The organism is Pseudohalioglobus lutimaris (assembly GCF_002866825.1).
In the GTDB taxonomy this organism is placed as follows: Bacteria; Pseudomonadota; Gammaproteobacteria; order Pseudomonadales; family Halieaceae; genus Halioglobus; species Halioglobus lutimaris.
This window is the reverse complement of record NZ_PKUS01000001.1, coordinates 1-57,671: the sequence shown is the minus strand read 5'-3', so window position 1 is coordinate 57,671 and position 57,671 is coordinate 1. Positions and strand designations below refer to the sequence as shown.

General features: G+C 55.1%; 42 protein-coding genes. 20 read left to right on the top strand and 22 right to left on the bottom strand.

The window, feature by feature from the left end:
* Positions 1-155 precede the first annotated feature (155 nt).
* The 8 genes from C0039_RS00205 to C0039_RS00170 all read left to right on the top strand — a co-directional run bounded on the left by C0039_RS00205 (position 156) and on the right by C0039_RS00170 (position 9,867).
* Positions 156-2,138 carry a hypothetical protein gene (locus C0039_RS00205; protein ID WP_101516911.1) on the top strand — a complete coding sequence of 661 codons (1,983 nt, stop codon included), beginning with the start codon at positions 156-158 and terminating at the stop codon, positions 2,136-2,138.
* Between the two features lie 247 nt (positions 2,139-2,385).
* The gene (locus C0039_RS00200; protein WP_101516910.1) at positions 2,386-2,787 is read left to right on the top strand and encodes a rhodanese-like domain-containing protein; all 402 of its coding nucleotides are present in this window, start codon (positions 2,386-2,388) and stop codon (positions 2,785-2,787) included.
* A gap of 144 nt (positions 2,788-2,931) precedes the next feature.
* Positions 2,932-3,375: a PaaI family thioesterase gene (locus C0039_RS00195; protein WP_101516909.1), complete on the top strand. Its 444-nt coding sequence runs from the start codon at positions 2,932-2,934 to the stop codon at positions 3,373-3,375.
* Positions 3,376-3,482: 107 nt separating this feature from the next.
* Positions 3,483-5,465 carry a hypothetical protein gene (locus tag C0039_RS00190; protein WP_133125907.1) on the top strand — a complete coding sequence of 661 codons (1,983 nt, stop codon included), beginning with the start codon at positions 3,483-3,485 and terminating at the stop codon, positions 5,463-5,465.
* Positions 5,466-5,678: 213 nt separating this feature from the next.
* Entirely contained in the window at positions 5,679-5,951 is a 273-nt protein-coding gene (locus C0039_RS00185) for a hypothetical protein (RefSeq protein WP_075999456.1), read from the top strand.
* 322 nt (positions 5,952-6,273) lie between these two features.
* The gene (locus C0039_RS00180; protein ID WP_075999455.1) at positions 6,274-8,040 is read left to right on the top strand and encodes a serine/threonine-protein kinase; all 1,767 of its coding nucleotides are present in this window, start codon (positions 6,274-6,276) and stop codon (positions 8,038-8,040) included.
* 12 nt (positions 8,041-8,052) lie between these two features.
* Positions 8,053-8,697 carry a hypothetical protein gene (locus C0039_RS00175; protein WP_101516907.1) on the top strand — a complete coding sequence of 215 codons (645 nt, stop codon included), beginning with the start codon at positions 8,053-8,055 and terminating at the stop codon, positions 8,695-8,697.
* 12 nt (positions 8,698-8,709) lie between these two features.
* Complete coding sequence (locus C0039_RS00170; RefSeq protein ID WP_101516906.1) at positions 8,710-9,867, top strand: hypothetical protein; 1,158 nt, start codon at positions 8,710-8,712, stop codon at positions 9,865-9,867.
* A 65-nt stretch (positions 9,868-9,932) separates the two neighbouring features.
* On the opposite strand, the gene C0039_RS00165 is transcribed toward C0039_RS00170, so the two are convergent.
* Positions 9,933-10,412: a hypothetical protein gene (locus C0039_RS00165; RefSeq protein ID WP_101516905.1), complete on the bottom strand. Its 480-nt coding sequence runs from the start codon at positions 10,410-10,412 to the stop codon at positions 9,933-9,935.
* 170 nt (positions 10,413-10,582) lie between these two features.
* On the opposite strand from C0039_RS00165, the gene C0039_RS00160 reads away from it, so the two are divergent.
* From C0039_RS00160 to C0039_RS00150, 3 genes are all read left to right on the top strand, one after another.
* Complete coding sequence (locus C0039_RS00160) at positions 10,583-12,238, top strand: acetolactate synthase large subunit (protein WP_207796338.1); 1,656 nt, start codon at positions 10,583-10,585, stop codon at positions 12,236-12,238.
* Between the two features lie 287 nt (positions 12,239-12,525).
* Complete coding sequence (locus C0039_RS00155; RefSeq protein WP_101516904.1) at positions 12,526-13,626, top strand: acyl-CoA dehydrogenase family protein; 1,101 nt, start codon at positions 12,526-12,528, stop codon at positions 13,624-13,626.
* Between the two features lie 12 nt (positions 13,627-13,638).
* The gene (locus C0039_RS00150) at positions 13,639-14,862 is read left to right on the top strand and encodes an acyl-CoA dehydrogenase family protein (RefSeq protein WP_075999449.1); all 1,224 of its coding nucleotides are present in this window, start codon (positions 13,639-13,641) and stop codon (positions 14,860-14,862) included.
* A gap of 31 nt (positions 14,863-14,893) precedes the next feature.
* Here C0039_RS00150 and C0039_RS00145 read toward each other — a convergent pair whose 3' ends face one another.
* Together C0039_RS00145 and C0039_RS20880 are read right to left on the bottom strand one after the other, a co-directional pair.
* Positions 14,894-15,448 (bottom strand): hypothetical protein, encoded by a 555-nt coding sequence (locus C0039_RS00145; protein ID WP_101516903.1) that lies wholly within the window; start codon positions 15,446-15,448, stop codon positions 14,894-14,896.
* 3 nt (positions 15,449-15,451) lie between these two features.
* Positions 15,452-15,697: a hypothetical protein gene (locus tag C0039_RS20880; RefSeq protein ID WP_133125906.1), complete on the bottom strand. Its 246-nt coding sequence runs from the start codon at positions 15,695-15,697 to the stop codon at positions 15,452-15,454.
* A 191-nt stretch (positions 15,698-15,888) separates the two neighbouring features.
* On the opposite strand from C0039_RS20880, the gene C0039_RS00140 reads away from it, so the two are divergent.
* The 3 genes from C0039_RS00140 to gdhA all read left to right on the top strand — a co-directional run bounded on the left by C0039_RS00140 (position 15,889) and on the right by gdhA (position 21,056).
* The gene (locus C0039_RS00140; protein WP_207796337.1) at positions 15,889-16,641 is read left to right on the top strand and encodes an SDR family oxidoreductase; all 753 of its coding nucleotides are present in this window, start codon (positions 15,889-15,891) and stop codon (positions 16,639-16,641) included.
* 167 nt (positions 16,642-16,808) lie between these two features.
* The gene (locus tag C0039_RS00135; RefSeq protein ID WP_101516901.1) at positions 16,809-19,298 is read left to right on the top strand and encodes a heavy metal translocating P-type ATPase; all 2,490 of its coding nucleotides are present in this window, start codon (positions 16,809-16,811) and stop codon (positions 19,296-19,298) included.
* Between the two features lie 408 nt (positions 19,299-19,706).
* Positions 19,707-21,056 carry an NADP-specific glutamate dehydrogenase gene (gdhA, locus tag C0039_RS00130; RefSeq protein WP_075999446.1) on the top strand — a complete coding sequence of 450 codons (1,350 nt, stop codon included), beginning with the start codon at positions 19,707-19,709 and terminating at the stop codon, positions 21,054-21,056.
* Between the two features lie 220 nt (positions 21,057-21,276).
* On the opposite strand, the gene C0039_RS00125 is transcribed toward gdhA, so the two are convergent.
* The 3 genes from C0039_RS00125 to C0039_RS00115 all read right to left on the bottom strand — a co-directional run bounded on the left by C0039_RS00125 (position 21,277) and on the right by C0039_RS00115 (position 25,480).
* Positions 21,277-22,209, bottom strand: a complete 933-nt coding sequence (locus C0039_RS00125; RefSeq protein ID WP_075999445.1) for a YIP1 family protein — start codon at positions 22,207-22,209, stop codon at positions 21,277-21,279.
* Positions 22,210-22,738: 529 nt separating this feature from the next.
* Complete coding sequence (locus C0039_RS00120) at positions 22,739-23,104, bottom strand: GreA/GreB family elongation factor (RefSeq protein ID WP_101516900.1); 366 nt, start codon at positions 23,102-23,104, stop codon at positions 22,739-22,741.
* A 303-nt stretch (positions 23,105-23,407) separates the two neighbouring features.
* Positions 23,408-25,480 (bottom strand): beta-propeller domain-containing protein, encoded by a 2,073-nt coding sequence (locus C0039_RS00115; RefSeq protein ID WP_101516899.1) that lies wholly within the window; start codon positions 25,478-25,480, stop codon positions 23,408-23,410.
* Positions 25,481-26,129: 649 nt separating this feature from the next.
* Here C0039_RS00115 and C0039_RS00110 point away from each other — a divergent pair.
* Positions 26,130-27,854, top strand: a complete 1,725-nt coding sequence (locus C0039_RS00110) for an alpha/beta fold hydrolase (protein WP_101516898.1) — start codon at positions 26,130-26,132, stop codon at positions 27,852-27,854.
* Positions 27,855-27,932: 78 nt separating this feature from the next.
* Here the strand turns inward: C0039_RS00110 and C0039_RS00105 are convergent, their stop codons facing one another.
* The gene (locus tag C0039_RS00105; RefSeq protein WP_207796336.1) at positions 27,933-28,793 is read right to left on the bottom strand and encodes a Rossmann-fold NAD(P)-binding domain-containing protein; all 861 of its coding nucleotides are present in this window, start codon (positions 28,791-28,793) and stop codon (positions 27,933-27,935) included.
* Positions 28,794-29,108: 315 nt separating this feature from the next.
* On the opposite strand from C0039_RS00105, the gene C0039_RS00100 reads away from it, so the two are divergent.
* Entirely contained in the window at positions 29,109-30,281 is a 1,173-nt protein-coding gene (locus C0039_RS00100; protein ID WP_165786990.1) for a serine hydrolase domain-containing protein, read from the top strand.
* 104 nt (positions 30,282-30,385) lie between these two features.
* Positions 30,386-31,063 carry a spermidine synthase gene (locus C0039_RS00095; RefSeq protein WP_101516895.1) on the top strand — a complete coding sequence of 226 codons (678 nt, stop codon included), beginning with the start codon at positions 30,386-30,388 and terminating at the stop codon, positions 31,061-31,063.
* A gap of 9 nt (positions 31,064-31,072) precedes the next feature.
* Here the strand turns inward: C0039_RS00095 and C0039_RS00090 are convergent, their stop codons facing one another.
* The gene (locus tag C0039_RS00090; protein WP_101516894.1) at positions 31,073-32,470 is read right to left on the bottom strand and encodes a wax ester/triacylglycerol synthase family O-acyltransferase; all 1,398 of its coding nucleotides are present in this window, start codon (positions 32,468-32,470) and stop codon (positions 31,073-31,075) included.
* A 69-nt stretch (positions 32,471-32,539) separates the two neighbouring features.
* The gene (locus C0039_RS00085; RefSeq protein WP_075999438.1) at positions 32,540-33,421 is read right to left on the bottom strand and encodes a lysophospholipid acyltransferase family protein; all 882 of its coding nucleotides are present in this window, start codon (positions 33,419-33,421) and stop codon (positions 32,540-32,542) included.
* Positions 33,422-33,671: 250 nt separating this feature from the next.
* Between C0039_RS00085 and C0039_RS00080 the strand changes: the two genes are divergently transcribed.
* A complete protein-coding gene (locus C0039_RS00080) occupies positions 33,672-35,657 on the top strand; it encodes an SDR family oxidoreductase (protein ID WP_075999437.1) in 1,986 nt (661 codons plus the stop codon).
* A 60-nt stretch (positions 35,658-35,717) separates the two neighbouring features.
* Here C0039_RS00080 and C0039_RS00075 read toward each other — a convergent pair whose 3' ends face one another.
* The 6 genes from C0039_RS00075 to C0039_RS00050 form a co-directional block, all read right to left on the bottom strand.
* Positions 35,718-36,791, bottom strand: a complete 1,074-nt coding sequence (locus tag C0039_RS00075; protein ID WP_165786989.1) for an alpha/beta hydrolase family protein — start codon at positions 36,789-36,791, stop codon at positions 35,718-35,720.
* 66 nt (positions 36,792-36,857) lie between these two features.
* Entirely contained in the window at positions 36,858-38,120 is a 1,263-nt protein-coding gene (locus tag C0039_RS00070; protein WP_075999435.1) for a mechanosensitive ion channel family protein, read from the bottom strand.
* A gap of 803 nt (positions 38,121-38,923) precedes the next feature.
* Entirely contained in the window at positions 38,924-39,853 is a 930-nt protein-coding gene (locus C0039_RS21480; protein WP_165786988.1) for a glycosyltransferase family 2 protein, read from the bottom strand.
* Positions 39,854-39,865: 12 nt separating this feature from the next.
* Positions 39,866-41,107: an FAD-dependent oxidoreductase gene (locus C0039_RS00060; RefSeq protein WP_279304887.1), complete on the bottom strand. Its 1,242-nt coding sequence runs from the start codon at positions 41,105-41,107 to the stop codon at positions 39,866-39,868.
* Positions 41,097-41,504: a sugar 3,4-ketoisomerase gene (locus tag C0039_RS21475; RefSeq protein WP_075999432.1), complete on the bottom strand. Its 408-nt coding sequence runs from the start codon at positions 41,502-41,504 to the stop codon at positions 41,097-41,099. The genes C0039_RS00060 and C0039_RS21475 overlap by 11 nt, the downstream gene beginning before the upstream one ends.
* Before the next feature lie 348 nt (positions 41,505-41,852).
* Positions 41,853-42,827, bottom strand: a complete 975-nt coding sequence (locus C0039_RS00050; protein ID WP_133125904.1) for a helix-turn-helix domain-containing protein — start codon at positions 42,825-42,827, stop codon at positions 41,853-41,855.
* Positions 42,828-43,112: 285 nt separating this feature from the next.
* On the opposite strand from C0039_RS00050, the gene C0039_RS00045 reads away from it, so the two are divergent.
* On the top strand, positions 43,113-44,822 hold the full coding sequence (locus tag C0039_RS00045) for a sulfatase-like hydrolase/transferase (RefSeq protein ID WP_165786987.1): 1,710 nt from the start codon (positions 43,113-43,115) through the stop codon (positions 44,820-44,822).
* A 290-nt stretch (positions 44,823-45,112) separates the two neighbouring features.
* On the opposite strand, the gene C0039_RS00040 is transcribed toward C0039_RS00045, so the two are convergent.
* Positions 45,113-45,760, bottom strand: a complete 648-nt coding sequence (locus tag C0039_RS00040) for an outer membrane beta-barrel protein (RefSeq protein ID WP_165786986.1) — start codon at positions 45,758-45,760, stop codon at positions 45,113-45,115.
* Positions 45,761-45,963: 203 nt separating this feature from the next.
* Complete coding sequence (locus tag C0039_RS00035; RefSeq protein WP_133125903.1) at positions 45,964-48,300, bottom strand: penicillin acylase family protein; 2,337 nt, start codon at positions 48,298-48,300, stop codon at positions 45,964-45,966.
* Positions 48,301-48,847: 547 nt separating this feature from the next.
* On the opposite strand from C0039_RS00035, the gene C0039_RS00030 reads away from it, so the two are divergent.
* Positions 48,848-51,952: a carbohydrate-binding protein gene (locus tag C0039_RS00030; RefSeq protein WP_101516886.1), complete on the top strand. Its 3,105-nt coding sequence runs from the start codon at positions 48,848-48,850 to the stop codon at positions 51,950-51,952.
* 107 nt (positions 51,953-52,059) lie between these two features.
* On the opposite strand, the gene C0039_RS00025 is transcribed toward C0039_RS00030, so the two are convergent.
* From C0039_RS00025 to C0039_RS00005, 5 genes are all read right to left on the bottom strand, one after another.
* Positions 52,060-53,232 (bottom strand): alpha/beta hydrolase family protein, encoded by a 1,173-nt coding sequence (locus C0039_RS00025; RefSeq protein ID WP_101516885.1) that lies wholly within the window; start codon positions 53,230-53,232, stop codon positions 52,060-52,062.
* 364 nt (positions 53,233-53,596) lie between these two features.
* Entirely contained in the window at positions 53,597-54,142 is a 546-nt protein-coding gene (locus C0039_RS00020; RefSeq protein ID WP_101516884.1) for a DUF4252 domain-containing protein, read from the bottom strand.
* Complete coding sequence (locus C0039_RS00015; protein ID WP_075999426.1) at positions 54,142-54,678, bottom strand: DUF4252 domain-containing protein; 537 nt, start codon at positions 54,676-54,678, stop codon at positions 54,142-54,144. Before C0039_RS00015 ends, C0039_RS00020 begins: the two co-directional genes overlap by 1 nt.
* Before the next feature lie 257 nt (positions 54,679-54,935).
* Complete coding sequence (locus C0039_RS00010) at positions 54,936-55,958, bottom strand: IS30 family transposase (protein ID WP_101516883.1); 1,023 nt, start codon at positions 55,956-55,958, stop codon at positions 54,936-54,938.
* A gap of 168 nt (positions 55,959-56,126) precedes the next feature.
* Positions 56,127-57,287, bottom strand: a complete 1,161-nt coding sequence (locus tag C0039_RS00005) for a DUF1570 domain-containing protein (protein WP_101516882.1) — start codon at positions 57,285-57,287, stop codon at positions 56,127-56,129.
* Positions 57,288-57,671 lie beyond the last annotated feature (384 nt).

Below are 57,671 nucleotides of genomic sequence, written 5' to 3'. Positions count from 1 at the left end.
TCCGGAGGTCAGTGACTGCCCTCCAGGAATTACAGTCTGCTACAGCTTCGTTGTAGTGAGCGTTGGAATGGCCGTGGAACTAGTACGCTATACTGCCAGTAAGCGAAGGTGTACTGGTCCAGAAAAACCTCGACAAGGCAGGAGTCAGCAGCATTATGAGCGACGGCCAGCCTGATATCTGGATAGGTCTGCTCGATGAGGTCTGCGTAAAGGTGGATGGAGTGGCTTTGCCTCTGCCACCATCTCGCAAGACCCGGGCGCTTCTGGCTTTACTTGTTATTGAGTCAAGGCCACAACGGCGTGAAGCATTGTGCGAAATGCTTTGGAGTACCAATGACGATCCGCGCGCGGGTTTACGTTGGTCCCTGACTAAGCTGCGTGGTTTGGTGGGAGACTTGCTGGTTGCAGACCGCCGCGCTGTCAGCCTGCGGTTGGACCATGCAAAAACAGATTTTCATCAGTTGCATGCTGCGCTGGAAGCAACCGTAGATCCGGATTTACGGCAGTTGCGCGAATTTGAGTCTGCTTTGCGCAATGGGTATTTGAATAACCTGGACTGCACAGAAAGTCCAGGCTTTGAGTTGTGGTTGGATTCCCAGCGTTTTTCTCTGCGCAGGCTGCATGATGCCCTGCTGCAGAAGCTCTGTGTAGCAGCGGCTGCGGAGCCCTCCCGGGCAATCGACTATGCAAGAAAGCGGGTCGCGATTAACCCGATCAACATAGATGCGAATCTGGCGCTGCTCGAATTGCTGCTCACTTATGAAGGAATGTCTGGGGCCCGCACCTGTTTCGAGCAGTGCCGTCAGCGCCTGCGGCGGTCCCGTGTGGATGAATCCCTGCTTCTACAGGGATGGCGGAAACTCGCGGGGATATCGCCTGCACGATTGGCTTTCGAGCCGTTAACGCAGGAGCGTGAGCATGCGCATCACGAAGCTGCCGCTGAGCCGCAGTTGCCACAGAAGCCTTCTCTCGCGGTGCTGGGCTTGCGGGATGTTGTCGCCGGTGACAGCGCGATCACCACCGGCTTGACCGCCGATCTGATTACGCGTTTGAGCAGGCTTGGCAGTTTATTCGTCATTGCCCGGGCTTCCTCCACAAGGTTCGACTCGCTTGCGTATACCTTTCCACAAATTGGCCGGATGCTGGGCGTACGGTATCTCGTTCAGGGCACCACTCAGCAGCACAATGATCGTCTGCGCATCAATGTTGAACTGGTAGACGCGCAACATTCCTGCATTATCTGGGCGGAATCATTTGAGCGTAGCCTTGGAGATGTCTTTCTGATGCAGGATGAAGTAGCCAATGCAATTGTTTCTGCGGTAGGGCCTGAGATCGAGCGCGCGGAGTATGAGCGTGCACGGCCCAAGCCGCCAGAAAATCTTGATGCATGGGAAAATTATCACATGGCCCTGTGGCATAGCTTTCGCTTTACAGGTCGGGATACCGAGATAGCGGCTGTTTACCTGGGCAAAGCGCTGTTACAGGATCCGCTATTCAGCCGCGCGCACGCAGCTCAGTCGTTAACGCATTACACCCGCGCGTTTCTCGATAGCTGCGATGATGTCGATAAAGAAATTCAACTGGCTCTGGACAGTGCGCAGCAAAGTGTGAGCCTGGATTGTCGGGATGCCATGGCGCACTGGTCCCTGGGTAGAGCGCAGTTTCTTGCGCGCCAGCATGACATGGCGATGCTGTCGCTGGATCGCGCTTTACAGGTTAATCCGAATTACGCTCAGGGTTACTATGCCAAGGGCTTCGTCGGCAGTCATAGCGGGCTGCTGGATACCGCCATGCCATGCCTTGAGTCGGCGGAACGTCTCAGTCCTTTCGATCCGCTGCTGTTTGCGATGAAAAGCAGTCGGGCTGTTAACCTGGTAGCAAGGGGTGACTACGAGGATGCTGTCGAGTGGGCAGTGCGAGCCACACTGGAACCTAATGCACATTTTCATATCTATGCGATTGCCGCAGCCTGTCTGCAGTTGGTAGGGCAACATGCGGACGCGCAGCAGTATATTGAAGCGACGCTGCGCCGACACCCCGGGTACTCACAAAAGATCTTCTTTCGCAGCTTTCCCTATCGGGATGCGGTGCACCAGAAAGTGGTTGCAGATGCACTGGCGAATGCGGGCCTGAGCTGATATTCCTTACTGCTACATCTCGCGTTGTGCTCAACAACACAGGTGGTGGAATATATACCAACATGTATTGGAGGCATGCTCCCGTTGCTGTACAAGGCTGCTTTAACGCCGGGTCCTGTCATAAAAAGTAATCAGTGGAAATTGAACACCGGCGGCCTTAGTGTGTGGTTTTACTGTGTTGCTACCTGTTTCTATCGGTATAGATGTTAAAATGATGCTGAGTCGAGCACTTTGTTGGGGTATGCAAATGAGAATTGTCGCTTTAGTCCTGTTTGCGGCCATCGTCATAGGGTGCTCTTCCGAGAAGGCCCCGGATTCAACCGACCAAAAAAATGTTCAAGGTGTTACTGAATCCCTCCGGGTGGATGTGGCAGAGTCAGAAGCGGCGGGCGAATCATTTGAGTTTGTTATTGATGTTCGCTCTCAAAGAGAATGGGACGCTGGTCATGTCGAGCGTGCCGCGCATATTCCGTACACCGAAATTACCGAACGCATCGCGGAAGTGACCGGCGACAAAAACGCCAGGATCGTTGTGTATTGTGCGGTTGGTGGTCGGGCTGGCAAGGCCAAGAGGGCTTTGGAAAGACTAGGTTACACCAATGTTGAGAACGCGGGCGGTTACGATGATGTCAAAGCTCGATATGAGTAGTGCTGATGTCTGGGGGCCCTGTTGGCTGAACAGGCAATGCGGCACAAGCCGAAGAAGATATGTTTTCGCGTAACATTGTGGTCCGCAGTGAGAGCAAACTAGAGACCAGAGTATTCTGCACCGCCCCCCATAAATGGAGAAACCATGAATTCGCAAGCAACTATCGATGCGCTTAACAGCCACGCACTACCCTTTATCGCGATGCTGGGAGGTCGTGTCACAGGACTCGATGTGGAGCAACAAAGCTGCACATTCGAGTTCAACGTATCGCGGGAATTCTGCCACTCTGGCGACGTAGTCCAGGGTGGCTTTATTACGGCAATGCTGGATGCTGCGATGAGCCACGCGGTCTTTGGTCTCGGCACTGATATTGCCAATGTGTCATCGCTGGAAATCACTACCCGCTACCTGGAGGCAAGCCGAGCCGGCCGGCTTGTCGCCGTGGGTAAAGTCACTAAAGAAGCCTATAAAACTGCGTTCCTCGAGGGCGCGCTGTATGATAGTGAAGGTAAAGTGCTGGCTACCAGCCAGTCCGTCGCCAAACTTGTGCGCGGTAAGGAAGGCTACTCAGCAAACCCCGGGGCCTGATACCCTCCTGACCCGGACTGATTGGAAGGTGGTGATCGTGCCATGATGTATTCAGTGGCCTCCACAGGGCTTAGTATTGGCCGTAAAGTCCAGATAGAGTGACGCATATGCTCCGGGTTATGACAGTGCTGGTACTGCTGGCGACTTCGGCGCTTGTCCATGCCGTTGAAAACAGTTATGCGTTTATGGAACTGCGTAAAGAATTGTCTACAGCAAGGACTGCCCAGCAGAAGCAGGCCATTGTTGAGCGTATGCGTGAGGGTTTACGCGCGGGCATGGTGCCTTCAGGTCATATTGGCGCCTTGATTCACGGGTTCGCGCAGCAACAGATGCTCAACGAGCCGTTCACCGTTTCCTTTATGCTGGAGTTAATCGCGACGCCGGGTACCGCCGAGGCCGCTACGACGGCAATCGCGGGCAAGTTGGGGGGAAGTGACTTCAATGGACTGGCGAGCAAGACCTTTGCTGAAGCTCTGGGCAACTATCATCGGCAGGCCGGGTTATCGGATCAGGCCATCAGTAATCTGTTGAGAGCATTTCAACTTTCCACGCCCCTGAAGAACCGTGAGTATGCGCTGGAGATCCTTTTGCTCAGGCCGATGGAAGGCGATAATCGTAGCGATTTTCTAGTAGCGGTGGCGTCCCTCCTTGACCCGGATATGCCTGTCAGTGAAAGACAAGCGGCCATGCATGTCCTGGTCGATGCCGCAAAGACCGGCCCTCTTCCTCCACGCGCGAAAGCGGCGATCTACAGGGTCGCAACCGAGGAGCGAGATGCGGCCCTGCGAGTCACTTCCTGGCCGCCACTGATGCGCGAGCGATTCGAGAATCGAGGGAGCGCACGCAGTGATTACCAGGTTTTGGGAGTCCGCCTCAGTGCACAACTTATCGCTCCGGCAGCGGATTTAACGCCTTCTTTCACTGACGCGGATGAAGCAAGTCGCGAGCGAGCAGTCGCTTTGCTCAACGACTATTGGCACCCCGAATACAGTCCCGGGTATATCGATATACTTATAGAACTGGTGGACAGGCATGGATCACCTGCGAGTATGAGTAAGCTCCTTGAGCTGCGCAAAATTAACGTACTAAGCAGCGAGCAGGTGATCGCGCTCAGCGGGATCGTCCCGGAAAGCCCGGCGATGCAGCAGTCACTGAGGGCGGTCACTGCCCCGAATCTCGCACCGGGCTCTCTTGTTGGTCCAGTGGAGGTCATCGGCAATTCAGACGACCGGGGAGAGTGGCCGCAAGCAGCGGATAAACTTTTGGCGGAGTACCCGGAGGGCACTGTACCCAGGGACGTTGCAGAAGCCGCATATACCGTGATGGCGGGCCTCGCCGAATACAATGCATCTGCCGTCAGCCTGTTTTCGCGTGGTGACGAGCCGTTTGCGGCACGGGAAGCGAAGCTGCTGAAACTGGTCGATCGGTCGCCCCGGTACGCTCCCAATATAGTCAGGGCATTACAGCATCTACATGGCGATGTTGGCCTGGAGTTTCTTGTGCGTCGCTACATAAACGACGAATCAATTGATGAGTCGTTTCGCTTAACCTTGCTTGGCATGTTGCACGTGGAAGTGCGGGATTCTGGTCGAATGGACCCCGAAACCACCGCGTCCGTTACCGATTTCGCACGCTCAGCCGACAGTGGTTTCAGCGTAGCACGCGCGAGCAGCCTACTGGAGGTCTCAGGGGAGGATGTTCCCTGGTCGATTCGCATCAGGCATCCAGACTTTCAGTGGAGGGGCTTGACCTTCATCGGTTCACTCTCGTTGGTTGTCGGCACCGCAGTCGCTGTCTACCTGTTGGTTCTCCTGTCGTTACCGGGTCGGGTGTCGGGACTGGGCGGTGCACAGCGGGTGACTGGTTTCCTGCTGTGGTTGATACTCAGCGCGCTGTTCACCGGCGCGGTTGTGCTGGCAATGGCGCACTCTATTGGCCATGACTCGATGCCGTCGCCTGACCGTGCCGCGGCCTACTATGCAGCCACGCTGTCCATCGTCGTTGTGCTGGTGATTCTTACGATTGTTCTTTACCGGCGACGATCGTCGCCGGGCGATCAGGTCAGTACTAAACCAGGAGTGACTCAATAGTCACCTCGCCAGAGGCCTCACCGGAGCACTATCACCTCCGTAATCGCGGTGAACGATCAACGAGTGTTTCCTCTCGCCCAGTTGGGAAGCGTGCTCCAAAAGCTTGTGCAATGACGTTACCAGGGGAGGGTGCCAGGCTTGAGCCAGCGCAATGCGAACATCATATCGATTGGTTAAGATTAGCGGTTAACTTGGCATACAGGGAGGCATGAAATGGGCCTTATTGATCTATTGAAACAAAAAGTCGAAAAACAGATGGCAGCCTATGATGAGCAGCTTGAAGCCGCCCAGGCGAAGGCCAGGGCGAGAAAGGCGCAGGCGGAAGCGGATGTGGCGGGAGCCGATCTGGAAGAGCAGTTCCTGACACAGGTCAACGATCTCAAGGACAAGATCGCTGAAGGGCAGGCTTACCTGCAGGAACTGTCGGAAGCAGGCGAAGATAAGGCCGATGAGTTAAAGGCGAAGGTCGCTCGTTTCTTCCAATAAGTGAGCGGAATTGGCAAAGGCCTCGTCGCCACCGGCGCTATACCCATCAGGTGGTATGAGATCAGTGAATTCGCGCCCTGGACTGAAGAAAGGTAACACTATTCGGCCGCTGGCGGCGCAGAGCACTAAGCAGGAGCCCAGGTGTAGCGCGTCTTCATGCCTGCGCATTTGTGCTCCAGGGGTCGCCTGCCCGGTTAGCTGCCCGGTTACCTGCCCGAGTGCGATGGCTTGTGCTCAACTGAGCCTTGGGGTATACCGTGAATGTCAGGGTTTTGATTGAGTCCCGAGAGGCTCGAAATGGCCCGAGAATGGAGTCCAGTGGGTGACAGAGCCGGAAAACGATAAAGACAAGACAGAGGTTGTTCCCGCCTCAGGGGGTGATCGCACCGAGCACACCCCGGACCCGGGCGGTAACTCGGCGGGCTTTACCCAGGCCAGGGCGATGGCTCGCAACGCCAGCCGGGAGGCGGACCGTCTTCTCAAAGAGCGATTCGTGCTTGAAGATGTCCTGGGGCGGGGCGGCATGGGGGCAGTCTACAGGGCCCGTGACCTGCGCAAGGTCGAGGCGCAGGACAGTAACCCGCATATCGCGGTCAAGGTATTGGCAGGCGATTTCAAGGCCCACCCACAGGCTTTTGTTACATTGCAGCAGGAAGCGGTAAAGTCACAGACCCTGGCTCATCCCAATATCATTACCGTGTACGATTTCGACAGGGATGGCGACACGGTGTTTATCACCATGGAGCTGCTCAAGGGCGATGCCCTGGATTCCCTGCTACGGCTTGAGGCACCGTTCAGCGTTGAAACTTCTCTGCGCTACTTCCGCGAACTGTCGGCGGGGCTGGAGTATGCCCACAAACGGGGGCTGATTCATTCTGATTTCAAGCCCGCGAACGTTTTCGTTACCGCCGGCGGTACCGTCAAGATTCTCGACTTTGGCATCGCTCGCGCCGCCAGTCAGGAGCGTGCCCAGGGTCAGTTTGATGCGGGGACCCTGGGTGCTCTGACCCCCGCCTATGCCACCGTAGAAATGGTCAATCGAGAACCCCCCAGTTTCAGCGACGACGTATACGCCCTGGGCTGCGTACTTTATGAGATGTTGACGGGAGAGCACCCCTACCAGCGCGTTAGCGCGCCAGAGGCGCTGGAGCAAGGGCTCAAGCCCGCCAAGCCGGCCGTGCTGAATGCTGCCCAGTGGCAGGCCCTTAGCCAGGGCATAGAGCTGAACAAGGCGAAGCGTTTTTCCTCGGTAGAAGCATTTCGCGCGGCAATGCTACCAGCGAAGAAGTCGCCCGTACGACTGATCAGCGCTGCCGCGACGATATTACTTATCTTTGTCGCCTGGATGGGCTACCAGCAGTATCGCGGCGAAGCGGAGCGCGAGGCCGAACTGGCCAGCCGGCTGGAGGCCGCCAAGGACTGTTTTTACCAGCAGGACTACGCTTGCGCGCGTGATAATGCCATCGTGGTGAGTAATCTGCAGGAGGGTCATATGGAGGCTGCACGGATCCTGCAGGCTTCCCAGGAGAACCTGGAGCAGGAGGCGACCGAGTCTGTTATCAAATCCCACCTGTCGGCGGCGTCAGAGTGTTTGGCTGGCGGTGACCTGGATTGTACTGGGCGTGCGCTGGAGCAGGCCCGTAATGCCGGCGCCAGTGACGCCGACACTTTTCCTATCGAACAAGGTGTGAATCAGGTGATGGCGTCCAGGGCGTTAGAGGCAAAGGCGCTGGAAGAACGGATAGCAGACCTTTTGGCACAAGCGGAGGCCTGTTTTGAGCAGGCAGACTATGAATGCAGCGACCAGGCCGCAGAAGCGGTGCTTGAGCTTGACGCCAACAACACCTCGGCTATCGAGATCCGCCAGCAGGCCACTATGGCCGGCCAGCTGCGCAAGGCTAACGAGGAGACCGTCGCTAACTTTCTCGCTGACGCCGAAATCTGCTATCAACGGAAAAATTTCAGCTGCGCCATCGCCAAGGCAGAGTCTGCCCTGGCAATCCTGCCTGATTTTGCTGCGGCCCGTCGCATGCGCGATCAGTCCCGGTCGGCGCAACAGGCTGCCAAAAAGAGCATCAGCATAGAGTAGCGGAGGTTTAACATGCGTATGTACACCGTCATTGTCAGTCTGGCCTCGTTGATACTTCTGGCCAGTCCCACCAGGGCCGATTTCTGGAAAGATCTGCGTGATGCTGTAGAGGAGTCGGTAACCGATACCGCGGAGGACATTGCTATCGGCACAGCGGAGCAACTGATCCAGAATATGATTATCAAATATTCAACCCGCCGCACGCGCAGCGAAAAGGAGGTCAGGGAGGAGTATGAGGAGGAGCAAGGGGAGCTGCCCCGGTTCGCCACAGCCACTGAATATCGTACCGAGATACTGCCGGGTTCCCTCGTCGCCCCGGGTGATGACGTGCGTATCCGCTCATACATAGAGATTATTCCGGGCAACACAGGCGAAGAGGCGCGGATTGAGGAACGTCTAACTATATGGGATAACGAGAACAACAGTGTGGCACTCAAAGACATGACCAAGGAGGCCGGCAAGGAATCCGGTGGCGTGTTCCGGGGTGAATTCAGTTTTACCCTGCCCGAGGGCCTGCCACAGGGTCTCTATCCAATAACCACGGAGCTGTTGCTGAACGGGGAAATGTCTGGCGACCGCAAGCTGCAACTGCAGCTGGTATTGCAGAAACGTAACAGCGGGGCCGTAGTGTTATTGGCCTCAAACCAGGATCAGTAAAGGAGAAACGCCATGAAATATACCTTGCCCGTTGTCTGCACATTAGCCATGGGAGCGGCAATGCCCGTCTCTGCCGATATCAGCTTCAGCCAGAAGATCACGGTGAACGGTGCCGGTGGTATGTCCATGTTCAACTCGGAGGGGAATGTGCTCACCCAGTTAGCCAGGGACAAGTCCCGGTCTGAAAGCAGCATGAAGATGCAGTCGAAGTTCGCCAGCATGATAGCCGGCAGTGGTCGCACCACAACGATAACGCGCCTGGACAAGGGGTTAACCTGGCAGCTTGATATGGATAAAGAGCGTTATACGGAGATCACGTTCGCAGAGACCCGCAAGCAGCTGAAGGACGCACAGGAATCACTGAGCAAGGGCGGGGGTGGCCAGCTACCGGTGAGCGATGAGGGCTGCCAGTGGTCCGAAGCGAAAGTTGAAATAGAGCATGCCAAAGGTAGCGAGGATATAGCCGGTATAAAAACCAAAAAGCATACCATTCGCATGCAGCAGAGCTGTACCGATCCGCAATCGGGAAACACCTGCGATATTACCTGGCTCATGGATACGTGGCTGGCAAAGAAAGTGCCGGGCCAGAAGGAAGCGTTGGCGTTCCAGCGTGATTATGCAAAGGCCCTGGGCCTGGACGAGACCCTGAGCCAGTTGGGTAGCCCGGCGCAAGGCCTGCTAGGCATGTATGCAAACAACTGGGACGAAGTACTGGAGGAGTTCCAGAAAATGAAGGGTTACCCGATGAAAATGGCCATGCAGATGGGCATGGGTGGAGAGCAGTGTAAAACACCCTCCGGACAACCGATATCGATGGATGAAACCTGGGCAGATGCCTCCACCGCTATTTATGACAGCGCGCTGAACAGCATGACTGACTCGGTTACCAGCTCGATCGGTAGTACGGTGGCCAGCAGTCTGGGCGGCGGCAAGGCTGGTGCCGCAGCCGGGCGCCTGGTTAAGAGCCTGGGGGGCATGTTCGGCGGCAAGTCAGAGCAACCCGACCCGGAGCCCGCGGCTGAGCCCGAACCTCAGGCCAGCCCCGAGCAGCCCTCTGCGGGCGACCAGCAGGTTACGCTGTTCCGGGTGACCAGTGAGGTCACCAACTGGAGTGAGATCAGCATTCCCGCTGAGCGTTTTGAAATTCCCCCGGGCTGGACGCGTAACTGACAGCGAGGTCGCGTCCTCGCCTGAGAAAGCACCTGTTATGTGAGGTGCCCGGAAGCTCCCGGTGACTAGTGGTCTATGCGCAGATAAAGCGAATCGTCAGATACGCTTCGGGTGCCGTAGACCGTCTTACCGCGGGGCTGTGATTCGGCCGGGCCAAAGAGCTGCACCCACTCGCCGGGCTGAGCCTTCAGAGTGGTGGTGTAGCGCTGTGTCTTGGTACCCTGTTTACGCGCCAGGTCCAGGGAAACGGTCACTGATCCATCCTCCTCCAGCGTCGGCGTAAGGGTTACCGATTCAGCATCAAGGGGCACTTCCTGCACCTGTGTCCAGAGAATGCCCCCCCGGGCCTGTTGCTGGTAGTCGCGACCCGAGGTCCGGGCAAAGGCGACCGCATGGCCGGAAAGTACACGCAGGGCCAAATCTTCCGAGCTGCGTGTGCTCACTACGCCCGGCAGCGGCGGCGTGCTTGCCAGCTTCAGCACCAGCTCGCCGGCAAACCCCGGCATACTGAAAACGAAAAGCAGTAACGATACGAATGTGCGCATGGGACTCCTCCCGGTGTTCGATGCCTGTATCTCTTCATCATGCCACAGTACAGAGTTCGTGCTGGTTAATAATTCCGGGAACACCCGGAAGTACAGGGCAGATAAATCGGCTGTCGGATGATCCAACCTTGGCCTATGCTTAAACCTCAAGCATGCTGCAGGAGATAATAATGAAAGCATCCGATCTGTTTGTTCAATGCCTGGAACAGGAAGGAATAGAGTACATTTTCGGCGTGCCGGGCGAGGAAAACGCTGACTTCATGATGTCCCTTGAAAAATCCAGTTCGATTACATTTGTGCTCACACGGCATGAACAGGGCGCAGCTTTCATGGCTGAAGTGTATGGCAGGCTGACCGGCAACCCGGCGTGTTGCCTGGGAACCCTGGGTCCGGGCGCGACCAACCTGATTACCGGCGTGGCGGATTCGAATATGGACAGGGCACCCATGCTGGTACTGACCGGGCAGGGTGCGACCACCCGGTTGCACAAAGAGTCACACCAGATTATGGATGCAGTGCAGATGTTTCAGCCGGTTACCAAATGGGCCACCAGCATTTTGCATGCCGACACCATCCCTGAAACAATCCGCAAGGCGGTGCGTCTGGCCAGGACTGAAAAACCGGGCGCGGTGCATATTGAGTTGCCCGAGGATGTGGCAAAGATGGAGACCACGGCGAAGCCTCTGGACCCGAAACGTTTTCGCCGCCCGGTGACGGACGACAAGATAGTCAATCGCGCATTTGATTTGATAAAGGCGGCAAAACAGCCAGTGATCATAGCCGGCAACGGATGTATTCGCCGCCGCGCCAGCAAGCAACTTCGCCTGCTTTGCGATCTAACCGGTATCGGCGTTATCAGCACGTTCATGGCAAAAGGTGCGGTGGACAAGGACGCTGACTATTGTCTGTATACGGTGGGTCTGGGCAAGAAAGATCGAGTCAATTGTGCTATCGACGATGCCGACCTGGTGATTACGCTGGGGCTCGATATGGTCGAGTATCATCCAAAGTTGTGGAATCCGGGCGGCGACAAGGCCGTTATTCACGCGGACTTTTTGCCAGCGGAAATCGATGCCCATTACCACCCGGAGGTAGAGCTGGTCGGGGATCTCGCGCACACGCTGTGGATGTTCAATGAAAGGGTGCAGGCGCTGGGGTCGTCAGCACGCTTGAAACTCGATCGTCAGCTGCGGATTCGAGAGGAAATGACCGCCGATCTGGAAGAGTACAAGGATGACGACACCAGTGGCAGCATCAGACCGCAGAAAGCGATCTGGGATGCCAGGGATGTGATGGGCCCTGACGACATTCTGTTGTCCGATGTGGGCGCGCATAAGATGTGGATCGCGCGTCATTACCACTGCCATCAGCCCAATACCTGTTTAATTCCCAATGGTTTCTGCTCAATGGGCTTCGCTTTGCCCGGGGCTATCGCAGCCAGCCTTGTTTATCCCGACAGGAATGTGTTGGCGATCGCCGGTGACGGTGGGTTCCTGATGAATGTGCAGGAGATGGAGACGGCCCGCCGCCTGAACTGCAATATGGTAGTCATGGTGTGGGAGGACTCCGCCTATGGGCTTATTGCCTGGAAACAGGATGATCACTTCAAGCGGCATACCGATCTGTCTTTTGACAATCCCGATTGGATGCAGCTGGCATCAGCCTTCGGCTGGCATGGTCACCACGTTGAGGAAAGCAAGCGTTTGAAGGTGGTGCTTGCAAGCGCGCTTCAGGAGCAGGGTCCAAGCCTGGTCGTGATTCCAATTGATTACCGGGAGAACCCTTTGCTGAGCCAGAAACTGGGGGAACTCACCTGTCCTATATGAGTGTTGGGTTGTCCCTGATCGACCTCATGTAAAGCGGCCTGGCAGGTTCGACTGCCGGGCCACGGCGTGTTGACGCTCATCGATTGTTCCGGTTGACAGGTCATGGCCTGATTTCTTCCTGCTTCAAAGGCTGACATGCCAGTGTCGGAATGTGCCCCATTCCTGCAGGATTACCCACGCAGTGCAGTAATTTGATCCGCGCAGTAGGCGCTTTTTCCTATAATTGATGACTTTGCGCATTCGCCCAGACATGGGCATTGCTCAGTGTAGGTAAAAAGAGAGGGACCATGAATTTCGAATTTTCCGAAGATCAGTTGTTCATCCGTGACCAGGCGCGCAACTTTCTGGGTCAGGAATCTACGGCAGCAGTCGTGCGCAGCATCCTGGATAACCCGGAGCCCTACCACCAGCCACTGTGGCAAAAGATTGTGGATCTGGGCTGGACCGCAATGGCGATTCCCGAGGCCTATGGCGGCCTGGGGCTTGGCTATCTGGAGTTGTGCGTTGTGGCTGAAGAGCTGGGTCGCTCGCTCGCACCCGTGCCATTCTCGTCCAGTGTGTACCTGGCCACCGAGGCGATTAAAGCCTGGGGCAATGAGCAGCAGAAACAGCGCTATCTGCCACGACTGGCAGCGGGAGAGCTGATCGGTACGCTCGCCAGTAGTGAGGGCCAGGGCGCGCTGGAGGTTAACGCGACAGTGGAAGAGGGCGTACTGCAGGGTGTAAAACTGCCCGTACCGGATGGTGATGTCGCTGACTTTGCTGTTGTCATCGCCCGGGACCCCAATGGCGATGCCGGACTTTACCTGGTCAATCTTGAGGGGCCCGGTGTACAGCGCCGCGTACTTGCCAGCATGGATCCAAGCCGCTCCCAGGCGCAGCTGACATTCGCTCAGGCTCCTGTAGAGCGCCTTGGTGAAAGCGAGGATGGATGTCATGCTCTGGCCGAGCTGTTGGATAAGGCAGCTGTGCTGTTTGCCTTCGAGCAAATTGGCGGCAGCCAGGCCGCCATGGATATGGGCATAGCCTATACCAGAGAACGCTACGCGTTTGGTCGTCCCGTTGCTTCGTTTCAGGCGATTAAGCATAAGTTCGCGGATATGTTTGTTGCGCTGGAGTTGGCCCGCGCCAATGCCTATTACGGTGCCTGGGCATTGTCTTGCGATGCGCCGGATCTGCCTTTGGCCGCAGCCACCGCCCGTGTTTCGGCAACCGACGCCTATTATCAGATCACCCGGGAAAATATCCAGGCGCATGGCGGAATGGGCTTTACCTGGGAGTTTGATTGTCACCTGTACTATCGCCGCGCGCAGTTGCTGTCCGTAGCAATCGGCTCGCAACCGCAGTGGAAGGATGCCGTGGCCAGCCGCTTACTGGACGCCGCCTGAGGAGAGACTCGCATGGATTTTGAAGATACCCCGGAACAGGCACAGTTTCGAGCAGACGTTGTCGCCTGGCTTGATGCCAACGCCAGGCGCCGTACCGATAACCTGCTGCGAGGCATGGAGGGTGAGCAAGCCTTCCTGGAGGCCAAAGACTGGTATGCCAGGAAAGCGGCTGCTGGATTTGCCTGCCTGACCTGGCCCAGGGAGTATGGGGGCGCCGGCCTGACGCCACTGCATGATGTTATCTGGGCGCAGGAAGTGGCAAAGTACGAAACGCGAGACGCCCAGTTTGTGATCGGCATCGGCAATTGCGGCCCGGCCATCATGCACTTCGCCGAGGAGGCGGCCAAGCTGGAGTTGCTGCCGCGCATGGCCAGTGCCGAGGATGTATGGTGCCAATTGTTCAGTGAGCCCAGTGCGGGTTCCGATGTCGCCGGCCTGCGCACACGCGCGGAGCGCAAAGGTGACGACTGGATACTCAACGGGCAGAAGATCTGGACGTCTGGTGCACAGCATTCAGATTACGGGGTTGTGCTCACGCGCACCGACCCCACTGTCTCCAAGTACCGCGGCTTAACGATGTTTATGATCGATATGCGCCAGAGCGGGGTGGAAGTGCGGCCGATAAAGCAGATGGATGGCGGGCAGCATTTTAACGAGGTCTTCTTTAACGATGCCGTGGTACCCGATAACTACCGTTTGGGTGAAGTGGGTGGTGGCTGGACCGGTGCCCTGACGGTACTGATGAGTGAGCGCCTGGCTATCAGCGGCGTGCAGCCTACAGGCTTTCCCCAGTTTCTCGATCTGGTCAAATCACTTGAACTCAATGGTGAGCCCATTGCCAACGATCCCATTGTTCGCGAGCGCCTGGCGACCTGGTACAGTCAGTACGCAGGTTTACAGGCAGCCAACAAGCGCATGCTTACCGCCGTGGCAAAAGGCGGTGTTGCCGGTGCAGAAGCCTCTCTGGGTAAGTTGGTCGGTGCGGTGATGAACCAGGAGATCGCAAATTTTGCCTGCCAGTTATTCGGTCAGGCGGGAATCATCCAGGAGGATGAGCTCAGCCCGGAGCAGGCGCACTTTCAAAAAACGGTGTTGTTCTCACCGGGAGTGCGCCTGGCCGGCGGCACCGATGAGGTCATGCGCAATATCCTGGCGGAGCAGGTACTGGGCCTGCCCCAGGAGCCGCGCGCAGACAAGGGTATGGCGTTTCAGGATATTCCGAATGGGAAGGGTTAGCTGCCAGACGGCTTTTGGCGAAGTTCGTCGCTTATGCAGTCAGATAGAGAATAAGCAGCGCGTAGCAGGTAAACACCGACACTAACGGCTTGAACCAGGCGGGTCTTCCGGCAATCAATAACATCAGGGCGGCGCCTGTAAGTGGAATGCCGATAGAAGGTAAAGGCGGGTTGCCAAACAGGCTGATATTCACGTGGGGACCCACCGCGAAGTATCCCAGCATTGATAGCGCAGACCCTCTGCCTAGTGAGCGACTGTGTTCCAGAAAGTCGAGCTCTGAGTGATCCGAAATGTCATAATCTTCTCTTGGCAGGGCTAACTCGGCTGCTCCGTATATGAAAATGGCTCCCAGAACGAGGGCAAAAAAGTCAAGAATCGTCCACTGTGAAAACGAATGGAGTTCCCAGCCCACCCACCACAGCTGCAAGATGAACAGCATCACGCATAGCGCCCACAGGGCGGTCGCCCAGTGAAAGGTCACATTCCTGGATACCCGAATCATGTCCGCTGCGGAACCCAGCAGGCGTGTAATAGCAAAGCCCAATATGATTGAGATCGCGACGAACACGTATTCATGTTGCGTCATGGGTCAGAACCGGCCGTTCTCAGACAGCGCCTTTTCATGGGCGGCCTGAATCGTTTCATCAAGCGATGCGCGCTCGTCAAATGGGTTCGACGAGATCACGGGACTGGACTCAGTCGCGGCAGTAACGCCCGGCAGTGCCCACAGCCGTGCCAGTAACATCGTCACGTTGCAGGCCTTTACTCCAGGATGCGCACACCTGGCTGACGCCAGCAATAGCCGACGGGCCCGCTTTACAGGTTCTGATGTCATAAAGCTCAACGCTCACCTCGCTATTCGCAAGTGCAATGCCCAGGCCGCTGGGTGCAGCGGCCCTGGCTTCTCAAGACTAGTTAGCTTTAATCCTCCTGTAAACACATGCAGTTGACAAAGAGGCGACTGGCAAGGGGACAGGGCCCTGCTACAATTCGTTACCCGGCGAATCCAGAAGGAGGCTAAATCCCGTGCTTAAAGCAATCGCTTTTACTGTGTGTGTGTCAATCATGGCAGGCGTATGCCCTGCATCCGCAATAGCCGGTACCGTTATGACGGTGTTGGTAACGGGTGCCAATCGCGGCATTGGCCTCGAGATGGTCAAGCAATTGCAGTCACGTGGCATGGACGTGATCGGCACTGCGCGCAAGCCCGGTGAGGCAGCTGAGCTCAAGGCCACCGGTGCCCGTGTGGAGCAACTGGACGTGACCGATGCGGATAGCCTTGCGGCCCTTGCACGGCGTCTGGATGGGGTCAAAATCGATATGCTGATAAATAACGCCGGAATCGGCGGCCACACTGCGGCAAGTTTTGCAGAAACCGACTTCACCCAACTCGACAAGACGTTTGCGGTTAACACGCTTGGACCAATGCGCGTGACTCAGGCGCTCTTACCCCACCTGCGGCGCGGAGAGCAGAAGACGGTGATTCAGATTAGCAGCAGGATGGGTAGTATCGAGGGTAACGAAGGCGGCTACTACGGTTACCGGGCCAGTAAAACCGCCCTCAACATGATGAACAGTTCGCTGGCGCTCGAACTGGGTGAGCAGGGTTTCACCTGCGTGGTTGTGCATCCGGGCTGGGTGCAGACCGACATGGGCGGCGCCGGGGCCGACATTACCCCCGAAGTTAGTGTGAAGGGGTTGCTTGACGTGTTTGCGGGTCTTGGGCCAGGGGACAACGGCAAGTTTTATGACTACCAGGGAAAGAAAATTCCCTGGTAGGGCATACTGGCAACCCTCAACGGCCATTACGCCAGCGGCTATCGTTGTAAGAGCGCGACTTTGCCGGCTCAGCTGACCTGCGCCGTACTGCACCGTGACGCCTCCCAGGATACCGGAGCGCTGCTGGTGGTATGAGGCTCCGGCTGTCTGATAATGGAGTTCAGATAATGGTACAGCAGTCTAGCGAATCGCCGGGCCTCAAGCTTGAGGTTGACGGGATGTCATGCGCCTCTTGTGTAAAGCGGGTTGAAGACACCCTGGCCAGTGTTGCTGGCGTGACGGAAGCCTCGGTGAACCTGGCAAGTGAAACCGCATTGGTCAACGGCACGGCGGCGGCGCCTGAACTGGCCGCAGCCCTGCACAGCGCAGGCTATCCGGCACGCACTGTGACCGTTCGCCTGCAAGTGCGGGAAATGACATGCGCCTCGTGCGTGAGCCGTGTGGAAAAAGTACTGGCCCGTGCACCGGGAGTGTTGCAAGCGAGCGTCAACCTGGTCGACGAAACGGCTGACGTCACCTATTTTCGCGGTGCCACCGGGCCAGCGGAACTAGCTGCGATTGCTACCGCTGCGGGTTATGCAGCGCAGGTCACCAGCCATGAGCAATCAGATCGAGACGACAACAAAGCCGCTGAAGCTTCCAGCCTGGCCCGAAGGACGTGGCTGGCGCTGATCCTCACGATGCCGGTTTTCATCCTCGAAATGGGCGCACACCTGATACCGAGTTGGGAGCAGGTGATTGCCAGAAATATCGGTACAACCAATAGTTGGCTGATTCAGTTTGCGCTGACCACATTGGTTATGGTCTGGCCAGGTCAGGTCTTCCTGCGCAAAGGCATTCCCGCACTGTTCAAAGGTATGCCAGACATGAACTCACTGGTGGCCATCGGTACGCTGGCCGCATGGTCGTTCTCATGTGTAGCACTCTTCTGGCCTGACCTGCTGCCGGCTGCAAGCCGCGCCGTTTACTTTGAAGCGGCCGCCGTCATTATCACGCTGATTTTGCTTGGCCGGTATCTCGAGTCACGCGCCAAGGGGCGCACCGGCGAGGCAATCCGCAAACTCATCGGGCTGCAACCGAAAACTGCGCGCATAGAGCGCAACGGTGAAACAACCGATCTGGCGGTCGAGCAAATTGTCATCGGCGATATTGTGCAGGTACGACCCGGCGAGCGGATCGCAGTTGATGGCACGGTAATCGATGGTAGTTCCTACGTCGACGAAAGCATGCTTTCGGGTGAGCCCGCGCCGGCGCAAAAGCAAACCGGCGCCGAACTGACTGGCGGCACTATCAACGGCACCGGCACACTGCGCTTTGAGGCAACCCGGGTGGGCGCGGACACTACGCTCGCGCAAATTGTGCGTATGGTCGAGCAAGCACAAGGGGCGCGGCTGCCAATCCAGGATGTCGTTAATAAGGTTACAGCCTGGTTTGTCCCGGCAGTTCTCGCAATCGCCGCGCTCACGCTTGGGCTATGGCTGTGGCTGGGACCGCAGCCTGTGCTCAGCAACGCGTTAATAGCCTGTGTATCCGTGCTTATCATTGCCTGCCCTTGTGCAATGGGTTTGGCCACGCCAACTTCAATAATGGTGGGCACTGGCAGGGCAGCCGAACTGGGTGTGTTGTTTCGCAAGGGCTCAGCCCTGCAAACTTTGCAGGAGGCCACCCTCGTTGCGGTTGACAAAACGGGCACCCTCACCGCCGGGCAGCCCACCCTTACTGACCTCCATGTCTCCGAGCCCGGCAGCGAAGACGAAGTCCTGCGTCTGGTTGCTGCCGTGGAAGCAAAGTCAGAGCATCCGATTGCCCATGCGCTTGTGCGCGCCGCTGGCGAACGGCGACTGGAACTGCCACCGATAACAGACTTCGAGTCGATCACAGGCTACGGTATCCGCGCTATCGTATCAGGCCAGCAGGTGCTAGTGGGTGCCGACCGGTTTATGACCCGGAATGGCATTGATCTGGACACCCTGCAGGAGCAGGCCGAACAACTAGCCAGCGCTGGGCGAACCCCTTTGTACGCAGCCGTTGGCGGGGACCTTGTTGCGGTGATTGGCGTTGCCGACCCGATAAAGCCCGGCAGTCGCAAAGCCATTTCGGCGCTGCATGAGATGGGCCTGAAAATTACCATGATTACCGGCGACAATAGCGCTACTGCCAATCACATCGCTGCGCAGCTTGGCATCGATCAGGTCGTTGCCGAAGTACTGCCAGAGGGTAAAGTCGACGCTGTAAACGAATTGCGTAGTGGCGGTGAGAAACTGGCGTTTGTCGGCGACGGCATCAACGATGCGCCGGCACTGGCCAGCGCCGACATCGGCATTGCGATTGGTACTGGTACTGATATCGCCATTGAAAGCGCTGACGTGGTTTTGCGTTCCGGTGACTTACGCGGTGTGGCCAACGCCTTTGAGATCAGCCGCAAAACCATGAGAAATATTAGCCAGAATCTTTTCTGGGCCTTTGGCTACAACGCTTTGCTCATACCGGTGGCCGCAGGGGCGCTATACCCGTTTAACGGTACTGTGTTGTCGCCTATGCTGGCCGCCGGCGCGATGGCGCTTTCCAGTGTCTGTGTTGTGTCAAATGCGCTGCGCCTGCGCCGGGTAAAGGCGCATCTTGAGGAGCCGGGGCAATCGTCGACGCAGCCAGGATAGGTGAATGGGGAATGCGTCGGATCAGGCAGGAGCAGTGATTGTTTGGCACTTACTCTTCTTGTATTCTGGCCCCGGTTTCTGAACACCAAAACAGGCCTCAATCTGATAGAGTTGCACCACACCGCAATTCTGGCCAGGTTTCATTCAGGAGTCGTCTAGTGCCCAGGCAAAAGAACCATGCCACTTCCAAACCCAATGCGCTATGCGTATTGAATTGTTTGATCGTTACAGCTCCGCTATCGGCTTGCCTGGGGAGCCCAGGCAGGCTACCACGCCTTTTTTTCCGATACTGCCTGGACCACCTAACGGATGATTATTACGCGATCGAAATCACACCGTAGCGTGCTGCAGTCAGGCACCGCCAGCTAATCCCAGCCATAGCCAACACCAACCCTATCAGGAATACCGATGAGTGCACTATTAGATGAAAAACTGGAACCAATTTTCCGGGATGTTTTACACCGCAATGCTGGCGAAACAGAGTTTCACCAAGCCGTTCATGAGGTGCTGGAAACACTGGGGCCAGTTCTGGTGAAGTACCCGGAATTTGCCGACAAGAAAATTATTCAGCGAATTTGTGAGCCTGAACGACAGATAATATTCAGGGTACCCTGGCAGGACGACAAGGGCGAGATCCATATTAATCGAGCCTTCCGGGTCGAGTTCAACAGCGCGCTTGGGCCGTACAAAGGAGGCATGCGTTTTCACCCCTCGGTGTATCTCGGCATCATCAAGTTTCTGGGCTTTGAGCAGATCTTCAAAAACGCTCTGACAGGGCTGCCGATTGGCGGCGGTAAAGGCGGAAGCGACTTTGACCCCAAGGGTAAATCAGACGATGAAGTGATGCGTTTTTGCCAGAGCCTGATCACAGAGTTGTATCGGCATATAGGCGAGTACACTGATGTGCCCGCAGGTGATATCGGCGTGGGCAGTCGTGAAATCGGCTATATGTTTGGTCAGTACAAGCGCATTACCAATCGCTACGAGTCCGGAGTGTTCACCGGCAAAGGACTTGACTGGGGTGGCAGCCGGGCCAGAACCGAAGCCACGGGCTACGGTACGGTTTATTTCACTCAGGAAATGCTGAAGGCCCAGGGTGACGACATGGAGGGTAAAAGGGTGCTTGTCTCGGGCTCCGGAAATGTTGCGATCTATGCCATTGAGAAGGCCCATGACCTGGGTGCTACCGTGGTTGCCTGCTCAGATTCCAGCGGGTTTGTTCTGGACGAAAAAGGTATCGACCTGGAAACATTGAAGCGAATCAAGGAAGTCGAGCGGCAGCGGATCAGCAACTATCTCGAGTACCACCCTCATGCCAAGTACATCAGCGGCGGCAGCATCTGGAGTGTACCCTGCGACATCGCACTCCCCTGCGCAACTCAAAATGAACTGAATGGTAGTGATGCAAAAATGCTGGTGCAGAATGGTTGTATTGCTGTTGCAGAGGGCGCCAACATGCCAACTACCCCGGAAGGTGTTCAGGTATTTCAAGCGGCCAACCTGCGCTACGGCCCGGGCAAGGCTGCCAATGCCGGTGGGGTGGCCACATCGGCACTGGAAATGCAGCAAAATGCGAGCCGGGATTCCTGGACGTCTGAATACACCCAGAGGCGGCTACGGGAGATCATGGTCGACATTCACACGTCGTGCTATGAAACGGCCAGTGAATTTGGTTGCGAGGGCAATTACGTTATGGGGGCGAACATAACCGGCTTCATCAAGGTCGCCCGCGCGATGACCGCAATGGGCGTGATTTGAGCGTTTGGATAAAACTAACGGGTATTGTGAGCCGCTTGCCTCATGAACGTCATTTGCGAGGCCTGGGAATGCCGCAGAAAAGCTTGTTCTTTGCGGAGAATATCGCTTTCCTGATGGAAAGCGCTATAGAACGGGGGAGTGAAGACCCCCGTTCTACTTGTCATTCTATGCGCTCGTTGATGCGTTAGCGGGCTCACGGGGGTGCCTGCAGCGAGCTCTCTTACTCTCTACCACCTTCCGCACTGTCTTCCGCAGTGCCTTCAGCACTCTCTTCATAACTCTTTTCAAATGCTTTGGCACCCTCTTCAAACTTCTTGAAGAATGCACCGAGCTTCTCGCCGGCTTCTTCGGGCGTCATCTGGTCTATGTTTTCAAGCTCTGCCAGACCCGCCTCGAGGGTTTCACCGACTGTCTCAGGCGACTGCCCGTCATTGTTGCGCGCTGAGTCTCCTGGTATGCCCAGTTTTTCCAGTCGCTCTTCCAACTGTTGAGCCTTAGCGGCTATTTTACGGCTGGCAATCTCCCCGGAAATTTGTGAGAACACCATTAATGCCGCCAATATACCCATGACGATTCTGGCCGTTTCCGCCTTGATTTCATGGACTTTAATACTTGCGGTGTACATCAGGTATACGCCCCACAGCACGCCGATTACCGTGCCCACATAAGGGACAATATTCAGCAGACCCATGATCGGGTAGATGGCGGTTGCGTAGGCTATGCAGCGATAGGCTGTTTCGTAGCTCTGTGACGAACCCATTAGCTTCCAGATTACGAACATCACCAGAGCAGCGATAAAACTGCCGATGACAGCAAAAATCGGCATAATGATTATCGAGGCCACTGAAATTGCCATAGCGCCCAGGTGGCCGGCGCCGAACATGGCGAAAATAGTCATCAGCAAGCCCAGTATGGCTGCCATGACCGCGACAAAAATTGCCGGTTCAGCATAGCCTCCGCTCTTTGCCATGTCGCTGTAGAATCCGCTGGGGTCCGTGCAGACTCGCCTGGCGTCCTCCACTACGGTCCCCAGGCTGAAGCCCTTGGCCGGCGGACTTGCACTGGGGCTGGATGCGACCCCTGGGCCGCTGCTTCCACTGGCGCTGGTGTTATTTTCTTCGCTGTCTGTGTGTTGATGTGTGTCGTCGCCCACTGGAGGTCTCCCGTTGATTCAAAAATCGTACCTGGCGTGTAGAAGTGTAGTCTGAAATCTGCAAATTGAGAACTGATCAAACAGCCTGCTCCGGAGGGTGGAGCCCCTATACGATGCTGCGAGTTTTCTACTTGTTGCGTGACGATTCCCCATTTATTTTAAGAGGTTCGTCATGCCAGGCTAGAACCGGTGGGAATGGTTTATCGAATATCGTTGTCATGTGAGGTTGATGGCGACCGCGTGGCGGCGCACTGTGATAAAAGAGAGGTGGGGCGCACTGAGTGCGCCCCGGAGGGCAGGTTACTTCAGCAGAGACTTACGCTTTTCTCGCTTCTCCTGGCGTTTCTCTTTTAACGTTTTCTGTGCAGTTTTTTTCACTCTTTCCTTACTCATGGTTACATCCTCTATTTGCCGCTGGCAGCGGGACTGTCGCCGTATCCCGTCTTGACCAGGGCGCAGATAAATAGCTGAGTGTGGCGACAAGTAGACTGCTTCATAGTGACAGTACTCCTGTTTCTAGAGTCGAATACTACAAAGGGTAGACGTCCTGAATTTGGAACATCAGGCTGCGCCCGCCCACGTTAATCCTCGACGTATCTCCTTTCTTTAGGCCCAGCAAGTTCGAGCCCAGTGGCGATAGCACGGATATTTTTCTTCGCTCGGGGTCGGCATCGCGGGGCATTACCAGTACGAACCGGCTTTTGCTCTGGTCTTCAAGGTCCAGCAGGTCAACGACAGAGCCGGGGCCAGCCTGTGGCGTCTGTTTTTTCAACACATGCTGTTGTTCAGCCAGGCGCTCCAGCTGGTGTAGGGTACTCGCCAGTAAATGTGGCTGGTTGTATATCTGGGTTCCCGCCAGTAAAGATTTATTCTGCAACTTTGAATGGTAATACATGTTAACTCCCCGTGCAGGCGCACGCAGGCCTGTACGACATCAGAAAAATGGTTGGTAGAGAGAAAACTGGACCAAACGTCCGCAGACGTTTGGCTTAAACGAGAAAGGTGAGAGGTGGCTCGTAGATTCGGTTGTGCGGGGCGTTCATTTAAAAAAACCCTATAAAAGTAGTGATTTTTCAACAAAAATGATTATAGGCCATTCATTTCGTAAAGGCAAACACCGGGCACTGCAACGTGTCAGAAGCGAGCGCGTAAGCGACAAAGGAATGGTCGAACCCGGTTCTTGCTGATGTTGGCCAGGCTACCATTTTCGGGCCCGGATCTGGTCGCCTACAAGGAAGAAGACCGCATTCTCATGAATGACTGCACGGGCGTTGTATACGTCCAGCTGTGGCCAGGAAGTTTCATCCTCCCGCTGTTCGACTAGAAGCGTGTCGCGCAATGATAGTTCGCCCGTAGCAGACGCGATATCAAACAGGTATAGACCGGTGTCGCTCCAGTTGTACCATTGCGCCGAGTTTGGTGGATTCATATCCGGCGTTTTGGTGAAAGCGTGCCGGACAATCGGCAGGGCGATACGGTGCCCATCGTCGGTCGTTTGGACGCTAAGGCTATGGTGGTTGGATAGCGCAGGGCTGTAACTGCCGCGCTTACCAATGACTTCGCTGGCCAACTCCGCGGGCGCTTGTATATTTGCCACATCGAACAGCGCAATTTTGATTCCCTGGACCAGGCCCTCTGCCTCTGGAGGCACATCATGACCAATGCCCAGCAGCAAGTCCTGGCCCAGCGGTTGCAACATGGTAGAGAAACCCGGCAATTCAAGTTCGCCGCTGACACGGGGGTCCTCCGGCGTAGAGAGATCAATAACATAGAGAGGATCGATGATCTCAAAGGTTACAATATAAGCGCGGTCATCAACAAAGCGAGCGGCGTAGACCTGTTCCCCGGGCTTGCCAATCTTTTCGGTGTGCGCAGCATTCGGTATCTGGGCCAGTTGTTCCAATTCTGTTCCGTCGATGTTCTCTTTAAGCACTGTGAGACGATGGGGTCCGTAATCAGCTGAGGTGTCGACTTCTGCCGCATTGTCGGTGAAAGGCTCTGGCCGTTCAGTCCACAAGCTACTGACCACACGCAACTCTTTACCTGACTCAGACATAAGAAATGCGGGGTTTTGGGTGCCTAAATAGCCGGGCACCTGGCCACTGCCGCGATATTCAGGACCGCTTTCTCCGAGGTGGATTTTGTGCACAAGAGTTGCGTTGTCTGCACCGCCCCAACTGACATACAGGCTTTGTGGGGAAACATAGTAACCATCGCTGTCAGTGTTCAGGCACAGGGACTGGGGATTGCCGGCACCGGTGAGGTCGATGGACGTGACCGTGACAATTCCGCCACCGGCAGTCGCGCCCTGCCCACCTTCGTAGTCGGGATTCGGCAAATAGCAGTCCTGCGCCGAAAGTAACTCCGCAGGGGGGCCGTCGTCCAGTCGGTAGTCAGGTAGCAGATCGTGCAGGGGTGCGGAGGAAATCAACTCCTGGTTGGCATCAACTTGCTCCTGGGTCTGGGGATAATCAATCACACCCTCCACTGAGGGCGTGAAACGTGTGACCAGGTAAAGGCGATTGTCGATTCGGCGCGAGGCCAGCAGACGGCCGTCAAGTTCCAGCTTCCAAGCGTTTAGGGGTGTGGCCGGGTCGGTTACATCCCACACTGTCACGGATGTCTGCCCATCCTGCCAGTAGTAGTCCAGCGCTAGAGCCTCTACGGGGGATGCTGAGTGGCTGCCCCCCAGGGCGACCAGGAATTTGCCGTTCGCAGACTCGTGGATATACAGCCCCTCAAACCAATCACTCCCATTGGAAAGGTCGATGCTGGCCAATTGCGTGACGGACGGTGTGTCAACATCGGTGCGTAACAGCTGGATGCGGCTGGACTGCGGCTGTGGGGCGATCAGCGCAGCGTCGGCCGGCTGCTGGTCGAAGGGGAGTGCGTTGTCTTCGCGTTGGATGAAGTACAGGATTTCTCCGTCGTACTTCAGAATGTCTGCCTCTTCTACTCCCGCTTCCTGCAAGTTGGTTGTAGTGAAGTTCCCGTTTGTGGCGAAGAGTCCGGCTGTATCCTCCCCGGTGTCTACCGCCGGCTCTGTTTTGACTTCGTCGTCCAGGAAGCTGGCGGTGGACAGTCCCTGTCGCAGGCTGTCCAGTAGTTCCAGGGTGGATTCAGCTGGCTTGAGGGCGCCGAAAGAGGTTGCTTCCGGCTGAGGTGCCTCCGGTGCAGCGGGGCCGCCGCTGCTACCGCCTCCACCGCAGGCGCATAACAATATGAACGATAACCCAACCCCCAGCCTGAAACAGTGGCCCAAAACCGTCATATCGTCGCCTCACTCCAATACAATACGTTAGTCACCTACACCGCACTATAGTCTCTCAGCGGGAGGAATGCTGTGAAAGTCCTGCCCGGAAATATACCGGAAAACCGCCACTTCCGAGCCTGGGCGTTCAATGCTGCGCAAATTTGAATCAAGTCGGGCCCTTCCGGGGCGGGACAGTGCAGGTACATTTCTTCGCGCGCAGAGCAGCCTTTACTCGCGAATTTTGACATTTACTGATGTGCATTCAGCTTTTTCTTCCTTGCAGAAGATGTTCATCTTGCCTTCTTTCTGTTCACAGCGTTTGTGTACTTTTTGACGTGCTCGCTTCTCCTTTACCGCTACATCCACATAGTTGCGATTGAATGGTCGCAAAGTGCAGGAATACATTGAGTAGACCCTGGCCACTGGTTGCGTACTGCTGGTGGCGCTTGCGCTATTGGGAGAGCAAATCGAGATCGCTGATATGAAAGCAGCAATATATGCTGGGTAGTTCATAGTTTACTGGCTTGGTAATTTAGATGACCCTTGCGAGAATAGCATACTGCGTCTCTCTGTTGTGTGGGCCCACAAGCTGGTGCACGGTCATCACGATCTGCTAGAGTCTGGACTTCAGGCATCACGATCACTCAAAAAGAATACCGAGGGCATCATGAAGGTCGCCTATCTGGTTTTAGCTTTGCCGCTCTTGCTGGCTGCGTGTTCGGGGCAGCACACAGATGTTTCCTCTCAACAGCAAGCGACAGGTGAAATTGCTGCACTGAAGGCAGAACTGGCAGCGAACAAGGCTGAGCTTGAGCTTGCGAGAAAAGAGCTGGAGAAAAACCGGTCGCGCATCGCAGACCTTACACTCCAGCTTGAAGTACTGCGCCGTCAGGGAGACGTTGAGTCTGCCCGCGTCGTTGCGCTGAAAGATCAGCTCGATGTTGCCCGCGCTGCAGAGCGCAGTGCCACGGAAAAGTCACGAGCATTTCTACAAAAAAATCAGCAACTGGAAGCAGACCTCGCCAGGCAGGGTCGAGACTATCAGGAGCTCTTGAATAGCCTGGAGCCTGCAGCAGGATCAAGTGCTCCAAGCGCGCTTGATCCGGCGGTAGTTGCCGATAAAACGCTGGTGGTGGAGACAGGTGTCAGCCCGTCTTTTATCAAGCGCGTGTACTACGCGACCAACAGGAACTCTCTGAATCGTCAGTCCTCGGATTACTGGAAGCCTTTTCTGCTGCCTGTCGTTGCGCTATTACTTGGCGTGATTTTTCTGTTTCTTATCCGTCGCTATATCAAGGAGCGCTACCAGCGGCGATTTCGATTAACTGTCGCCATTGGTGCTGGACTGCTTGTGCTATTGACGTCGGGGCGAGGGTTGCAGGAAGCCCTGCAGATGTTGCAACGTGATCGGGGCCTGAGCATTCAATACGGCAATGAAATTCGTAGCGCTGGAAAGGGGGCGATACCCTACCAACGCGGCTACGTGGACGTATCTATCCCGAATAAACGGGAGGTAGGCGAGGTTCCGCGCCCCCAACTCTTCCGCTTTGAATTGGTGGTTGATTCCACGAAGCACTTTCAGCTGGATTCTATACAGCCCGGTAGCAGTGAAGATTTCTATGCCGGGTTGAATAAGATAATCGAGAGTGACACGAGAAAATCCGCTTTTGTATTCGTCCACGGCTTTCACAATACGTTTGAAGATGCTGCATTTCGAACTGCGCAAATTGCGCATGACATGAAATTTGCCGGTGCTTCCATTTTCTTCAGTTGGCCGTCTCAGGGAGCGGTTATGGACTATCTGACTGACGCCAAAAACGTGGAGACGACGGTGGTTCACCTGCGGGCGTTTCTGGAGGAACTGCATCGGGAATCCGGGGCCACGCGAATTCACTTGATAGCCCACAGTATGGGAAGTCGAGCCCTGGTGCAGGCCGTCGAAGATATGAATGGCCGTCTTCCCGAAAGTAACCGCTTCGGCCAGCTCGTCTTTGCGGCACCCGATATCGCAAGGGATCTCCTGGAGCAAAAAATCGCAATCCTCGCACAGGTAATGAAAGGGGTGACTCTATACGCATCAGCACACGACTCCGCATTACGCCTTTCCCGAGCGCTGCAGGGCGAAAGTGAGCAAAACTATCAACGTGCGGGCGAAACCTACCCGGCACCTATGGTCGCGCCGCCCATGCAGACAGTGGACGTGAGTGAAGCATCAACAGGACACTCATATATTTCAGATAGCCCGCTTATGCTCAAGGATCTCGCCGGGTTGCTGGGAGGGTCGCGGGTGCTGAATCAGCAATCGCAAAACTACGTTCCTGCAGGCTACTGGATGCTGCGGGCTCAAGCGAGTGAGCAGGAGGGCACCGTCTGGCCGGGCACACAAAATTGACCGAACCCGCTGGTGAATTCCGCCCGGCGTCGTCGATTCTGCGCCATGATGACAGCTCGTTAACTCATGGCGGGTAAGTTATGGAGCGTTGACAGTTCCGGCGATATTGGCGCTACGCACCTCATTCCTGTCTTCGTAGGCGTTGCTGTAGCGAAGAATAAGTTGGTTGCTTAGCTTGTCTCCATTGGCAAATTGGTCACCGCGGATGACAACCTCGATCATTGCCTGACCGATTTGTTCTGCCTTGACAGCGGCGCCGACGGGTGCAAAGAACCAGTAAACTAATGCCTGCCCAATGTGCGCTTCTTCGTCAGTCGGACCAATATAATCAGGTCGGTATGCAATAACGCGTAAACTATTGTCTTTCGCCAGGTCGGACAGTGTGTTTTCAGCCTCAATTTTTACTCGCGCCCACATGGCAGTTGAGTCTGCGGAGATATCGCTGGAGCTAATGAAGTGAAAAGACGCCGAGGGTTTGGTGCCAACATTGATCCATTCTTTTAGAAACTGTTGGGGGAAATCAATATGGATCCTGCGGTAAGTTTCTTCATCGGCGCCTATCGAGCTGATGCCGATCGCCCAGAAAACAGCATCAACCTCAGCTAACTGTTCGACAATATCAGAATAGTCCAGGTAGTCCCTGTGTGCCGTCATCAGGACTTTACCTGAGGCGATACCCGCGTCGATTCGCGCCGTGGATCGTCGCGTAATCACATGTATCTTGCTGATCTCGGGGTTCGCCATCGCCGCTTCGAGAATGCCGTCACCGGCCGTTCCGCTGGCGCCAAATATGGCGACCATTTTCAGGTTGGCGGGTGCAGTCACCATTGCAGCTACACTATTGTCGTGGGTTGCAACACGGATAGCCAATGCAACGTAAGCGACGGTGAGCAGGATGACGGGTGTAAGCAGGATAGTTCTTGGTCTGGGTAACTTCATAGTGGCCAATATTAGCAGCCTGGTTGTGTACGGGTATTGCGATATTGCCAGATAAAGCCGTTGCGCCTAAGCGAAGCGATTGGTTGAAAAATACAAGCGTCGCCCATTCCCACCGGTTACCAACTGACCTGGAGAAGTTGCTTTTTCGATGTCCTCACCCTGGTGGTAAAGTGGGGTGGTTGTGAGGCGAAATCGCATCGAGACAGTGCTTGCGGCTATACTGCGGATCTTTCCAGGCCGTGCTTCCCACCCTCTTCGTTATGGCATTGCGCCTGGGATGGGGCATTCCAGCTGGCAAACTGCGGGGACCTTATATTGAAGACGATTGCAATCCAACTGGAGCGGGGAGTAGTAGAGGGCAGGGTGGCAACAGGCTTTGAGCCAGTGGCCCTAGCATTTGCCGACAATTTTACCAATCACCAGGAAGTCGGCGCAGCTTGTGCCCTCTACTACCGTGGGCACCCCGTGGTGGATATCTGGGGCGGCCTGGCGGATGTGGGCAGCGGAAGTGCCTGGCAGGAAGACACTATTTGCCTGGTGTTTTCTGCGGCCAAGGGACCTACAGCGACCTGTATCCACCAGTTGGCAGAGGCGGGTCGACTGGATATCGATTTACCCATCGCACATTATTGGCCTGAGTTTGGCTGCAATGGTAAGGAGAGCATTACTACCCGGTTGGTGCTGACACACAGCGCAGGCCTGGCAGCAGTGGACGGAGACCTCACCCTTGAGCAGGTGCTGGCCTGGGAACCGGTAGTCGCCGCGATTGCCGCGCAGGCCCCCAACTGGGAGCCGGGCACACAGCACGGCTACCATGCCCGCTCTTTCGGGTGGATTCTTGGTGAGCTGATCCGCAGGATTACCGGGGAATCTCCTGGGGCTTACCTGGCCAGGCATATCGCGGCGCCACTGGGCCTGCGTTACTGGGTGGGGCTACCGGAATCTGAGCTTGCCTGTTGCGCCACGCTGGTGCAACCGGAGGGGGGCAGTGACGCCGTTGCAGAGCTGCTGGGTGCTGACAGCCTTACAGCGCGTGTTATGAGTGGCCCCAGTGGCCTGTTTGGCTATAACGCAATGTGGAACAGGCCCGATGTCCTGGCTGCTGAGATGCCCTCATCCAACGGCGTGGGCGATGCTCGCTCCCTGGCGAGGCTTTATTCCGGACTGATTGCTGAAGTGGATGGTGTGCGCCTGCTTGGACAAGAGCAACTGGCGAAGGCGTGTGAGCAGCAGGTGAGAGGGGCTGATGCGGTTATCTTTCACGAAACCTGCTTCGGCCTGGGCTATGGCCTGCAGCCGACCCTGGCGCCGGGTGCCGGCCCCAACAGTTTTGGACACCCGGGAGCCGGTGGCGCGCTCGCATTCGCCGATCCCGACGCACAGTTGGGGTTTGCCTACGTGATGAACGCCATGCATTTCAATGCGGAGGGTGACCCCCGAACCATAGGGCTGGTCAGGGCCGCCTACGAGTGCTTGGAGGCGATCTGACATACGGGATTCACAGCCTGACTCTGAGGCCCCTATCTAGACGGAACCGATTGCATTTTGTGTTATCGTGCTTCGCCTTAATCGACAGGCTGCGGCAGTAAAAGATGAACAAATGGTCTCTTCTTGGCTCGGCTACGATACCCAATGATGGTGGCGAACTGAAGCTGTCGCAGCGAGGCGATGAGTTCTCTATCAGGCTCTCCGGAATACGCGGTGAGCTCATGAACAGCAGGGTGCACGGCTCGGAAGAAGCATTGGCGACTATTGGTTGCTCTCGCCTTAAATCAGTAGGCTCAGCGCAGGTTCTGGTTGGGGGGATGGGGATGGGCTTTACGCTCGCCGCTGCTTTACAATCCGTCTCTGCGACAGCCCGGGTGACGGTGGCCGAGCTAATCCCCGAGGTCATCGAATGGAATCATGGGCCACTCGGTGATTGCGCAGACAGGCCATTGGATGACGCCAGAAGCCGGGTTTTTGTCGGTGATGTTGCCGAATTACTGGAGAAGAGTGAATCTGAGTACGATGCCATACTCCTGGACGTCGACAATGGCCCTGAGGGACTCACTCAAACTGAAAACCAATGGCTATATTCCGAGGCTGGGCTCAAGGCCATATTTCGGGCGTTGCGCCCACGAGGTTCACTCGCCGTGTGGTCGGCAGGGCCGGATCGGCTTTTTTTGAACCGCTTGAAGAAAGCGCGGTTCAATGCATCGGTCCGATCAGTGAGAGCTCGACCGGGCAAGGGGAGCCACCACACTATATTTCTGGGGCACAAAGCGTAAGACCAGTTATTACCGGAGGGTAGACGCAGCCTCCAGTAAGTCATTAAGGGCCGATTCCAGGCAGGTGAGGTAGTCATCGGCGTTGGTCATCAGTTTTCTGCAGGCATTGAAAGAAATCGAAAACCGGCTGGATGTGCTGCTGATCGTGTGGAACAAACCCATATTATCGCGTACAGGCCCCAGTCCCAGGCACGCCAGTAATGGCGCTCCATCAAGTTGTTGATCACCTTCCGGCCCTGGCACATTTGATATCATCGTGTGGAATGGCACAGGAACGGGAGCCACGCGACTGGCCCAGGCCAGTGTTCGTATTCCCTCTGCCAATACTGGTGGGGCGATGCTGTCGCTGATATCCATAATTGTCCCGGTCCCCAGGGCGCTGATTGCCTTCTTGCCTGCCACGGCATAGCGGTGAATCCTCCTCAGGCGCTCTACAGGGTCCTCGAGCTCTGTTCCCAGTCCCACCGACATGGTGGCAATTCTATTGCTGCCGGAGGGTTCATCGGCAGAAGAGCGAAGGCTGATGGGCATACCCGCAGCCAGGCTGCCGGATGGCAGCTCGCCTTTCTTCTGCAGGTATTTTCGCAAACCGCCTGCGATCACGGCAGAAGTGATGTCGTTGTAAGTGACTCGCCGTACCTGTCGCTTTATATGTTCAATATCGGCTCTGGATATCAACAGCACGCCCACGCTGCGGCGAGCGCTGACCTGGTCATTAAAGCGGGCCCGGTTACGCAAGGGAGGCGGAAGCTCCGGTGCATTGTGCCTGGTCTCCCGTGCACGCATCAGTCCCGGCAACAGCTTGCCCATGGTCTCGGCAAGTTTGAGCTGGCGGTTGAGAGAGTGGAGGTTCGCCCGCGACCAGATATCCCATTGGTTGGGCTGCGATGACTGCCACTGCCCGCCGCTCTGGTTTGCCGTCTCCATACCATGCAGACGCGCCAGTAGCCGGGCAAGAGAAATTCCATCTATCGCCGCGTGGTGTGCTTTGAGTATAAGCACCTGGCATTCAGGTGGAAGGTCAGGGATGCCATTCAGTCCCGTAATCAGGGAAAGCTGCCATAGAGGTTTCTGCAGGTTCATTCGCCTGCTGTGCTCGTTTTGCAGAATCTCCTGAAATGATTCCCAGGTGCCCCCGACCGGTATACGGTTTGATTTGAGGTGGTATGACCACTCAATATCTCCTGCGGGGACCCAGTAGGGGGTATCAAAATCCATGGCGACACGATGTAGTTTGCGCTGAAACAGGGCCTCCGACAGCAGGCGAGTACGTACCAGCCTTTCCACCAGTGGCAGGGTCAGTGTGCTATTCGTAGCATCATAAATCAGGGCGGCGGTGACGTGCATGGGCGTACGGGCGCTGTCCTGGTGGACAAACGCGGCGTCAAGCCCTGACAGCTGCTCCATGGGTGGTTACTTCCAGGTTCCCGCTGAGGTTTTACCAGAATAGCCCTTTAGAGAGAATCGTGCAGCCCTTTACCGCGTCAACAACCTGCGCATGAAACCCTGGTTTTGCTTATCCTGGCTGCGCATGAGCAGCATGTCGGCCACAAGGCCTTCAATGCTGGCTGCCGTCGCCTCACGTACGGAGGACTGTATGCGTTTGCTCACAGCTTTTCCGGTGCAATCCGGAACTTCGATCGGCTCCCCGAAGGCGAGGTAACAGGGCTCGGGCTTGGGTAGCAAAGTGTTAAAAAGTCCGCGCGGGATTGGCGGTACGAGATCGGGGCGGATATCACCGACGATCCCTCTTTTTTGTAATAGTTTCACCAGCTTACTGTTGAGGAGTTCCTCACCCTCCATGGCGTGATCCCACCAGTCATCAGGACCTACCGTACCAAAGGGAGTGATATTGTATCCGTGCTGTGCAGCCATGCGCACAAAGCCGTAACGCTCACGCCATTTGAGTGTGTATTTTTCACCTGCCGTTTTATTCGCCTCGCCTGCACCGCCAGGGAATACCAACAGGTCGTGGCCGTTTTCCATCAGGGCGCTGCACACCTGGGGGTTGCCCAGTACCATGCCGCCATCAGCCATCTTCATCCCCGTGGGAGTCTGGAACCAGGCCTTATCGCCCATTGCACGGAGGAAGCGCCCTGTCTCGGCATAAACGGTAGGCATAAGGATCAGTCCGTCCAGGCCAAACATGGCATGATTTCCGATAAACAGCGTAGGCTCATCCGGTATGTTTTCCAGGCCGACGACTGTGGGCCTGAAATAGAACTGAATGAGTCTGTACAATTGGGCAAACATTTTTTCGTTGGGACCTTCGATGGAGAGGAAGGCCTCGATCAGTTCGGCGATTTCCTGGTCGGTGAAATCAGTTTTGGTTTCCTGCGCTTGTTTCTTCGCACTCATAAGTCTCTCCGACTTTAGCTACTCATCAATAGAAAAGTAGTCTATTACTTGCCCCGGAGCAGCGGCAGTGTGAAAAATTGCAAAATTCCATGGCTGGAATTTTCACGCCCCTCTCTTTTTCCGCATAAGTGGTTTGTCGCTTTCGCCATTCACCAATTATTGCTTACACAAATGGGCGGTATATGTTCTAAGATAAAGAGGCAGTATCAGTCATGATAAAAAAATAACGTCATCGTTCAGGAGATTCAGAATGAGCTACTTCGTAACAGGTGCAACCGGGTTTATCGGTAAGTTTCTGGTAGAAAAGCTATTACAGAGAGAGGGCTTGGTATATGTGCTGGCGCGCAGAGAGTCCCAGCACAAAGTAGATGCCCTCAAGGAGCGCTATGCCATGGCCGCCGACCGCATCGTGCCGGTATATGGCGATTTAAGCGAACCGCTGCTCGGTCTTGATGAGGGCGAGCGCCAGAAAATGCGCGGTCAGGTGAAACACTTTTTCCACGTAGCGGCCATATACGACCTGAATGCATCAGCCGAAAGCCAACAGATAGCCAATGTCGAGGGCACTCGCAACGCCGTTGCGTGTGCGCAGGACATAGAGGCCGGCTGTTTCCAGCATGTGAGTTCAATTGCCGTCGGGGGCAAGTACCAGGGTACCTTCCGCGAAGGCATGTTCGAGGAAGCGGGCGACCTTGCCCACCCTTACTTCCGCACCAAGCACGATTCCGAGGCGATAGTTCGAAAGGAGTGCGAGATTCCCTGGCGCGTCTACCGTCCCGCTTCCGTTGTTGGGCACTCCGAGACTGGCGAGATTGACAAGGCCGATGGACCCTACTATAGCTTTCAGACCCTCTCCAAACTGCGTAAAGCACTGCCGCCCTGGTTTCCACTGATTGGTGTCGATATGGGCAGCTTCAATATTGTGCCGGTGGATTATGTGGTTTCGGCCATGGACTATATTGCACATAAGGAGGACTGTGACTCCCGTGCCTTCCATCTGACGAACCCGGACCACTACGGCGCTGGCGAGATGATGAATATCTTTGCCGAGGCCGCGAAGGCTCCGCGGTTCGCCTTGCGCCTGGATACCAACATATTTTCATTCATCCCTTCCAACCTGGTCTCAATGCTAAGCAAGCTGCCCCCGGTAAAACGAATGATGGCAACCGCCATGGAGAGCATTGGCATGCCGGTGGACGCCACCATGTTCTTTACCTGGAATACCAAGTTTGACAACCGGGAGACGGAGATTGCCCTGCGCGGCAGCGGCATCGAAGTACCTGAGCTGAAAAGCTATGCCACACGTCTGTGGGACTACTGGGAACGTAACCTCGATCCGGAGCTGTTTATCGACCGCTCGCTGGCGGGCAACATTGGCGGTAAGGTGGTGATCATCACCGGGGGCGGCACCGGCATCGGCCTTGCGTCAGCTATTCGCCTGGGTGAGGCCGGTGCCAAGGTAATCCTCAGTGGGCGCACCATGGAAACTCTGGAAGACGCCAAGAGGCGGGTCGCTGAGGTTGGTGGTGAAGCACATATCTACCAGTGCGATGCCTCAGTCATGGAGGCCTGCGACGCCTTTATCGATCAGGTTATTGCCGACCACGGCAGGGTCGATGTACTGATCAATAATGCCGGTCGCTCAATACGACGGGCCGTTGAACACTCCTATGACCGCTTCCACGACTTCGAACGCACTATGCAGATCAACTATTTCGGCGCCCTGCGCCTGAGCCTGCGCGTACTGCCCGGGATGACTGAGCGCCGTAGCGGTCATATCATCAATATTTCCTCCATGGGCGTAGTGGGTCCGCCCGCACGATTCTCCTCCTATATCGCGTCCAAATCTGCGCTGGAAGGCTGGACTCGCTGCGCGGAAGCGGAATTTTGTAACCGCAATATCGCCTTTACCAACATCAACATGCCCCTGGTGCGTACGCCCATGATCGGACCGACCGCGATCTACGATGTCGCCCCCACCCTTTCGCCGGAGCAGGCCGCTGACATGGTAGTGGACGCGGTTATCAACCGCCCCAGTCGCATTGTCACCGGCATGGGCAGGATGTTCCAGATATGGCACCTGGTAGCGCCCAAGCTGGCGGCTACTGCGATGAACATACCGTTCAGCATGTTCGACGAGTCTGCCCTGTCCAAGGGGATGAAAAAGCCCGAGAAGGTGGAGGCATCGAGCGAGCAGGTGGCCATTGCCGCCCTGATGAAGGGGGTACATTTCTAGGCGCTGTTTCTGGCGGGGGGTGGCTTTTATCGGCTTGACCACACAGTCGCGGGCCACTCCCTAAAGCGCGCTCTTGATAATTACATCACGCTGGGCGGCATCAATGCTTTGCAGGGTTTTCAGTAGTGCAGGCCTCTTCTCGTCCGGGTTATCTGCCAGAGCGTATTCCAGAAATGCCAGCATCACCTCGTTGGATAGAGATTTCTGACGATCGGTAGACATTGTCGACCCTGACGGTAGCGGGTACTGACAAGGTGGGGGTGCACTGAAATCACCCACCCCTGCAGCGGACTTGCGATTTTGAAGGTCTGTATGAAAAGTTATGCTGCCGTCATCCTTCAGCTTGTCAGCAGCCAGCCAACAAGGCAGGTTGTCGAAATTGAAAGCGATACTGTGGGCCTCGCCATGGCCTAAGTGAGTCCCGCCGACTAGCTGTACCAGTACACGTGGTGCATTGGCTCGCTCATAAGCTTGGGCGCTGGTACTGCTATATTCAACCAGTCGATCATGGTCGCCATGGATTAACAGCATGGGGAGGGCCCGGGTCTCATAAAAGGGCGGATAAAATATATCGCCAGCACCGGCGGCAAGCAGAATTGCGGCCTTAAGGCGTGGCTCCATTAGTTCCCTGTCAAATGCTGCCAGGTAAGTAGTCAAGCCCCCGAATGAATGTCCGGCCAGTGCTATGCGCGAATCGTCAACTGCATCCTTCAGCCTGTCCGGCAAGCCGGTCTGCAGGCCGGTGGCGACATCAATCACCCAGCTAATGTCGCCGGGCTGGTTGAGCAGGTCGTTCATGTCCAGGTTATCCGTATCGCCGCCATTGGTTTTCGGGAATCGGAGTGCAGCCACAATAAAACCGTGGCTGGCGAGATATCCTGCGGCCCAGCGGCTGTCTTCAAGATCGCCGCCAAATCCATGTGCGTAGATGACTAAGGGATACTTTTCCCGTTTGTCGATACTGGCTGGAGCCCACAATCGAATCGTTATGTTGCGATCACGTTTGCTGTCATGGGTGTTGATGTCGATAACGGGCGCTATGGCTAAAGGGCCTGTATTCTGGGGCTTTGGGCTGCACGCACAGAGCAGCAGGCAGGCGGCAATCAGGCTGTATAACAGATAGGCTGTTTTCACTATGATTCTCTTATACTGTTGAAATTGTGTTGGGTATACCGTCAATGGCGTGGCGCTCTTGCCAGGTCAACGCTCAACTAACGCGCGGATATCATGACCCGTTGGTCCCTCGTGTGCTCTAAGGCCGAACGCTGGCAACACCGCAAAAATATGGTCAAATATATCAGACTGAATGTCTTCATAGGCGACCCAGGATGTCGTGTTGGTGAACGCATAGATCTCGATTGGAAGTCCTTCACTCGTTGGACTCAGTTGCCTCACTATCAGCGTCATTTTCTGGTGAATGTCCGGATGTGATTTCAGGTACGACACCATATACCCTCTGAAGGTGCCAATATTGGTCAGCCTGCGGCCATTGATCGATAGCGACATATCCGTCAGCGTTTTACTGTTGGCGTAATCAATGGACTTGATCTTGTCATCAAGGTAACCGGCCAGAAGATCTGCCTTTTTGAGCCGTTCTATATCGTCATCGCGCAGGAACTGAATGCTGCTGGTATCTATCAGCACGCTGCGCTTTATGCGTCTTCCGCCTGATGCGGTCATGCCCCGCCAGTTCTTGAACGAGTCAGATATCAGCGCATAGGTGGGAATTGTGGTGATGGTTTTGTCCCAGTTTCGGACTTTGACCGTGGTGAGGCCGATGTCTATCACGTCGCCATCTGCGCCATACTTTGGCATCTCCAGCCAGTCGCCAATGGCCAGCATTTCGTTTGCCGACAACTGAATACCCGCCACCAGACCCAGGATAGGGTCCTTGAATACCAGCATCAGGACCGCGGAAATCGCTCCCAAGCCGCTTAGCAGGATCAATGGCGATTTACCCATCAGTATCGAAACAGCCAGAATTGCGACAAAAATGCTGGCGATGAGCTTAAGTGTTTGTAGTAGACCACGTAGTGGAAAGTTGATCTTGCTGCTTCTCGCATAGGTGAGTTTTTGCAGGAAATCCAGCAAGGAGAAGAAAGAAAGCAATGTAAACAACAGAATCCACTGGTCCGTCGCCGTCTTGATGAACAGCAGCAGCGTTTGAGAGTCGTCCAGCCAGAGCCCAGCCTGTATCTGCAGGACAATGCCCTGAAATACAAATGATGTTCTGCGGAACAGCTTGAGCGCATCGGGAGATTGCTGCCATTTTTGTCCGGCCTTTTCTGCCAATCGTTTGCCCGCGCGAAGCACAAACCCATGCAAGAAGAAATGCAGTAAACCTGCGAACACAGCCAACCAGATGACAACGAGCGTGTTGAACTCCAGCTGTGTATCTCCTGGCCAATACTTGTCGAGCCAGGACAGCAGAAATACCTTGAATTCGTCCCGTAAATTATCCAAATTTTAAGCCCCACAATAAGTAACAAGACGTGGCGTAAGAGACCATAGATATTGCCTCCACTTTCCCAGCGAAGTAAACGAGTCCGTTATAGCGGCTTGCGCAGCCAACTTCCCGAATCAGCTCATCTATGATGACTTTCAGAAATCGGCCCATCACCACTAAGGGGGGACACCGGCATTCATTAAACTGATTTTGCGAAGATCGTTATATGAGGAGAACACCAATGACCCGCGCAGGAATGATTATAGGCATACCTGGGCCTGAAGTTGTACGGGTAAAAAGCAAACGAGGCATGGAGGCTTTCGCGGAGTTGACCATTTGCGCAGCAGGAAAAGGTGTAGCCTGCCCGGCCGGAAAGGCAACTGAGCCACCTGGCACCTGGGCAAAGATCATATCGGAAACATAGGCTACGGAATGTAAGTTATTGGTCTGGTGGCCGCACCTGGGTGCTAACAGGAAGGGGGTTAAACCTGGCAGTCCGCAGCGGGCTGGACGCCACCTACAATTCAGGTTTCCGTGATGATGAGAATGACCTGGTCGGACATGGTGTTATCCCATTTGGGCCGGGAAAGTGTAAACCCTGTGTCCGCTTTAATCGGTAAAGAATGCCTACGGTAAGGACCACCTGTAAGGCGAAGTTCAAGCCAGCGCCGAACTGCGCTATTACGCAAGTGGGCCAAGAAGCGAGAGCGAGCTATGTGGTAACTTTAAACAGCCGTTCAGCCTCGCAAAAATTTTTTAGCCATGCTGCGATTAGCTGGCTTTCCAGCATTGGAAGGCATCCAATGCCCGTCGCAATTTTTCAGAGAGACTTTATCTTTGACCTCCACTTGCGAACAAACCCGCCCCGGCCTCCGTACCGAATTAGCATTTCGGGTAAGAAAGGGTGGATGCCGATTGGAGCCAGTAGGGTCTCGGCAACCCGGTCATAAAGGTTGCGAATTGCTTTTCGAGGGGACTTATTCAAGTCTGATTCGTTCTTCCGAATACTATTGACGAGCGTACATCGAAAACTGTCGTGCTTCATTAAGTCATATATATAAGCGTGCTCGAACGTCGATTCATTGGAGTATGAGCCTTTCCTCGCTCCACTATAGAGGGCAATCAATGACGGTTCCTCGGTACAGGAAATTATCTTCCCGACTCGGTACGCTCTGAAGAGCCATTCTTGAGACGGAGGTATGGCCAACTCATTCTGGTCTTTCCATTCCCCTACATCGAGCGCATCCTGACGATACATAAACCACGATGAGGCGATGTACCATTTTGCCGGGTGATATCGAGTTTCATTCAGAGGTGAGCCTCCGTTAACGATTACTGGATCGGAATTGTCAGAGAAAGGGAGAACAACTGCGTACCTGGCAAGAATGATGTTTGCCTTATTCAGAGCTATCGTCCGCACCATCTGCTCAAGATGATCCGGGAAAAACATGTCGTCCTGATTCAAAAAACAAAGGTACCTGCCAGTGGCCTTTGATACGCCATAATTATTTGGCGCGGACTGCTGGCCGCTGTTGGTCGGAAGATTGTGATACTTGATTCGACTATCACCAAAGGAGTTCACGACTTCTTCTGTGTCGTCTGTACAGTGGTCTCCAACAACAAGAAGCTCCCAGTCCCTAAAAGTCGAATTAACCACGCTCTGGATAGAGAACCTGAGTAAGTGACTGCAGTTGTAAGTAGCCGTTACTATGCTAACTAATGGCTGCGAAGGCGTATTCTCTGTTTTCAAGTCTATAGCGCCTCAGTTTCCCAGTATCTCATGTGAGACATGAAGCGCTAACCATGGCGCCATAGAGTACTTGCCAGTGTCAACCGAGTACCAGTTGCCCGTGCGATGTATGCCCACCTGATCCCGCCTGTGGAGAGATGAATTTGGATCGCTCAGTAACCCTCTGCCGTTGGCGAAGACCCAGCCCCCCTCAACCGAGATACGTGTAGATGCCTCCATTAACCTGCGGCTGGCGGGAATTACTGAGCCAATACTAGTGAGGGTTGTTTCACTAATAGCTCCCTTTTCTGTGTCAGAAAGAGAAGGTGACACTGCATTGAGAACATCGGTGGTAGATGTTACGAGGCCTGACTCGTACCAGGACAGGTAAAATTTTTTCGGATTGTAGGATTTGATATCGCCAAATGGACCGGTGCATATTACCGCCGACGGAACTTTGATCTGTCTAGAGGTTTCGACAAAAAGCGAGCACCTGTACCTTAAGCTTGGCTGACTCAAGTTATTTACACCTATGGAAGCGTCTACTTTGGGCCGGCCTTCCCAAAGACAATTCACCACATGGAAAAATTTTTCTGCATCACTCGTTGTTTCAACGAGGTAGCTAAGCCCGGTGCTTTCATCAAATCGTTTTGCCCCTAGAACCTTGCTGGAGGTTCGTACCTCTATTCCTGGTTCGGCATATACTGCCGCCGACAAGCTATCCGCTATCGATTGGGTGCAGACAGATCTTTCCGGGGACACAAATCCAGCGTCCACATATTCTGGATTGGATAATTTCTCCAGTTCAACCCGTGAAAGCCTTTCCGTTTTTGTGCTGGTGATTGACCCCCAGTATTTCTCTTTATCCGGGTGGTCGTGTAACAGCCGCGTTAGATTTCCGAAATACTGATTAACATGGTCAGGCGTAACAACTGAGTCCCTGTGCACAAGGTAGAGGTCGTCTTCCTGGGTTATGTCATTTAAAGTGGTCCCAATGATCTGCTCGATCAGCGGCCTGAATTGCAGGCCCCCCGTTATAATCTGCTTCGCGGTTTGAAGAGACGCATCACCAGAATACAGGTATCCGAGATGAATTTTCCCCTCATTCCATCGGCTGGCACCCAATAGAATTTGCGGTCTTGCTTCATATAATGTGACGTCGGCACCTTTTCGAGCGAGCAGTAATGCCGTGCAGGTGCCCATTATTCCGCCACCTAGTACCGCAACACGCGGAATCTTTTTCGCTCGCTGCGTTGAAAGTACTTTAGTAATCAAAACGGTAGTCAGCAGGATCGTATGGCCCGCTGGCCATGACTAATGCGACCGTTGATTCGCTCTCGAATAATTGTGAGCCCCACGTCCCTGGCTCTAACAAAAGACCCATTTGTGAATTATTCAAAGTTAGATCAAATTCAAGGTGCTTATGACGTAGATGAATGCCAAGCGCTCCAGATACACAAAATATCAGCTGCCTCTGGCGCTTATGTGAATGTCCACCGCGTACAGTTCCCGCTGGCACATTTGTTATGTGGAAGCTTCTGCGGGGAACAAAAGGAAGTTGAGAGAAGTCACATTCGTGAAGAGTTCCCCGCTCTTCCCTAAAGCCTGGTAATTCTACCAGGGATGCCAATGACGCCCATTCTGTGCTGATTGGACTTATAAGGTAGCTCATGACCAAATGCTAGCAATCCGAAGGGGCTGATTATATGTATAAAAATGCTGTCAGCCTAACTTTCTGAATGAGTTCATGATTACTTCCGGGAGCGAAAGATAGCGACCGACGGTAGGTCGATCCCATGAAATACTCGGGTGCACTGAACACGCTGCGCGAAACCCGTTCACCTACCAGCGCCGGCGCATGATTCTGCTCTCTTGGTCGCGTGCTCTAAGTCGTTAAAACTATTTGAAATATATGGAAACGGTAGGCGCAGGTGGACTTGGGCGGCAGCGGTCGAGCGATTTCCGGGCGACACTTCTGGTGTCAGCATCCGCTGTGATGGATGATAGAATCGCGACGGGACTATTCGGGCTGGCGATGCAAGGTGGCTGAAGGCAATTCGCCAAAAGCATCCCGATAATCGGCGGCAAGCTGGCCCAAATGGCGAAATCCGTGGAAACGGCCAAGCTCTGCGACCCCGGTAACACTGGCATCGCCATTCAGTAACGCCCTGTTCAGCCTGTGTAGTTTCAGCGCTTTGATGTAAGTCGCCGGACTGACACCCAGCACGTCCCGGAACGCATTCTCCAATGTCCTTCTCGAGGCCCCTGTCACCGATGCAAGTTGCGCTACGCTGATCGAGTTGCCCTGTGCCGCAGCAATTTCGCGCAAGGCCCTGTCGAGAACCTTCCAGCGTTTGCCACGAGGGACGACCGGCTCGCGAGTATGGCTGGCATACAAGCACGCCAGCACCATATAAGCCATCTCACGCTCCACCGGCGGAGCAAGCGGTGGATTCAATGCTCGCTGTGTTCCCCCCTGGCCGGGTGCGTATTTCTGCAGCAGGTGCCTTAACCGAAACAGGGGAGCTCCGCCATTGGCGCAGAAACCGCGCTCATCCGGCATCAAGCGATGCAGCGGCTGACCGAAATGGCTTTCGGCCACATCACTCAGGAGTCTTATCGGCAGGGTGAGGTGCAGGGTGTCGAGGCCTGCGCTGGAAACTGACTCGAAATCGCCGCCCAATGGCATGACCAGCAGGCTGTGTGGCGTTACTGACTCTCCGCACCAACGCCATGATTGCGGCCCGGAACCAGAGGCCAGCAGCGAAACCGTGCGGTAGCCCGGTGCCACCGCGCCCTGTTGGTAAAAACGAGCGGGCAGCACAGCGCGGCTGATCATCACCGACGACCCGGCAATTTGCTCAATGAAAAATGGCGCGTTGGCATGACTGAACTGACAGAAATCGAGTTCCCAGCCTACAGCTCGGGTCGCCAGTTCCTCAAAAAGGTTGAATTCGGCTCTTATAAAACAGCCGTCTACCGTTGAATCACCCAAGTTGGAAACCTTTTTGCGCAATATTGATATCCAGCCAGCATTATAGCCCAGCGCGGTGGCTGCATGAGATCAGATCGCCTAAGCTTGCGGGGAATCAAGCAGGTTGTTATTCATGACTCAGCTTTCGGTGTTGGTGGCCCTGCCCGGCTCTATGAAACCGGTTTTGGCTGTTTGTGCCCGATACTGGCAATTTCGGGATATTTACCTGGCAGCACCTGGTGCGTAGTTAAGCAAAGTGGATTACTACCAGAGTGCTGGCCAGAAAATCCTAAAGGAGATTATAAGGTGAAAATAAAATCATTGTTAACGACGGTAGCCTCAGTGGCCCTGGCTGCCGGTTCATTAGTGGCTAACGCCAAGGATATTGTTCACGACGCCGAGCACTATGTGCTGCTGGCACAGTACAAGGACAAGTGGGCGGCGCAGGATAAAACGCTGGACCAGAAGCTTGCCGAGCTGGAAAAGAAGCACGGTAAGCGACCGAATATCATTCACATTATGTGGGACGATACCCCGGTCGGCGAGATAGGAATTCCGGCCATACAGAAAGTGCGTGGCTGGGAAACGCCCAACATGAACCAGTTGGCCGCCGACGGCATTAATTTTATGCGCATGTACACCGAGCCCTCATGTACACCGAGTCGGGCGGCGGTGATGACCGGCCGTCACGCCAAGCGCAACGGCATGTACAACGTGGGCTTTCCCTATGAATATGGCGGACTGGCTGCCGAAGAAGTGACCATTGCAGAGGTGCTGAGCAAAGCCGGATATGCCACGGCTTTTTATGGCAAGTCTCATTTGGGAGATGTGGAGTCCAGCTACCTGAATAATCAGGGCTTTGATGAAGCGTTGTGGACCCCCTACAACCAGGTCCCCAGTTTGTATGTCCCCCGGGCGCAGATCGGTGCGTTGTCAGCGGCCGTCATGTTTCCTGAAATGTTCGGTGAAGACCCCTATGACATCGATAGCGGCTGGAGGCCTGATGGCTATGTCTGGGCGTTGGAGGGTAAGAAGGGAGGCCCGGTTCGCGAAGTGGGCACACCGCCTAACCACGATGACTACGTGGCTTTGGAGGATGAGTTTTGGAAGCGCGCGTCTGAATTTGTGCGCAAGAACGCAAAAAGTGACAAGCCGTTCTTTGTAGCGCTCTGGCCTCAGGTGACTTCTTTCATGGGATTCCCCGACCGGGTGACAGCCAGCGGTGGTTTGTTGCAGGAAGCGCTGGCCCGTATGGATGTCAGGGTCGGCAAGCTGATCAAGGAACTGGAAGCACTGGAGATTGACGACAACACTCTGGTCATCCTGATGGCTGACAATGGCCCCATGACGCACAACGGCCCTCCGGGAATGGTGGAAACGCTCTACACCGGTGGCAAGGGCGACTACACGGAGGGCGGCGTGCGCGTTCCCGCTATTGCTTACTGGCCGGGTGTTATCGAACCTGGGCAGGTCATAGGCGATATCATTCACGAGACCGACCTGTTCACTACCTTCGCTACTCTTGGCGGTGCCACCAAGCATATCCCGCGAGACCGTATAATCGATGGTGTGAACCAGACGGCGCTGTTCCTGGAGGGCGATACGCAGAGCCGTCGGGACTATGTGCATATCTACACGGGTCCTGTATTGGCAGCCACGGTAAAAGGGCGTTACAAGAAGCATTGGACCGGTGCAAAGCCGGGTCTGTCCGGTCCTGAGTTTTACGACCTCTACAGTGACCCCAGAGAAGCCAGCGGCCAACTGCTGCCCATGTTCCCGGCCAAAGGTATGTTCAATATCATGAAGGTTCGCCACCAGCTGATGAAGGAGAAGTACCCCGACAAGGGCCAGAACCGCGACTTCCCACTGAAAGGCATCGAGAATGCGCGGCCTGAAACTATTGAAGCCAGCAAAGGCAGGGTACTCTCTGGCGATGCGCCTTTCGATCCCAAAGACGTTATCCAGAATTTGCCGGAATGGGACAATGTGGACCGTGGCTGGGGTCTGAGCGAGTAATACAGCCCCTATGGTCTAAGGGCCCTCGCCATGGCGGGGGCTTCTTTTTTTTGCCTGCACATCGAATAGGTAGATGCGTAAAAAAACGGGGACAGACCACGGTTGATTAATCGTGGTCTGTCCCCGGTTTTCGAGACGCTGATTCGCGAAGGCAAAGATGCCAACAACCGGGCGGATGTTAAAAGCAGGTAACATCGCCACCGAAGTCGCGATGCATGGACAGTCTCCACCGACCTTTGGTCTCAGCCTTCCCGAGTTGCTGCTGACGCCCCGGCCCTAATAACTGCTACCTAGAAACGATAGCCGATCTCGATCTTGCCCACGTCAAACTCGGGTTTATCTCTACCGATTTTTTCATCCATCCACTGACGGCCGTAGCTGGCACGCAGAAAAAGGTTGTTGCTGAGATCAGCTCTTAAGCCCAGGGCCGCATTGTAGGTGAAAGTCGTCTTATCATAAGACGAGGAGTAGCAATACCACCCCCAGAAGTAATCTGGAACACAATAACCGCGGCCATCACTGACATTAGAGTCGATCGTGCTCCAGCCGAGCCCGGCTGACACGAACGGTGTGATTGGCCCCTTCATGAAGTGATAAGTACCATTCAGGTTATTGGTATAGAAGGATGCGGTATGACTGATCGTGCGCGGATCGCCCTCGGCATCCCGGAAGCTGGTGTTATAGCGCGGTGTGTTCTTGCTGAATTCCCAGGCCAGATTCAAGTGCTCATCAAAATTATAACCAACCGTGAAACCCCAGCCATTGTCGCTGGAAAATTTTACATTTGCCTCATCGGGCCCTTCGGGTGCACCAAAGCTCTCGCCGCTTTGTGACTTGTAAAACAAGCTGGCTTCCCAGTCTCCCGCCTGCCTGCTTTGACCCATTGCTGCGGCACTTACTGCCAACGTGAGGAACAATCCCAGATATACTTTGTGCATGCCCATTCCCATGAATTTTTGAGGATCGCATCCTAGCACGCCTAATGCCCATATATGAAAGCGTTTTCGTGCGGTTATCTGCCTGCCGATTGGAGTTGCCAGAACCTGCGATGGAGCAGGCAACTAGCCCAGGGGCTGAATGCAACATAGTGTTGGAAAGAAATGCCCCAGGGCACTGCATCGCGCCCCCGGGTTTCTAGGTTTTACTCTGCTGGTGCAAACTCCAACACTTGTTGGAACGTGGGTCGATTGGTAGAGCGGAAGGTTTCGGGGATAAGCCCAGGCGCAAAACTGCTGCGACTGCCTTCCTTGAACCAGGTCGAAACATCATCACCCAGGTCAGCAGCAAGCTCCAGTGATACAGTCTCTACAACCTGCCACAGGGAATCCCTGCATGCCTCCAGACTACCCGCACCGCAGTAGCTCAGGTTGAAGGGGCCCTCTACATCCTGCCCAAGCAATGTGCGCAAGTCCTTATCGACATAGTTGGCACCCGGTTGATTGCCACTGCCGGGATCACCACTGAGACTGCGGACTTCGTCCAACGCGCTGGTCAGGTCGCCGAAGACCGGTTGCATCACGGCTGCGGCCAGTGGGCCCCAAAGAGCGTCCATCACGGTGGGACCTGCGCTATCGTTAAACCCGTCATCGTCGCCGTCCAGTCGGGGAGCGTCATCGGCCACCCATTCGTCCAGAAGGTCAACCACGTCGGCAGCCAGCGGACTGGGCGCATCACCACCTCGCAACACTTCGCTAACCGCAGGCCATGCAGGTGAACGCACATCTTCAGTGGCTGAGCGGTTCATTACGCCGACCAGGCCGGCCAGATCGACCTGTTCAGGGAATTGATCGAACAGCCGAACACGATGTACCGGGCCATAAGGCGTGCCATCACCGTGCATAAAGCCGGGGGCCGCCTGGTTGTTCCAGTTGAGCATACGTCCGGACGGTGCCTGTGCCGCATGCGGGTGCTCAGCCTGGCTCAGAAAGCCTTGCCACTCATAATCGCCGTTACCCCAGGTGGGCAGGCGTCTATCAAGCCCCGCTGGGCGAACAGGCAGGCGGCCGGAAGAGAAGAAGGCCACGTTACTGCGCGAGATATAGCCCCAGTTGAAGGTAAAGCCAAACTTGTTCGCGGACTCATAGAATGTTTCCGGAGTGGTGGCGTTGCCTTCAGTCATATTCTTAAGGCCGGCCAGGTTCAAACCATCGCGTCCAAAAGTGGAACGCTTGCGAGTGAGCGCAACGGGCTCGCCATTGACTGTAGCCGTACCAATCATAGGCCCATGAACCGATACCGGGTAGATGAGTGGGTCGCCGTTCAGCTCCCCAGCATTGAAAATTTCAAAGGGCGTGCATTCACCATTGAAAATATAGTGAAGTGAATCGCGAGAAGGTTCAGACCCATCCGGGTTACACAGCATCTCTACGTAAACATCGCGAACATCGTGATTGGCTGAGGTCAGGCTCCACGCATAGTCCTGTGTGCGGCCAATAAGCAGATACATAGACAGACCGGGGACGGCAGCGCCCTGCGCCTCCACGTGCGGCCCGCTGAGGCGAATCTGTTGCACTATTTCAGGATAAAAATACCCCAACTGTGGACCCATTACGGCCATTGTAGTGCCATTCACAGATCGGTCAGTATCCATGATCAGGAAATTAGACGCCTCTCTGTAAGGCGGTTGGCCAGCCGCTGCAAACAGGGCAGGCTGCTCCTCAGGTGACGACACCACTTCGGGGCTGCGCGGATCCAGCGATACGATAGAGTTCTCATCAATGAGCACGGAACCCGTGACTGCACCGCCTGTCATTGGCCCATATTCAAAACGCGCGGTAATCGTGGTGGGCGCTTCCGGGTCATCGAACAGCATGGCATCGTCCCAGGCCTGGTTGCCGACACCGGCGCCAAGTCCGTTGATCAAGGTAGACAGAAACTCAGAGTTGGTCGCTTCGCTACCACCGCCTGCACCAAATATTGATCCGATAAAAGCTGTAATGGCCACCACGTCGTTGACGTTCCATGGCACGGGGTTATTGATATCATTAGCCTGTTCATAGGCGTTTATGCCATCCACGTAAGCCTGCGCATCGTCGATGATCTGTCGTCCTTCATCTCCGAAGACCTCGACCAATAACTCAACCTGATCAGTCACCAATTGCTCTGTTGCGGCACTGGGCACAAAGTTCTGGCCACTGGTCACCAGACCGAACGCGTTAATACCCGGTACATCCGCTACCGCTACCCTGGAGGCTCCGCGCCCAAGCCCCAGCAGCAGACCGCGGTCGCGTATGGCTACCCAACCGGCTCCGAACGCCACATCCTCACGAGTCTGGCCAGTGATGTGTGCTACGCCATACTCGTCGTAAAGGATCTCCAGGCCGGGCCGTTCAGTTGGTTCCAGTACCGTCTCGCCAATAGGCATAAAGTCTTCGGGTAAGTAGAGTCTTTCAATGTCTGCATCGGTCACATTGCCGCGCAAAGGTGTCAGGCCGTCATAGAGAGGCAACTGATCCAGCGAATTCTCAGTAACCGGCAAGCCGCCAAAATTTCCCGGCGGTAGAATGTAGTAGGCGCGATCTACGAGAGGTACAGGCTCAGGACCCGGCCCGGGATCTGGGTTATTGGTTCTGTCTGAGCTATCGGAGCAGCCGCTGATAAGCGCGATCAAAGTGACACTGCATGCGCCTGCAACAAATGAGCGCAGGACTGGACGGAAGGGTATGCTGTTTGACACTGTGATTACCTCTGAGCCAGATGATCATATGTATGTATTATGTGAATACATAGTAGCGTTAGCTTGACCACGGAGTAAACCGGCGTGGAGAGTTACTTGGAGGATGGCCTGCCCCGAATGTTAACCCGCCGAAAAAAACGGGGACAGACCACGGTTGGTTAATCGTGGTCTGTCCCCAGTTTCCCCGGAGCGGGGTTTTGGGATTAGCCCAACAGGGGCAACGCCCTCCGCATAACCATACAAAGCGTGCGACCTGTGCGCAGAATTCCCACAACTGACTTTAGCAAACTGAAGTTGCGATTAAGGGTAAGGTATCATTAACCATAAAAAGCAACTTCCAGGGGAGCTCATGTCATTATCCGTCCGCGCGTTGCTCGCCTCCACGCTTATAGTCGGCTTTGCGCCCGGCCTCGTGACTGCAGCTTTCGCCCAATCCCTGACCCATGACGCGATCCGGACGCTTCAAGCCGAGGCCAGAAACGGCCAGTCCGGCACGACGACCGTGAATAAACATGTGACAAATATCTCCACGGGAGACTGGCTGCGTTTTGATAATGTCAATCTAGGGGCGGGTTTCGATAGCGTGACGCTGCGCTATTCCAAGTCAACGGCCGCCGCCGCGGGATATGAATTACGCCTAGATAGTCCCACGGGGCCGGTTCTGGCCGAAGGGCCACTCGAGCAGACTGATGGTCCAACGAATTACAAGAGCAAGCGACTGGCGGCGGACAGTCGCTCTGGAACGCAAAGCCTCTTCCTACGGTTTACTGGTCCGGTTGATCGTGTCAATTGGGCCCAACTCGGCCGCGCACAGCGCCTGATCTATCAGGCCGAGGGTGCGGACGTGTTTGGCGGAACCGTTGTGTCGAATCGGGTCGTGATTTCAGATTCTCCCAATGAATATATCGCCTTCACCAATGACAGGCGCGGGCAGGGGTTTAAGAGGCTGCGCGTTCGCTATGCGCGCGGCGTAACGGGTGATGCGGGTATGGATGTCCATTTTGGCTCGCTCAACACGCCAGCCGTCGCCTCCATCCCCTTGCCGTCTACGGGGTCATTCGAAACGTTCAGAGTGCGCGGCGTCAACTTCAACGAGACCCTCACAGCGGGGCGGAGCGATGTGTTTTTCAAATTCAGGGGCGACGGCGACGTTGATGTCGATTGGGTCGATATGCGCCGTCAACCGCTCACCACAGAGCTTTTTCCGGGCAATAGGTCGGCTGCGTCGAATATGAATTTCTTCTTCGGCCCCGGCGGCGGGGGCAGCAGTGCGGGCGTTGATGGCAACCCGGCCTGGCTGCGCTTCAATAATGTGTCGCTCTCCTATAATCCGGAAATCACGGTGTCCTATGCGCGCGGGTCCAGCCTTCCCATGACCATGGAAGTTAGAAATGGCGGCCCCAACGGAAAATTATACGGCACCGTCAACCTCCCCAATACGGGCAGCTATGACAACTATACTGACGCGACGGTGAAGCTCACAAATGACCCGCAGGGCTTCCGCAATATCGTCCTGGTTTTCAAGGGCTACGGCGGCACGAATTTGCAATCTTTCGAAATTAACCGTCTGTCCGAAGGTGATGGTGGGGTGCCCATGCTCGGCGAGGTCGACCTTGACCATCTTCTTGTCGATCAATTCGGTTATAAACCGGGCATGACCAAAGTGGCCGTGATCCGCGACGGCATTACCGGCTTCGGCAGTTCTACTGCCGAGAATTATGTCCCGGGGAGGACGCTCCAGGTCATAAACGCCGCGACCGGCAGACAGGTTTTCTCCGGCAATCGCACGGTGCGCAATGGCGGCGGCGAACAGGCGTTTTCAGGCGACCGTGCGTGGTGGTTTAATTTCTCGCAGGTCAACACGCCGGGCGAGTACTATATCTATGACGCGGAAAATGATGCGCGTTCCGCCACGTTTGAGATTGGCGATGATGTTTATGACGAAGTCTTAAAAACGGCGTTCCGGACTTTCCTCTATCAGCGCTCAGGCTTTGATAAGAGCACTGTAGAAACCTCGCCCTGGGCGGATACGGCCAGTCACCTCGGCCCGAACCAGGATCAGGATGCGCGCTTCTGGAATACGTCTCAATCCGCGAACCGCAAAGATTTGCGGGGCGGTTGGTATGATGCCGGTGATTTGAACAAATACACGAATTGGACAGCAAATTATATCCTCTGCATGCTGCATGCCTATCGTGACACGCCGGATGTGTGGGGCGATGATTTTGACATGCCGAACTCGGGAAATGGCATTTCCGATATGCTGGACGAAATCCGGTGGGGCGTCGAATCCCTCGTGCGGCATCAACAGTCGAATGGGTCCGTCATCTCGGTCCTGGAATCGAGCGATGATAACAGCCCGCCCTCGTCTAACACGGGCCAAAGTCGTTACGGTCCGCCCACAACCTCAGCGACATTGAGTGCGGCTGCGGCCTTTGCCTTTGCGTCAAAGGTATTTGACGATGCGGGCGTGTTCCCAACCCTCGCAAGTGACCTCGAACAACGCGCGATTGATGCCTATAGTTGGGCGCAGCGTAATCCGGCTGTGAAATTCTGTAATGAAAGTAATGGCGTAGCCGCCGGTGAGCAGGAAGACGGGTTTAGCGGCAATTGCGGAAACAACGATCTGTCCTATCAGCAGCAGCGCCGACGCATTGCGGCCATCTATCTCTATGACCTCACCCGAATCGCCTCTTATCAGAACTATATCTCGAACAATTGGCGAAACGCGAAGTTCAATGCAGGGTTTGTACAGCCCGATGTTTCCGACGAACAGACTGCCTTTATGTATTACACCAGTATCTCTGGCGGGAATAGGGGCCTGAAGAACTCAATCAGGACAGCGCTTGATAATGCGTTCTCCTTTGGGTTCGGAAATTACGACACGGGCTGGGCGACGGGCGACGACATATACCGCGCCTATATGGTCAATGATTATGCGAATGACCCCGATCAGCTTGGCTTTGTCGGGTTTGGATCCAACCGCGCCGTTTCACATCGTGGCGTGATGTATCAGCAGATGAACACCTTTGGACTCGGCCCGAATAATGCGGAGGAGAACAAACGCTCAGCCTCTGGCTATCTGCACTATATCCACGGCGTGAATCCCTTCGGGCTCGTCTATTTGTCCAATATGGATACGTTTGGTGCGGAACGCTCGGCTGACGAGTTTTACCACACATGGTTCAATGACGGGACGGATTTCGACAATGCCAGGACGAGCCTGTTCGGACCGGCTCCGGGCTTCCTCCTCGGTGGGCCGAATCCCAATTATGCGGCAGCCAAGAAACAAGCGGCTGGCCTCGCAGGTCAACCGCCGCTAAAGGTCTTCCGTCAGAGCAATCAACGTATTAGCCAGTCCGGCGTTGACCTGACGCCGTGGGAGTTGAATGAGAATTCGAACGGCTATCAGATCGCCTATCTGCGCCTGCTCGCCTCTATCGCGGATGATTGAAAAACGGGGACAGACCACGGTTTCATCCAGCGCTTTGAAGCCGGTTCAGTTCACCAGGGGCGTCAACTTGTCGGATGAACAAGACGCGAATGCCGGTCGGCACTCGGCTAATCGTGGTCTGTCCCCAATTTCCTACTGGGTGCACGCCGGTAGCTGACATCGGGCAATTCCCCGGCCAATGTATTACTCAAAAAGAACCGTGCCGCCTCTCGCTGCTCTGCTTTGGGCGCAAAAACACTCTGGAAGAAACTGGTCACAACCACTGAGGTAATCATCTGCTGGCGAAGAACGTTGATCGCTTTCGGTAGCGGGTCCACCAGACAAAAATCGTTTTTCGTTTTGTGGTCAATTCCCTGCGCCTCTGTGCCAATCAGGTCATACCAGGTGTCTTCCTCATCCCCGTCGATGTTGCGATTAGCCATATAGCAGCCCAGGGCATCCGGATTTTTCATCCAGCGCAATGGCGCTGCGGGCCCCGCAAAACCCGTGTGTGAGCCGCCTGTCACGGTGACCAGTTGGGAGCCGGGAACCTTGTCTATTACCGGTGCGGCATTGGTGAGGTACGGAACCAGTGCATCGATGTCGCCAGCCAGCATCAGGAATGGCACCTGCGTGAACGTAAAAAAAGTATCGGTAAATAAAGCAGTTGGGCCGGCGATGGATAAAGCAGCACCGATGCGTGGATCACGCATTTCAGGGTGAAAGCTCACCAGGGTCGTCGTCATTCCTCCCAGGGAGATACCAGTAACGCCGATACGGGAGCCATCCAGCATTCCCTCCAGCACATGACCGGGGGTATTATTTTGTACCAGTAAACGATCGATAAGAAAGCTGATATCGCCGGGCTGATTCACAACATCCTTCGCATTGGGGCCGCCCGGAGCGCCGCGGCTGGTCAAGGGGTAGTCAACGGCAGCCACCACGAACCCCAGGCTCGCCAGCTGTTCTGCCAAATAGGCGCCGCCTTCTCTGTTGGAACTGAAGCCATGGCTGTACACAACGAGTGGGTAAGGCCCTCCGTCTTTAGTGCTGGGGTGCCAGATGGTGCCTTCCAATCGGCGTACCTTATCACCCGCGTAGCCGCGGTTGGCATTGGTGGGGCGGCTGTCGTCGATGAATACCTCGTCGTGCTGAAGCACTTGCAACGGACCGACCTGTAGCAGCGCTTTACTGCGTGAGCTGGCTGGGAACGGCTCAGGCTGTCGCCCCATATTTAGCACTGCGTACGAGACACTCAGCAGCAGTACAACGATCGATAGTGTCCACATCCACTTTTTCATCAAATTTCATCAACCTGGAGATTGCCCGGAGAGCATTATTGTATGGCAGTGGCGTGGTGGCCAGTAAGTTTCGGGGTACTGACAAGTTGAATGTGCAAATTGTTAGGGTCGGTGTATGAAAGCATACAAACGTCACCAATTCCCTTCCGAGATCATTTCCCACGCAGTGCCCAAAGCACCTCTGGGGCAGGCTCCCTGGCTCTACTATCGCTTCAACCGGTTAATAATAGGGGACAGACCACGGTTTCATCCAGCGATTTGAAGCCGGTTCTGTTCACCTGGGGCGTCAACTTGTCAGATGAACAAGCCGTGAATGCAGGTCGGCACTCGGGTAATCGTGGTCTGTCCCCAATTTCGTTCGAGGCTAGTTCAGGGGTATGTAGCGCAGCGCGAGGGCCTGTTCCTTGGCAGTCGCCGGAGACAACTCCTGAAGTACCGCTGGCGTCAGTTCGCCCATCACGTTGACGAAAACAAGCTCTTCCCCTTCTACAGCGAGAATCGCCAGGCCAAGAATGGCCTCATTCGAGTGCTTGATCAGGACGTGCGTAGTCGCGTCATCTTCCTGGACACGTACGATCCGCTGCCAGCGATCATCCATGGAGTTCGCCACCGCGTTGATGTGGCCTACAAGCTGCGCAAGATCGGCCTTTTCATCAATGTGGTAAACCTTTACCCGCACACCGTCCAGCGCTGCGAGCAGCACTTTTGCTTTAGGATCGTCATCCACATGTCGCGCGGCGACGGTTAGCAAAGCAGGACCTATGGAAATGGAGGTGTCGCGCCGCAGGTCGCTGTAATGTGCTTCATCGAAGCTAACGTAGCCGGGGTTTCGCGATGAAGCCGTGAAGCCACAGGCGCTGGTGAGCACCACCAACACCGCAACAGGCACAATCTTATACAGAGCACGCATCACGGTGTGTGCATGGCCATGTCGACGTCGAGATCAACGTCCATGTGTTTTACGACCCCGGCAAGTTGCTCGGGATCGACATCACCGAGGATATTGATGAACACAGCTTCTTCCTCATCTACTGCCATCACCGTGAGGCCGTGCACGATGTTGTCGCCGTATTTGATATAGATGTCGACCTGCTGGTCGGGCTCGCGTACGCGCACGATCTGTTCCCACTCCAGCGCCTGAAGCGATTCGTTTATCGCTGTCATGCGCTCGTTCGCCGGCGTTGTGTCACCTGCCGTGTTGTAGACGTGGACGCGGACGGACTCAAGATTGCGCAGCGCTTCCTGGGCCATGGGATCCTCGTGCTTAAAATTGCTGATCAAGGTCAGCAGCGAGCTGCCGAGATCGATCATAACCCGTGGCTGGCCATAGTCCCCGGAAAGGCTACTGAAGTCCACGTAACCGGGCCGGTCTGCAAGGGGTTCTTCGATCGCAAACGCGGGTGCGCTTATGAGCGTTAGTGTTAACAGGAGCGTTGATATCTTCATCACAGGGTTTCCAGTCTGGTTGCTGAGACTGAAGCATGACGCGTCTTGCATGTACTTGCCTGCGTTACACGACAGATAGAGTGACTCGTGCGGTGAGTTGCGAAACAGCCGCTTACAAAGAGTGTTTATTTACCAAAATATTGAGCCATTTTCGGCTGGAAATTGCACGATGGTCTGACTCGCTGGGCGGCCTATGTTTGTTGGCCGTTCAGATAGATACACTGTAACTGCCGCGGTGATAAGGGGTCAGCTTGAACTCAAGAATCAAGTGCAACACGTATGAGGCCTTCCTCTAGCTCCTTTTCCATTAGATCCTGCGGTGTCCTAAAGCCAAATCGCTTTCTCGGTCGGGTGTTCAGCAGAAAAGCTATGTAATCCAACTCCGCCTGGTCGTGTTTTTTTAAGTCCTCCCCTTTGGGCAAGAACTGCCTGATCAAACCATTGATGTTCTCACTGCTGCCACGCTGCCAGGGCGCCTTACAGTCGGCAAAGTAGATCTTCAAATCGAGATGCCGCGACATCAACGGGTGCTCGGCCATTTCAGCGCCGCGATCATAAGTCATCGACAAGCGTAGAAAGTCCGGAACATGCGCCATGCTCAACTCAAAACCTTCGCGAACGTGTGACGCCGATTTACTCTCCATTCGAGCCAAAATCACGAACCCCGTCTTACGCTCGACCAATGTGCCGACGCAAGATTGGTTCATTGCTCCCACAATCAGGTCACCCTCCCAGTGACCAGCAATCTCGCGAGAGTTCACTGCCGCTGGACGGCTGGCTATGCGCTGCTCCGGCGCAATCTTCAGGCTGGAATAGTTGCTCTCCCTTGAACCTCTAGGGCCGCGCTTCGACTTTCCACGCCGGAGTGACTCCACGCACAACTTCCTGAACTCGCCCCTGGGGTATGCATAGATATGTGCATAGATTGTTTCAGGACTAACGTGCATATCGGCTCGTTCTGGATAACGGATCTTCAGGGTCGCTGCAATCTGCTCCGGCGACCATTTGTCAGAGACTAACTGCGACTCAACAAACTGCCATAGTGCAGGGTTGGCCACAAGCTTACGCGGTTTAACGCATCGCTCGCGCCTGCGTTGATATGCCTTACCGGCGCGGGTGGCACAGTACTCGCTTGATTGGGTGTTTCGCTTGAGTTCTCGAGAGACGGTAGAGGGGCTTCGGCCCAATCGACTCGCTATCTGTCGAAGGCTGGCTCCGCGGTCTCGCTCAAGCATAATGACGGCCCGTTCTTCCGGGCCAAGGTGATCATAGTAGGTCATGCGCTCTATAATGCCCTGAAGTGTTGCACTAGCAACTAGAGTCTAAGCTGACCCCTTTTCACTAGGTGTTGATAGAATTTTGAGTAGCGGTTCAATGCCTCAGGACTCTGACTACGAACCTACGAGTGATTTGCGGTAGCACACCAGATTGGATGGGCCGCTTACAGGTTAAATTTGTTGAATACCAAACCCTCGCATCGCCATCCACTGCCTCCAGTCAGCCTCGAGTCGCTGTAATCCACCCTGATAGGCCTCGTGCAGAGCTTTCTTTGTTGCGAATGGCTTACAAAGATTGGTATGGGCTTGCTCCACTACCTCCTTCATCGCATACACCCCCGGTGGACCCTGCATTAAGAAGTGCATCAATGACCAGGCCACAGCGTAGTTCATCTCTCGCATTTCGCCGTTCCATTGTGATCGAGTTACGGATAGGAAACTATCCAGCCTGGGTATGGGGTTGCGCTGTAAAAGCCTGATATGGGCCTCGTTTGGGTAGATGGTTCCCCCTTGATGGCTTACCTCCATCGTCTCGAAGTACTCGGCCAGTCCTTCAGTAAGCCATGGTGGTGTAGAGCCCAGGTGCCCAGCGGTTATAAGGTGTGACACTTCGTGAAAAGTCGTTCGGATCGCATTTTCAGGACGCTTGGGGTCATATTTCACGTAAGCCACATTTTTACTGGGGCTGTAGAAGCCGCCCGCGGGCAGGCTATTTGGCCATACCTCTTTCCTGAAAGCGTCGAATCTGGCGGGACCACCAATCACCCGGACCGTGATGTGTGTTTGACGGAGCTTCTCCTCACCCAAAAAGAAGTTCCAGGTGTCGTAGATACGCTTTGCGCCGGCAGAGAGTTTCCCCTGAAAGGCTACCGGAAGGTTTGCGCCGTCATCGTTTACCGTGTAGGTAAACTCTTGCTTGCTATCTGATAGATCAGTTACAGAAGCAATGTGGTCTTTAGGTGGTGAATCTGACATATGCGTCTGACCGTTTTCATCGATCCAACTGTAGACAAGGTTGCGCTTTACGTCTGAGCGAGATTTGGTGGGAGGGCGATTACAGACAAACTGGTCGCCTCTACTATGCGCTTGCCAAGGCCGGTCGCGTTTTGAGGCGTGGTTCGTGGCGCTTTCGCTGATAGACAGCGGTGTATCTGATGTCAGTTCCTGAGGTGGGTTTTCGGAAGCGTAGGTGCCAGGTGTGCCGTAACTCTTGGTGAGCTTTGTCAGTGCTCCAAGGATGCCTGCGTTAGTTCCTTCCTCCAGCCAGAACACTGCCATAACGCTGGCCACGCACAAGAAGCCGAAGATCATCCAGGATCGTATTTCTTTCATTTGGGGGTTATAAGCCTGCTTTTCGAACTATCCAACATTGTGGCGTTTCTCGCCGTGTATCTTTGCTCAATGCTATCTTATGCGGATGTTTAACAAACAGTAATATGTTGAGAAAAACCAAGTCGCTTTTGATAACCTCGAAGTTCTCACTTAAACGAACGAATGGATTGCTAGCCGGACAACGACAATGTCTGTTGAATTGCACCGAATATTGATTCGTCTTCAGCAGCTATTTGCATGACGGCCTGGCCCACCTGGACGCCACATTCTTATGGATACTTAAAGATAGGGCTCGAATGCCTGTTCATTTTTCAGTGCAAACCCTGGGGATGCGGCCCTTTTCTTGGACTTATTTAGTTCGTTAAACCCAAGCTATCACGGTAC

Bases quoted from the DNA above. Each gene is read 5' to 3' on its own strand.
- C0039_RS00155 (WP_101516904.1), top strand. From the start codon at position 12,526: ATGAATTTCGAATTTTCCGAAGATCAGTTGTTCATCCGTGACCAGGCG.
- C0039_RS00175 (WP_101516907.1), top strand. From the start codon at position 8,053: ATGCGTATGTACACCGTCATTGTCAGTCTGGCCTCGTTGATACTTCTG.
- C0039_RS00040 (WP_165786986.1), bottom strand. From the start codon at position 45,760: ATGCACAAAGTATATCTGGGATTGTTCCTCACGTTGGCAGTAAGTGCC.
- C0039_RS00020 (WP_101516884.1), bottom strand. From the start codon at position 54,142: ATGCGTGCTCTGTATAAGATTGTGCCTGTTGCGGTGTTGGTGGTGCTC.
- C0039_RS00195 (WP_101516909.1), top strand. From the start codon at position 2,932: ATGAATTCGCAAGCAACTATCGATGCGCTTAACAGCCACGCACTACCC.
- C0039_RS00200 (WP_101516910.1), top strand. From the start codon at position 2,386: ATGAGAATTGTCGCTTTAGTCCTGTTTGCGGCCATCGTCATAGGGTGC.
- C0039_RS00110 (WP_101516898.1), top strand. From the start codon at position 26,130: ATGAAGGTCGCCTATCTGGTTTTAGCTTTGCCGCTCTTGCTGGCTGCG.
- C0039_RS00145 (WP_101516903.1), bottom strand. From the start codon at position 15,448: ATGACGCAACATGAATACGTGTTCGTCGCGATCTCAATCATATTGGGC.
- C0039_RS00115 (WP_101516899.1), bottom strand. From the start codon at position 25,480: ATGACGGTTTTGGGCCACTGTTTCAGGCTGGGGGTTGGGTTATCGTTC.
- C0039_RS00095 (WP_101516895.1), top strand. From the start codon at position 30,386: ATGAACAAATGGTCTCTTCTTGGCTCGGCTACGATACCCAATGATGGT.
- C0039_RS00120 (WP_101516900.1), bottom strand. From the start codon at position 23,104: ATGTATTACCATTCAAAGTTGCAGAATAAATCTTTACTGGCGGGAACC.
- gdhA (WP_075999446.1), top strand. From the start codon at position 19,707: ATGAGTGCACTATTAGATGAAAAACTGGAACCAATTTTCCGGGATGTT.
- C0039_RS00135 (WP_101516901.1), top strand. From the start codon at position 16,809: ATGGTACAGCAGTCTAGCGAATCGCCGGGCCTCAAGCTTGAGGTTGAC.
- C0039_RS00005 (WP_101516882.1), bottom strand. From the start codon at position 57,287: ATGAAAGAAATACGATCCTGGATGATCTTCGGCTTCTTGTGCGTGGCC.
- C0039_RS00025 (WP_101516885.1), bottom strand. From the start codon at position 53,232: ATGAAAAAGTGGATGTGGACACTATCGATCGTTGTACTGCTGCTGAGT.
- C0039_RS00030 (WP_101516886.1), top strand. From the start codon at position 48,848: ATGTCATTATCCGTCCGCGCGTTGCTCGCCTCCACGCTTATAGTCGGC.
- C0039_RS00080 (WP_075999437.1), top strand. From the start codon at position 33,672: ATGAGCTACTTCGTAACAGGTGCAACCGGGTTTATCGGTAAGTTTCTG.
- C0039_RS00150 (WP_075999449.1), top strand. From the start codon at position 13,639: ATGGATTTTGAAGATACCCCGGAACAGGCACAGTTTCGAGCAGACGTT.
- C0039_RS00010 (WP_101516883.1), bottom strand. From the start codon at position 55,958: ATGACCTACTATGATCACCTTGGCCCGGAAGAACGGGCCGTCATTATG.
- C0039_RS00165 (WP_101516905.1), bottom strand. From the start codon at position 10,412: ATGCGCACATTCGTATCGTTACTGCTTTTCGTTTTCAGTATGCCGGGG.
- C0039_RS00160 (WP_207796338.1), top strand. From the start codon at position 10,583: ATGAAAGCATCCGATCTGTTTGTTCAATGCCTGGAACAGGAAGGAATA.
- C0039_RS00090 (WP_101516894.1), bottom strand. From the start codon at position 32,470: ATGGAGCAGCTGTCAGGGCTTGACGCCGCGTTTGTCCACCAGGACAGC.
- C0039_RS00185 (WP_075999456.1), top strand. From the start codon at position 5,679: ATGGGCCTTATTGATCTATTGAAACAAAAAGTCGAAAAACAGATGGCA.
- C0039_RS00015 (WP_075999426.1), bottom strand. From the start codon at position 54,678: ATGAAGATATCAACGCTCCTGTTAACACTAACGCTCATAAGCGCACCC.
- C0039_RS00205 (WP_101516911.1), top strand. From the start codon at position 156: ATGAGCGACGGCCAGCCTGATATCTGGATAGGTCTGCTCGATGAGGTC.
- C0039_RS00170 (WP_101516906.1), top strand. From the start codon at position 8,710: ATGAAATATACCTTGCCCGTTGTCTGCACATTAGCCATGGGAGCGGCA.
- C0039_RS00190 (WP_133125907.1), top strand. From the start codon at position 3,483: ATGCTCCGGGTTATGACAGTGCTGGTACTGCTGGCGACTTCGGCGCTT.
- C0039_RS20880 (WP_133125906.1), bottom strand. From the start codon at position 15,697: ATGACATCAGAACCTGTAAAGCGGGCCCGTCGGCTATTGCTGGCGTCA.
- C0039_RS00105 (WP_207796336.1), bottom strand. From the start codon at position 28,793: ATGAAGTTACCCAGACCAAGAACTATCCTGCTTACACCCGTCATCCTG.
- C0039_RS00085 (WP_075999438.1), bottom strand. From the start codon at position 33,421: ATGAGTGCGAAGAAACAAGCGCAGGAAACCAAAACTGATTTCACCGAC.
- C0039_RS21475 (WP_075999432.1), bottom strand. From the start codon at position 41,504: ATGAGCTACCTTATAAGTCCAATCAGCACAGAATGGGCGTCATTGGCA.